Below are 53,411 nucleotides of genomic sequence, written 5' to 3'. Positions count from 1 at the left end.
ACGACCCGGTGTTGCATCGACCGGTTGAATTCACCCAGTACCGGCATCAGGCGTACCGGGGTCTGCTGGATCGGCATGGGGCGACCCAGTCGATGTCCCGGAAGGGTGCGTGTTTGGACAACGCGATGATCGAGAACTTCTTCGGTCATGTGAAGACGGAGTGGTTCTATCCGGGGTCGTTCCCAAGCATCACCGAGGTCGAGGCCGGCCTGCATGAGTACATCCGTTGGTACAACCATGACCGGATCCGGAACACGCACGACGGGTTACCCCCGGTCGTGTTCCGTGCCCGGGCCATGGCTGTTTAGAGTAAGAACCGCCGAGTCCAACTTTCGGGGACCAGTGCATTCGCTGAGGCACTCGAACCGTTCGCTGAGGCACTCGAAGCGTTACGCGAACGCGTTCTCGCCGGTGAGGTGCTGGCCGAGAATGAGTGTGTGCACCTCATCCGTGCCCTCGTAGGTGCGCACCGACTCGAGGTTGTTGGCGTGCCGGAGAGGCGCGTTCTCGAGCAGGATGCCGTTGCCGCCGAGCACCGTGCGCGCCTCGCGGCAGATCTCGATGGCGACGCGGCAATTGTTGAGCTTGCCGACCGAGATCATGTGCCGCTCGAGCTTGCCCGCATCCTTGAGTCGGCCGAGGCGCAGCGCAATGAGCTGGCCCTTGACGATTTCAAGCGCCATATCGACGAGCTTCTTCTGCGTGAGTTGGAACGCGGCAAGCGGCTTGTCGAACTGCTTGCGCTCACCGGCATAGCGGGCGGCGGCTTCAAAGGCGTCACGCGCCGCGCCCATCGCGCCCCAGGCAATGCCGTAGCGGGCCTCATTGAGGCACTCAAACGGGGCTCGCAGGCTCGTCGCTCCCGGCAGTCGCTGCGCTTCAGACACGCGCACCTCATCGAAGTGAAGTTCGGTCTGGATGGAGGCACGCATCGAGAGCTTCGGCTCGAGTACCTGTGCCGAAAAGCCTTCGGTCTCGGTGGGCACGATGAAGCCGCGCACACCCTCGTCAGTGCGTGCCCAGACGATCGCGATGTTCGCGATGGTGCCAAGGCCAATCCAGCGCTTCGAGCCGGTGATGATCCAGTCGTCGCCGTCGCGACGCGCAACCGTTGCCATGCCGGCCGGGTCTGAACCCGCCTCCGGCTCGGTGAGTCCAAAGCAACCGATGACTCGCCCGGCGGCCATCTCGGGGAGGTAGCGCTGCTTCTGCTCTTCCGAACCGTGCTTCGCGATCGCACTCATGGCGAGCGAACCCTGCACCGACACGAACGTGCGCAGGCCCGAGTCGCCGGCCTCAAGTTCCTGCATGGCAATGCCGTACTCGGTCGCCGAGCGGCCTGCGCAGCCGTAGCCCGAGATGTGCATGCCAAGCAGACCCAGCTCGGCCATCTCGGGCACGATCTCGACGGGGAAAACGGCCTGCTCGTACCACTCGGCAATATTCGGGCGGATGCGGCGGTCAACGAACTCGCGCACGCGGTCGCGCAGAGCGAGTTCTTCTGCGGAGAACTCGGCGTCGAGGTTGAGGAGGTCGGAGAGGTCAGACATGGCGTGCTTCCTTAGGACGCGGTGGCGGGAGGGGTCGGGGAGTCAGGGGTAGGGCAGGTGGTGGTGGGGGAGTCGGCTTCGAGCTGCGCGCGCAATTGCTCGCCATCAGCATCCAGGGCCGGTGGGCCGAGCGCCGGAGTGTCGAACTCGGGCGTGTAGCGCACCGGATGCCGCACCCCGTTTGAATCCACACCATCGCGGTGGAGCGCCACGACTGGGTCGATGCCCAGGTCTTGGGCGAGCGTAATGCCTTCGGCGATGGTGGCGACGTGACCGACAGCGAGGTTGAGGGCAGTGAGCCGCTTTTCCCAATCGAGCGCGCTCGCTGATTGCAGTGCCTCCTCGAGCAAGGGACGCAGCGCATCCCGGTTTGCGACTCGCGCCGGGTTCGTTGCGAACCGTTCGTCGTTGGCGAGTTCAGCGACGCCAAGTTCGCCGCAGAAACGGCTGAACTGGGCGTCGTTACCGATCGCGACCGCGAGTTCGCCCTCGCCACAGCGCAGGGTTTCGTAGGGGCAAATCGACGGATGCGTATTGCCAATGCGGGTGGGTTCGGCACCGGCACCAATAACCGCTTGAATCTGGTTGGCGAGCGCGCCCTGCAGGCTCGAGAGCAGGTTGACCTCGACGAGCGTGCCGGTACCGGTGGTCTCGCGGCGGCGCAGGGCAGCGAGGACGCCGATGGTGAGGTCCTTTGCCGAAAGGATGTCGACGAGGGCCACCCCAACCTTCATGGCTTCGCCGTCGCGGGCGCCGGTGATATGCATGAGGCCGCCGAGTGCCTGCACCACGAAGTCGTAGCCGGGGCGCTCGCGGCCACCGGCGCTGCCGAAGCCGCTGATGCGGCCGATGACCGCGCGCGGGTTGAGGGCGTGAATCTCGTCGTCGCTGAGTCCGGCGCGATCGAGGGTGCCGGGGATGAAGTTGTCGATTACCACATCGGCGCGGCGCACGAGGCGGCGCGCGAGTTCGCAATCGTCGGGGTTCTTGAGATCGAGGGCGAGGGAGCGCTTATTACGGTTGACCGATTGAAAGTAGGTCGCCGTGCCGTCGGCCGCCCAGGGCGGGCCCCAGGTGCGGGTGTCGTCGCCGGCACCCGGACGCTCGATCTTGATGACCTCGGCACCGAGATCAGCGAGCGTCTGCGTCGCCAGGGGGCCGGCGAGGATGCGGGAAAAGTCGGCTACGACGATGCCCGCGAGCGGCCCGGCTGCGTCGGGTGCGGGTGGTGCTGGTGTCACGGGTGCCTCTGTCTACATCTCGGCTGCGTCGGTGTCTACGTCTCGGCTGCGCCTCGGGCAGCTGGCAATTCCGCCTCATCGCGGGAAATCGCGCTACCTCGACCCTGCCACGTCAATCTGAGTTCAGGGCAGTGGTGGCCCGAAATCGGTCATTGCCGCCACGAGTAGACCCTATCCGAGAATTCCTTGCATAAACCTACAGAATCGGTAGTATTACGAGCGAGAAGCTGCCGGCTTGTGATCAGTGACGATCTCTAGCTGGGGCGCTGAGTTCACCGCAATCTCCACACGAGGGAGTGGCCGGTACGGGCTCAAGCGCTACATCCGAAGGGCCAGCTGGCCTGCTCGGAAAGCTCTGATGCAGCACAGCAGCCGCATCAAGGCCCCCGAAAACTGCCGAAAACGACATAAATCATTCGGAAATCATGGGATTTGACCAACCCGTTCCGGCTTCGACATTCGCCTTGTCCGCAACACCTTGGCTCGTCCGCAACATCTGCAAGGACTCGAAATGAATCAGACCACTTCGCCAGTTGGCGACGTGCAACAGCCCGAAATCCACAGCGAGTTCAAGCGCGACATGGGGTTCTGGGGGAACCTCGCGCTTGGCTTTACCTACCTCTCGCCGGTCGTTGGCGTCTACACGACCTTCGCCGCATCCCTCGCGATTGCGGGCCCGCCGGCCTTCTGGATGCTCATCATCGCCGGTGTCGGCCAGCTCCTCGTCGCACTCGTGTTCGGTGAGGTCGTCTCGCAGTACCCAATCGCCGGTGGTATCTATCCCTGGAACCGTCGCCTCTGGGGCGCCAAGTGGGGCTGGATGAGCGGTTGGATCTACACGATCGCCATCAACGCCACCATCGCCTCGGTCGCCTACGGTGCCGGACCCTTCCTCAGCGCCTTCCTCGGCATTGAGAACGACCCGATCACGAACGTGCTGCTTGCGCTCGGCATCCTCGTGCTGGCCACGCTGATCAACTTCGGTGGCACGAAGTTCCTCGCCAATGTTGCCTTCATCGGCTTTGTCGTCGAGATTCTCGCCACCGTCTTCATCGGTATCTGGCTCCTCGTCGCCGCCCGCAAGCACGACCTTTCGGTGCTGTTTACCGACTTCCGTCCCGCTGAAATGCAGGATGCGACGCCGTTCGCGATCGCGTTCATCGGTTCAGCGATCTTCGGTATTTACCTCTACTACGGCTTCGAAGCCAATGGTGACGTTGCTGAAGAGGTGCAGAACCCGAGCCGCGTGATCCCCAAGGCCATGCGCATGACCCTCTACGTAGGTGGTGTCGCCTCGATGTTCATCGCCCTCGGCCTCATCCTCGCAGTGCCGGACTTCGGCGCGATCCTCGACGGCACGGCTACCGACCCAGTGGGCACGATCTTCCTCGACACCTTCGGTGCCTTCGGCTTCAAGATCGTGATGATCATCGTGCTCGTCTCCTACCTCTCGTGCACCATCTCGCTCCAGGCTGCCGCCTCGCGCCTCATGTACTCGATGGGCCGCGACCTGCAGCTGCCGGGGTCGAACCTCCTGCGCAAGTTCAACCGCAAGCGCGCGGTGCCGCCGTTCGCACTGCTGTTCGCGGGCATCCTGCCGGCAGTGGTGGTGATCATCTCGCTCCTCAGCGCGGATGCACTCATCGCGATCGTCTCGTTCGCGGCGTTCGGTATCTACCTCGCCTTCTCGTCGGTAGTCGTGGCCTCGATCCGTGCCCGCATCAAGGGCTGGCGTCCGGCTGGCGACTTCTCGATGGGCAGCCTCGGCTGGGTGGTCTCGTTCGCGGCCATCGCCTACCAGCTCTTCGCGATGTACACGCTCGTGACTCCGGTGCCGGACGTGCCGTGGTACCAGGCGTGGCTCGTGGGCCTCGTGGGTCTCGTGGTCCTCGTCATTGGTCTCATCTACCTCTTCACGGTGAAGCCGCACCTGCGTGGCGGAGGCGTCACCGGTGACGCGGCGACCGGCGTTGTCGACCTGCGCTACGCGACGCCGATCTCGCAGTCGGAGGAGATCGTCGACCTGGCGATTCGCCTCAGCGGTGGCAAGCCGCACGTGTACCCGAACACCGGTGCGTCGATCCCGCGCACCGAAGAGAACACCGGCGACGAACCGCGCCAGTAGTTCTCACTGCAAGGCGGGGCCCGCGAGCAACAGCTCACGGGCCCCGCCTTGTGCGTGGCGTCATTGGTTGGTCGAGTAGCCAGAGCGAAGCGGAGGTGTGTCGACGGTGGGATGCATGCATCCAGGCGCGCAAAAAGGCGCGTTGCCTGCGGGAGGTTCCGCAGGCAACGCGCCTTTAAGTTGTTGCTACTCGGCAGCCTCGAGGACGCCCGGCAGCCACTCGAGCGCGACATCGCTTGGGAGGTCCCACGACGAAGCGTCGTGGCGGCCGTACTCACCAACACGGGTGGCGCCGAGCTCAGCGAAACGGCGGTCGATGATCTCGGAGCCCTGGCTGTAGGTCTCCTCGTAGAACGTGTCGCCGAGACCGAACATGGCGTACTTCACGCCGCTGAGGTCGCCGGTGAACGCGTCGAGACGCTCGCCGAAGGGGAGTGCGGTGTTCGGCAGCTCGCCCTCGCCGTGCGTCGAGCACACCACAAGGTAGAAGTTCTCGGGCGTGATCTGCTCGGGAGCGAAGTCCTGCAGGTCGATGACCTCAGCCTCGTGGCCGTCTTCCTGCAGCTTTGCCGCGAGGTCCTGGGCGATGAGCTCCGAGTTACCCGACTCGGTGCCATAGAGCACGGTAATGCGCATGATGTGAATTGTTCCTTTTCGAAGTTGTCTTGTGATTCGAAGTTATGGGTGAAGCGGATGAGAGTTGCTGGCGCGCGCGGACTAGCCGAGCGCGACGTCGAGCATGGAGTCGTGGTTGGGGAGCTTGCGCCGAATGCGGTCGGCTTCGGCGGCGGCAGTTTCAGCCTCGTCGATGCGCTGCCACTGCTCGAACGATACGGCTCGTTCGCGCACTTCGGCGGGCAGGGCCGCGTAGCCCTGCTTGCCGTCGACGATCGGGGATGCGCCCGACTCGACGTCGGCGACGATCTCTTTCGCGACCTCAACCGCATCGGCGCGGTTCGCGGGAATCGCACCGACCGGGCCACGCTTGAGCCAGCCGGCTCGGTAGAGCCCGGGCTCAATGAGACCGCTATCGGCCGGAGCGAAGTCGATGTGCTCGGCGTAGTGCCACTGACCGGGAGCGTTGACATCAAAGCCGATGGCCGAGATGACCGTGTCGGCTTCGATGACCGACGACTCAGCCGCGGGGGCGGCACCAAGGTGCACGGCCTCGACGCGTTCGTCACCCGTGACCCGGGCGGGCTCAGCGCCAAAGATGAAGTGCACGTGCACGCGCGGCTCAGCCACGTCGATCGCGGCGAGATCGGCGAAGGCCGCCTCTCGCTTGCGGCCGAGCGCATTGTCTTCGGTGGCCTGGCTCGTGTTCGCGTAGGTGAAACGGGCGCCGGCGATCTTGCCGAGCTCTTTCACCATGGCAACATCTGACTTTGCCGAGGCGATCGGCGAGCGGCTCAGCACCGTGATGTGCGTCGCGGGCGAGGCGAGGTACTGCGCGAGCGCCACCGGGTTGACATCGCTCCCGGCGTAGTCGTCACCGGTCTTCGCGAGGAAGCGCACCATATCGAGCGCCACATTACCGGCGCCCACAACGACGACGCGCTTGCCAATCTCGGGCATGGGGATCGCCGGGCGCGGCACGGTGTTGAGCGCGTTGATGATGTCTCCCGAGGGCAGCACGCCCTCGAGGCGCGAACCCGGCACGCTGAGCATCCGGTCGCGCCAGCGGCCAGAAGCAAGCACGACGACGTCGAAGTGCTCGCGCAACTCGTCAAGGCTGACGTCGCTACCGATCTCAACGTTGCCGGCGAAGCGAACATCACCATTCGCAAAGGAGCGGTCGAACTGGCGGGTAATCGCCTTCGTGTGCTGGTGGTCGGCGGCCACGCCGTAGCGAATGAGCCCATAGGGCACGGCGAACCGGTCAAAGATGGTGATTTCTGCATCCGCCCAAGTGCGTCGCAGCGATTGCGCGACGAAACAGCCGCTCGGTCCGCTACCGACGATGGCGATGTGGCGGGGAGTCGCGTCGCTCATCCAAGATTCCTTCCGTCTTGTGAGATTTGGCGCCGTGCGGGGGCATTTTCCGCTGTCTGCAACGCTGCAGCGCGGGTGCCAGTCACAAAGATGCGTTAGTTGGGGTATTCAGATCATGACCCATTCCGCCCGGTGCTTCAAGTGTCTGCGCTGAAGATTCTTGCTCGGATGCACGGAAACTGCTGACTTCTAGGCCGAATCTGGGATTTCAAGGGACTTTACGAATCTTGCTTGACCCGCCCCATCCGACTGTGTTTATATTCATGCACCAATGAAGGTTTTGTCATCCCGCTCAAAGTTGAGTTGGAACATGACGAGAAAGGTCTCCGATGAGCTCCGTCGCTACGCCCACCGATCTTCCCTACTTCGACATCTCTGACCCGTCGTTCTCGATGCAGTCCGAGGCCGTTCGCGACGCTCGCGAGCAGTCGTGGATTGCCAAGACCAACTACGGCTACGCCGTCCTCCGCTACGACGAGGTCGCCGACCTGCTCAAGGACGTCCGCATGTCGCAAGGTTCGGCCAAGTGGCCCGAGCACCACGGTGTGCACTCGGGCCTGTTCTATGACTGGTGGTCGAAGAACCTGCTCGTCCTCGAAGGTGACGAGCACCACCGCCTGCGTCGCCTGCTCAACCCGGCCTTCTCGCCGACGGCTGCGAAGAAGCTCACTCCCGAGTTCGTCGCGCTCGCGGAAGAGCTCGTCAACAACTTCGCAGACAAGGGCGAGGCCGAGTTCGTGCAGGACTTCGCGGAGCCATTCGCGACCCGTGCCCTGTGCATCATGATGGGCCTCGACCACAAGCACTGGCAGTTCATCGCCGAGCACGCGAACACCATCGGCTACGCGCTGAGCATCACCGTCAAGGAAGACATCGACCGCATCGACGCCGCGGTCAAGGAGCTTTACGACTTCGTTGAAGAACTCATCCAGGAGCGTCAGGCGAACCCCGGCACCGACGTCGTCTCGCGCCTCGTGCAGTTCAGCGAGGGTGGCGACAAGCTCACCGGCGAAGAACTCCGCAACGCGCTTGTGCTCATGCTCTTCGGCGGCATGGACACCACCCGCAACCAGCTCGGCCTCGCCATGCAGACCTTCATCCGCAACCCCGACCAGTGGGAGCTGCTCGCAGCCGACCCGAGCCTCGCGACCGCGGCCCTCGAAGAGGCCCTGCGCGTCAACCCGACCACCCGCTGGGTGACCCGCGAGGTCGTCGAAGCCTTCGAGTACGGCGGCATTGAATTCGAACCCGGCACAACTGTGCACCTGTTCACCCACTCCTCGGGCAACGACCCCGAGGCCTACCCGAACCCCGAAGTCAACATCGTCGCCGAAGACCGCAAGCCGCACTTCACCTTCGGCGGTGGCGTGCACCACTGCCTTGGCCACTACATCGCCCGTGCCGACATGAGCGCCGCGCTACCGGTGCTTGCCGCAGCCCTCACCGACATCACCGTGCCCGGTGGCGACGAGTGGCTGCCCGACTCGGGCAACACCGGTCCGGTGCGCCTGCCCATCAAGTTCCGTCGCCGCTAAGCGCCGCGATTTCAACATCCTGGCACGGCTGCGATGACGCAGCCGTTCCACCAATCACGAAAGAACCCACATGTCGAACAACCTCTCAACGCAATCTGGCGGCGAGCCGATCCTCGAGAAGCTGAGCACCCAGGCGATTAACCTCGGCCGCAACCTCACCGACGTCTACCACGACCGCGTCGACGCTGCCCTCAGTGACAACGACGCCTTCGCCCGTCACCAGCAGCAGAACCTCTCGGATGAGTCGGTCGCCGAAATCACTGAGAAGATCGAGCGCTCGGGCGTCAAGTACCTCTACTACATGCTCCCCACCCTCGGTTCGCGCACCGTCGCGAAGATGGTGCCGGCCAAGCACGTCGTGCGTAACCTCGAAAAGGGCATCAGCTTCCACCGCACCGCGCTCAGCGACCTGCAGACCGACATCTTCGGCAATCTCATCGGTGGTGGCGTCGAGGCGAAGGAATTCGTCGGCCTGCCCCAGCCCGAGTCGTTCCAGCAGCTGCCGTGGGACGGCGAAGTTGGCCGCATCTTCTGCGCGGCCTACGAGCCCGAGCACCTCGTCAACGTCGGTGGCCGCCCGCTCGCCATTGACTCGCGCGCGAACATGCAGCGCACCCACCAGCTGCTCAAGGACACCTTCGGCCTCACCATGAAGTCGGGCACCGAGCCCGAGATGGTTTGGAAGGGCGACTCGATCGAGCCGAACATCGTGCCCGGTCACAGCCCCGCCTACCAGGTTGAGAACCTCGAGGTCATGCGCCCCATCTTCAAGCGCCTCGAAGAGTACGCGACCGCGCTCGACTTCGACATGATCGAAGGCGACTACGAAGACAAGGGCCAGATCGAGCTGAACTGGATGTTCGACGACATCGAGCTCACCGCCGACCGCCTCGTCACCTACCGTCAGATCTGCTCGCAGGTTGCCCGCGAGTTCGGCGTGCAGGCGAGCTTCATGCCCAAGCCCTACCTCGGTTCGATGGGTAACGGCTGCCACCACAACATCTCGCTCTGGGATGAAGAGGGACGCAACACCTTCGAGGTCGAGGGTGTCAAGGAACTCCACATGTCGCAGCTTGGTCGCTGGGCCATCGGCGGCATCCTCAAGCACTCGCCGGGCATGATGCTGATCATGGCGTCGACCGTCAACTCGTACAAGCGTTTCTGGGACCCGGGTCAGTTCGCCCCGGCCCGCGCCAACTGGGGTCTCGACGACCGCGCCTCGCTCGTGCGCATCTCGGCCAACGGCCGCGCCGAGGTTCGCGTGCCGGATGCATCCGTCAACCCCTACCTCTCGCACGCGCTGCTCATCGCCTCGATCGCCGACGGTATCGGCAACCAGATCGAGCCGCCGCAGGCTGGCGAAGCTGGCGAAGCGCTGCCGCTCTCGCTCGGCGAGGCCATCGACGCCTTCCGTGCCGACGAGTACATCCAGCGTTCGCTGCCCGACACGCTCTCCGAGATCTACCTCGAAATGAAGTCGGATGAATGGGCTCGCTACTGCGGCGCCGTCACCGAGTGGGAGTTCGACCAGTACTGGCAGGCGATCCCGTGACCAAGACACTGCGGCTTGCCTGCATTGATTCCGCGGCGGCTCCGCTGTTCGACCTCTCGGTCGACGGCGGGGCCACCCGCACGGGCTTCGAGCCCGACGTCGCCCAGCTCGTGGCCGATGAACTCGGACGCAAGCTCGAATGGGCCATCATGCCGTGGGACGAGATGATTCCCTCGGCCCAGCGCCACGAGGTTGACGCCGTCTGGTGTGGCCAGGGCATCATCCCCTCGCGCCAGGAGCAGGTGGCGTTCACCCGCCCCTACACCGTGTTCAACGAGTCGGTGCTCGTGCGTGCCGGCGACCCGGCGCGCAGCCCCGAAGACCTCTCGGGCTACCGCGTCGCCGCCATCACCGGCAGCGCGAACATGCGTCTCGCCGAGACCTTCCCGGGCGCAATTCTCGTGCCGTTCGACTCATCCGATGATGTGTTCGCCGACATGATTCAGGCCGTGCGTGACTCGACCGTCGACGCCATGGTCGATGACGATGTCGTCACCGTGCCGCTCGGCGACGAGCCCGAGTTCGACCTCGCGTTCACCGTCGAAACCCGCAACCCCTGGGGTGCTGGCGTCGCGAAGGATCGCCCGGAGCTCCTCGCTGAAATCGATGGCGCCATTGAGCGCATCATCGCCGACGGTCGCCTTGAGCAGGTCTGGGTGAAATGGATGCCCGACCTCCCGTTCCCGGGTGAGGCACTGCGCGCCGGACGGCCGTCGTGACCCGTCGTCCCCGCATCGCCGTGCCGGCCATGTGGTCGGCAAAGATTCAGGGCCTGCGCTATGCGGGTTCGGTGGCAGCGAATGCTGTGCTCGCGAGCATCGTGCGCGCCGGTGGTGACCCCATCCTGATCTCGCCCGTTGGTGAGTTCGACTCCTGGGACATCATCGACGGCATGGTGCTGCCGGGCGGTGCCGATATCGACCCCGCCCGCTACGGTGCCGTGGCCGATGAGCACGATTGGCGCACCGATTTCGACGGTCAAGATGACGCGGATGCGGCAACCATCGCGAAGGCGGAGGAACTCGGCATTCCGACGCTCCTCATCTGCCGAGGGATGCAGCTGTGGAACGTCGAGCGTGGCGGCACGATGGTTCAGCATCTGCCGGATGAACCGCAGAACCACGTGGGCACGATCCACGATGTGACGATCGAGGCCGGCACGCGCTTGTCGGCCGCGGTTGGCGGAAAGACGCGCATCGACACCTCGAGCTACCACCACCAGGGGCTGGGCGAAATCGGGCGTGGTCTCAATGTCATCGCCCGCGCCGATGACGGTACGGTCGAGGCTGTGGAAGATCCTTCACTCAACATCATCGCGGTGCAGTGGCACCCCGAAGACCGCGCCGCCGACGGTGGCACCGATGCGGCGCTGTTCGACTGGGTAGTCGCACAGGCGCGGGAACGGGTGGCCGCCAATGGCTGAGCCCGTCTCCCGGCTCGAACTCGACGAGGTGTTGCCAGCGGCAGCACCTCGTTCGGGTGCTGATGTCGATATTGCAGTGGTTGGCCAGCTCAACACACCCGGCCAAACGAAGTCGTCGGTCGAGGGCACGCGCGCTCTCACCATCGCGGCGCTTGAGTCGCTCGCAGAGCTCGGGGCACGCATCCGATTTGTGGATGTTGCCGGCGATGCTGAGCCCGACTACGAAGCGATTGCCGCGGCCGATGCCGTAGTCATGCTTGGCGGCGGTGACGTCGAAGCGACGCGCTACGGCCACACCGGTGAGGTGCCGAACGAGTACGGCGTTGACCCGCGCTCGGATGAGCGCCAATTGCGCGTGCTCGATGAGGCGATTGCTGATGACCGGGCGTTGCTGGCGATTTGCCGCGGTTCGCAACTGCTCAATGTGGCCTGCGGTGGCTCGCTGATTCCGAATCTTGATCCGCCGCATCCGCATCGCGGGGCACCGGGGGAGCCGCTCTTCTTGGATGAGCCGGTTGACCTGGTTCCTGGCACGATCGTGCACGGCATCTACGGCGGTCGTGATCGTATCTCGGTGCGCAATGGCCACCACCAGGCGGTGAATCGTGTGGGCGAGGGTCTGCGCGCGACCGCGGTGGCGCTTGATGGTGTGGTTGAGGGTACCGAGCATGTCGACCGCCGTTGGGTGGTTGGCCTGCAGTGGCACCCCGAAGAGGCCAATGCCGACACCGTTGACCGGCGCGCTGTGTTCGCCGCGATCGTCGACGAAGCTCGCCGCCGGCGCGACGAAGCCGCGCAGTAGCCGTGCCCTGAGGCCCAACAGCGTGTGCTGAGGCCCTCGAATCCCGTGTGCTGAGGTACTCGAATCCCGTGTGCTGAGGCCCTCGAAGCACAAACCATCCACCCCAACAAGGAGCCACCATGGCCGACGGCCAGTACGTCATCCACCTCAGCGATGTCCTGCCCGAGCCGCCCGAGACGCCGGGCGATGTCGAGGTCGCGGTCGTCGGCCAGCTCAATTTGCCTGACCAGGGTGCCGAGACCTACGAACTGCTCCTGCGGTTCACGAAGGTCGCCTTGCAGGCGATTCAGGATGCAGGCGCCCGCATCCGCTTCATCGATGTCACCGACGACGCCGAACCCGACTATGCCGCGATCCAGGCGGCCGACGCGATCGTCGTGCTCGGCGGCGGCGATGTGGAGTCGTCACTCTACGGCCACCACGACGAGGTGCCGAACGAGTACGGCGTCGATCCACGCTCTGACGAACGGCAGATCCGCGTCATTCGCGAGGCCATCGACCAGGATGCGGCGCTCGTCGCGATCTGCCGCGGCTCGCAGCTGCTCAATGTCGCGAGCGGTGGCACGCTCATCCCAGATCTCGTGCCCTCAGAGTTGCACCGAGGTTCGGGCGGCGACCCGATCTTCAAAGACGAGGAGATCAACCTCGTCGCGGACAGCATCATTGGCCGCATCTTCGAGGGTCGCGAGCAACTCGTTGTGCGCAGCGGCCACCACCAGGCGGTCGGTGAAGTGGCTCCTTCGCTGCGCGTCACCGCAGTTGCCCACGATGGCATCGTCGAGGGTACGCAGCACACCGACCGCGAGTGGGTGTGGGGCGTGCAGTGGCACCCCGAAGACTCCGACGGTTCAGCCGACGACCGTCGCGTGTTCTTTGCAGCGGTTGTTGCCGAGGCGCGCCGTCGGGCGGCACGCCGCTAGCTGCATCCCGGGGCTGTGCCCCGACCCGAGACCCGAGTGCTGAGGTTCTCGAAGCACGTACCACAGCGCACTTCGAGTGCCTCAGTGCACTTCGAGAACCTCAGCGCGCCCTCGTACGCAGCCCTATTTTGGGCTCGCAACCACCCGCAGCGTCGGGAACGAGGCCTCAAGGTCAATCACCCGGTGCTCGATCGACTTGTCAACCTTCTCGCCCGGCAAGAACCGCGATGAGGTCGTGCACACGATGCGTCCGTCGAGATTCACCAACGCCACATGCTCGTCAATCCCACGCGCGAGCTCAAGAAACACCTGCTCAAACTTTGCGAAGTTGAGATCGCTCGCAGCGACCCCGGCGAAGCGGCCACCAATCTCGATCGGGATCGAGCAGGTGAGCGTGTACTCATCAACGCCGAGGAAGTCGACGTACGGTCCGTGCAGGTGGGGGAGCCCCTCATCCCTTGGCACAGAGAACCACGGCAATTGCAGGAAGTCGTAGTACTCGGGTGAGTTCTCGTTGAACACAAACCCGTACGGTTCGTAGCCGTTGGCGCCTCGCACATGCCACTGGATGCACTCCTCCTTCACCGCGATGCGCTCGGGCGTAAAGATGACGCCGGCACCGTTCGCGATCTCATGCGAATCGAGCACCATGTAGGAGAGGTCGCGCATCCGTGTGAGGTCGCCGTGGTCGAAGGGGCCGATTTCGTGCCGACCAAAGCGCGGCTCAAGCAGGGCAACATAGTTCACGCCGATGACGCGCAGACTCGCGATGAGTTCGTCGAAGCGCGCCGTGAATTCAGCGGCGAGGGTCTCGGGTGTATTGGTCATGAGTTGAGTCCCTTCTCGGGCTGTCCGAGTGCCAGGGTGAGTTTCTCGTCGATGAGATGGAACGAGTCCAAGCGGATGCGTTCTTTGACTCGGGATGAAGCTGCTTCAGCGTCGTGGGTGGCCACAGCCGAAGCGATTTCAGTGAGTGATTCGGCGACCTGCGCGTGGTCGAGCGGGTGGGTGAGCGGCGTCCACAGCAGGTCGCCGATTTCGAGCTGCAATTGCAACTCGGATGCGAGCAGTCGCTGTGATTGCGCAGCGACCGCGAGTTCGAGCCAGAACCGACTGTGGGCGCGGGTGCGGCTGCCGGGAGAGTCGGCCGCACCAACGGCCTGGGCGAGTCGAGTGAGTCGGGCCGCATCACGCTCGGAGGAACGAGCGGCAGCGAGCCGTGCCGACATGCCGCTGATCGCGCTGCGCTGATCGCCGATGTCGCGGAGTTCCGCCACCGAATAGGCGGCGAGCTTGCGCTCGACCTCAGCTCGCGCCGGCTCCGGCGTATCAACGACGAACGTGCCGCCATTGCGGCCGCGGCGAGTCTCGACGAGACCGGCGTCGCGAAGCTGCGCGAGTGCATCCCGCAGCGTCGCCGGCGACACCCCAAACGACTCTGACATTTCGGCTTCGCTCGGCAGGCGGTCGCCGGGTCGAAGCACACCGAGTGAAATTGATCCGCGCAGGCGGTTCACGATTGCTTCGGCACGGTCGACGGCGGGCAGTGCGCGGTAGACGTGCTGGCCGACGGCACCGCCAATGGCACCAATATCGATCGCCGAGGTGGCCGTGGGCTCAGGCGTTGTCGCCTCGATCTCGCTCATTGCCACCTCCTCGTGAGAAAAACCTACTTTGTTGGATGTTTTCGGTGTGAGCCAACCTTTTCATCCTCCCAGCACCGTACCCTGGCAGGCATGTCGTATCGCACCACGAACCCCGCCACCAATGAAGTCGAGCGCGAGTTCGCCCTCGTCGCCGAAGCTGAAATCGAAACCGCCATCGCTACGGCTGATGCTGAATACCGTATCTGGTCGGCTCGCCCGCTCGCCGAGCGCGTAAGCATCATCAAGCGCGTCGCCGAAATCTACCGCGAGCGTCGCGATGAGCTCGCCGAAATCATCTCCCGCGAAATGGGGAAGCCCATCGCCTTTGGCCGCGGCGAAGTCGGCATCTCGGCCGACATCTTCGACTACTACGCCAACAACGCCGAAACGTTCCTCGAAGACGAGGAACTCACTGTCGCATCAGGTGGTCGCGCGCTCGTGCGTACCGCACCGATCGGTGTGCTCCTCGGCATCATGCCCTGGAACTACCCCTACTACCAGGTCGCTCGCTTTGCCGCGCCGAACCTGCTGCTCGGCAACACGATCATCCTCAAGCACGCCTCGAACTGCCCCGAGTCGGCCGCGGCAATCGCACAGATTTTCGAGGATGCAGGCCTGCCCGCAGGTGCCTACATCAACCTCTACGTCTCGTCGCGTCAGGTGCCGGCGATCATCGCCGATGACCGCGTGCAGGGCGTATCGATCACCGGTTCGGAAGCGGCAGGTCGTGCGGTCGCTGAAGTTGCTGGTCGCCACCTCAAGAAGTGCGTCACCGAACTCGGCGGCAACGACCCCTATATCGTGCTTTCGACCGACGACCTCGACGGCGCCGTCAAGGGTGCGGTGCTCGGTCGCATGGCCAATGGTGGCCAGGCCTGCAACGCCTCGAAGCGCGCGATCGTCGTCGACGACCTCTACGACGACTTCGTCGAGAAGTACGTCGCCCGCATGGCGAAGATGATCCCGGGCGACCCGCTCGACAATGGCACCCGCTTCGGCCCCCTTGCCTCGAGCGGTGCAGTCGACGAACTCATCGAGATCATCGACGACGCCGTCGCGAAGGGTGCAACCCTGCACACTGGCGGCAAGCGCATCGACCGTCCGGGAGCTTGGATGGAAGCGACCGTGCTCACCGATGTCACGCCCGAGATGCGCGCCTACCACGAAGAGATGTTTGGCCCGGTCGGTGTGATCTACCGCGTCGACGGTGAGCAGGCCGCGATTGACCTCGCGAACGACTCGCCCTACGGTCTCGGTTCGTCGGTAACGACGACCGACCCCGAGCAGGCTGACCGCGTGGCGAACGCACTCGAGACGGGCATGGTCGTCTTCGACGGCCCGGGTGACTCCGAGCCTGACCTGCCCTTTGGTGGCGTCAAGGCTTCGGGCATCGGCCGCGAGCTGGCGCGCTTCGGTATGGAGGAGTTCGCGAACAAGAAGCTCCTGCGCTGGCGCGCGTAGCGACGAAACTCGGCGCACGAAAAAGGTGGGCGGTCCCGATTCGGGACCGCCCACCATCTTGCTGTGACTACGAGCGCTGTGACTACGAGCGCTTCGCCTTGCGCTTGTTCGCAATCGCGATGAGTTCATCCTCGGCGTTCGGGCCAGCCTTGATGCCGCCAGGGATCTGCGCGAAGAACACCGCACCCACGGCCCACCACAGACCGAAGATGATCCACGGCTCGATACCGAGCGCTGCGGGCATCCCCGGAAGGTAGAGCACGACGAGGAACGCGGTGATCGCAACCGAGAGGCCACCGATGATGACGCCGAAGTTGCCCTTGCCGCCGACGCGCAGCGGACGCTCCATGTTCGGCTCGCGGCGACGCAGGATGAGGAACGAGATCGACACGAGGAGGTACGCGAGCACGATCATGGGCGATCCGGCGTCGACGATCCAGCCGAGCGCCTTCGCGCCGAAGAACGGGGCGATCGCGGCGATGGCGCCGAGCACGATGAGGGCGTTCGCCGGCGTGCCGTACTTCGGGTGCAGCTTGCCAAGCCAGGCCGGGAGCATGCCCGAGTGGGCCAGCGAGTACATGAGGCGCGAGGCACCCATCTGCAGCGAGTTCCACGAGGTGAGGATGCCCGCGACACCACCGGCGACCATTAGGTTCGCGAAGAACTGGTTGCCGAACAGGGCGCCCATGGCGTCGGCGGCCGGTAGACCCGAGTTGATGATCTGGTCTTCGGTGAGCGCTGCCGAGACGGTGAGCACGATCATGATGTACCAGATCGCCGCGATGACGACCGAGATGAACGCGATACGGCCGACCTTGCGGGGCTCGAGGTTGACCTCTTCAGCGGTCTGCGGGATGACGTCGAAGCCGACGAACATGAACGGCACGATAACGAGCACGGCGAAGAAGCCGCTGAGGTCACCGGTGAAGAAGGGTTCCATCTTCACGATCTCGCCGCCGGTGGCGGCGCCGAAGACCTGCAGGATGCCGATCATGAACAGGAAGATCACGACGAACATCTGGAAGCTACCGGCGACCTTGACGCCGACGATGTTGATCACGGTGATCGCAACCGCGGCGATCGCACCGACGAGTGCCCAAATGAGGAACACCTGTGATTCGTTGACGGTCCAGAGGTGGAACACCTCAAGGTCGATCACGTAGCCGATGGCCCGGGGGAGTGCGACGGCTTCGAAGGCGACGACGGTGGCGTAGCCACCGGTGATCGCCCACGAGCCGATGAACGACCAGCGCGGACCCATGGCGCGCAGGATGTAGTTGTGCTCACCACCGGCCTTCGGCATGGCGGCCACGAGCTCGGAGTAGACGAGGGCAACGATGGCCATCATCAGGCCACCGGCAAGGAAGGCGAGGGCGGCGCCCATCGAGCCGGCCTTTTCGATCCAGCCACCCACGAGGGTGACCCAGCCGAAACCGACCATGGCGCCGACGCCGAGGGTAAGGGTGGTCCAAGTGCCGAGGCCGCGCTTGAATTCGCCGCTCTGCGGGGCGGGAGACTTCTCCGTTGAAGTGTGTGTCATTGGTTCCGTATTCGCGTCGTTGAGTGCCCAGTCAAGATATGAACTGGGTTCTGTGAACTCACGGGAAACTACCAGGGTTTAACTTTGAGCGCATACCGCCGAACGGTGGGGGTCGTGCGCGGGGCCTAGGCTTGTGGCATCATGCGTTCCTCTATTTACAAGACTGCTGACGAATTGCGGATGATGGTGCCGGCCGGTGTGCTCACCGCCCGAGCCCTCGATGCCGTCGAAGCTGCCGTTCGTCCTGGTGTGTCCACGCTCGATCTCGATGCGATCGCCGAGCAGACGATTCGCGCCGCTGGCGGCGTGCCGAACTTCCAACTCGTGGAGGGCTACTCACACACCGTGTGCGCCTCGGTAAACGATGCCGTCGTGCACGGCATCCCCGATGACCGTCCGCTCGAAGCTGGCGATGTTGTGTCGATCGACTGCGGCGCGCTACTTGATGGTTGGAATGGCGACTCGGCTCGCACATTCATCGTGCCGGGCGAGGTATCGAAGCCGGATGCGCAGGCTTGGCTTGCCGAGGCAAATCGCGTAAGCGATGCGACCCGTGCGGCGATGTGGGCCGGTATTGCCTCGGTCGCGAAGGCGCGCCACCTCAACGATGTTGGCGGTGCGATCGAGGATGCGATTGAAGAGCAGCCGGGCCCGCTCGGCAACCTCGAGCAGTACACCGGCCACGGTATCGGCCGCGATATGCATGAGGAACCGACTGTGTTTAGCTACCGGGTGCGTCGCCGTGGGCCGGTCGTGAAGGCGGGGCTCGCGATCTGCATTGAGCCGATGCTCACGGGTGGTTCTGGCGATGTTGTTGTCGACTCGGATGGCTGGACCGTCCGTTCGGCCGATGGCACCGTGGCTGCTCATTGGGAGCACACCGTGTTGCGCCACGCGGGTGGAATTTGGGTGTCGACCGCTGAGGATGGTGGGGCTGCCGGACTTGCCACCTTCGGAGTGGTGCCCGTTAGGCCGTAGAACTCCCCGCGGCGGAGCCCTAGCCCGTTGGCGGAGGCTCAGAGAATCTGGCGTCAGCGACACTCCTCCTTGTGCTCACGCTCCTTCCGGGCCGTTGCGGTTGATATCTCACCCCCGTGTGCCAGGATCAAAGCCGTTAGCAACGCACTGATCTAGGAGTCCGCGGTGAGCGATCCGTTTGGTCCCATCCGAGTTACTGTCACCGGCGCCGCCGGCAATATCGGCTACGCCGCGCTCTTCCGAATTGCTGCGGGCGCCATGCTCGGTCGCGAACGTAGCGTCGACCTGCGCCTCCTTGAGGTACCACAGGCCGTGGATGCTGCTGAGGGCACCGCGATGGAACTCGCCGACGGCGCCTTCCCACTTCTGCGCAATATCACCGTCACCGACTCCCTCGAAACCGCCTTCGACGGCTGCGATGTGGCACTGCTCATCGGCGCGATGCCGCGCAAGCAGGGGATGCATCGTTCCGACCTCCTCGCTGCGAACGCCGAAATCTTCACCGCCCAGGGTCGCGCGATCGGCGAACACGCGGATGAGAATGTGCGCGTTCTCGTGGTTGGCAACCCCGCCAACACCAACGCGGCGATTGCCCGCGCCGCCGCCCCCGATATTCGCGGCGACAACTTCCACGCCATGATGCGACTCGACCACAACCGCGCCATCGGCCAGCTCTCAAGCCGCACGGGTGTCTCGGCCGACAAGATTGCCCGCGTGACCGTGTGGGGCAACCACTCGAACACGCAGGTGCCCGACGTCGATCACGCATTCATTGAGGGTGTGCCCGCGCGCGAGCGCATCCAGGACGATGCGTGGCTCGACGGCGAGTTTGCGAGCACCGTCGCAAACCGCGGCGCCGAGATCATCAAGGCCCGTGGCGCATCCAGTGCTGCCAGTGCCGCCAACGCAGCTATCGACCACGTGCGCAATTGGGTGCTCGGCACCCCGGCCGACGATTGGGTGACCATTGCTCGGCCCTCGCACGGGGAGTACGGTGTGCCCGAAGGGCTCGTCTTTGGCATGCCGGCGCGTTCGCGCGATGGCGATTGGCACGTTGTCAGCGATCTTGAACGATCCGAGCGTGTGCTGCGACTTACTGAGGCCACGATCGCCGATCTCGAAGGCGAACGGGATGCGGTGCGGGCCCTCGGGATTACCATCTGAGCATCCTCGGAGCGAGTGGCCCTTGCAGAATCGCGATCATCGCGCCTATAGTTGACAGTCGGTGTGTTTCGCGTGCGTTGAATCGTACGCGTTTCCCCGATTCCGCATGACCTGCATGCGGGCGAAGATCTCAAAGCGACAGTGAGGCTATGGCCAAGAAAGACGGCGTCATCGAGATCGAGGGCACGGTAGTGGAAGCACTGCCGAACGCGATGTTTCGCGTGGAGCTCTCGAACGGGCACAAGGTGCTTGCTCATATTTCGGGCAAGATGCGACAGCACTACATCCGCATCCTCCCTGAGGACCGCGTGATCGTGGAGCTCAGCCCCTACGACCTGACCCGTGGCCGGATCGTCTACCGCTACAAGTAACCCGCTCGCGCGCGTGCTCTTGTTCTGAGAGCGCGTGGCGAGTTTTGCCCGTTTGCTGGATAAGGAACGGCCGATGCAATCCGTATCGGTACGAGGCCAGCGATCAAAAAGGAACCAATCATGAAGGTCAACCCCTCCGTGAAGAAGATCTGTGACAAGTGCAAGGTGATTCGTCGCCACGGCCGCGTCATGGTGATTTGCGACAACCCGCGCCACAAGCAGCGCCAGGGCTAGTCGCCTGCCGCACGAGCGGCAAGGTGCGGCAACCGCCGCACGAAAACTCAATACGGCAATCGCAGCGACAAGAACCGCGCATCCACTGAGGATGCGCGGGGACACCTCCGGGCACGAGGCCGGGGCCCAATTGCTGCACTACACCTCAACCAAACAGGAGCACACTCCCAATGGCACGTCTCGCAGGCGTTGACCTCCCGCGCGAAAAGCGCGTCGAGGTTGCACTCACCTACATCTACGGCATTGGCCGCACGCGCGCCCTCGCCACCCTCAAGGCCACCGAAATCGATGGCAACATCCGCGTCAAGGACCTCAGCGACGAGCAGCTCGTCCAGCTCCGTGACCACATCGAAGGCACCTATCAGGTCGAGGGTGACCTCCGCCGTGAGGTTGCCGCCGACATCCGCCGCAAGGTCGAGATCGGCAGCTACCAGGGCATCCGCCACCGCCGCGGTCTTCCGGTCCACGGTCAGCGCACCAAGACGAACGCTCGCACCCGCAAGGGCCCGAAGCGCACCGTCGCCGGCAAGAAGAAGGCGAAGTAACCCATCCGCAATCGCGGATGCGTGTGAACCGAGTTTCGTAGGAGAGAAGAATTGGCTACCCCCAAGACTGCGGCGCGCAAGCCCCGCCGCAAGGACAAGAAGAACGTCACCGTCGGACAGGCGCACATCAAGTCGACGTTCAACAACACCATCGTGTCGATCACTGACACCACTGGCGCGGTCATCAGCTGGGCCTCGTCGGGTGGCGTGGGCTACAAGGGCTCGCGCAAGTCGACCCCCTTCGCCGCGCAGCTAGCCGCTGAGTCGGCTGCCCGCCAGGCGCAGGAGCACGGCATGAAGAAGGTCGACGTGTTCGTGAAGGGCCCGGGTTCGGGTCGCGAGACCGCGATCCGCTCGCTTCAGGCCGCTGGCCTCGAGGTTGGCTCGATCAACGACGTCACCCCGCAGGCGCACAACGGTTGCCGCCCGCCGAAGCGTCGCCGCGTCTAACGCTCTGATCGCCCGCGCGAATTGCTCGCGTGGGCGATCTGCGGCGCTGAGTCGCCGCCCCCAACCCATACGCCTGCTCACGCACATCGCCACCGCTCGCCGATCACCCAGTGCGGCGAACACGCCAAGCGTCATATAGCGGACGCTTTGCCGAAAGGACCCACACAGTGCTCATTGCACAGCGCCCCACCCTCACCGAGGAAAACGTCTCGGAGTACCGCTCGCGCTTCGTCATCGAACCGCTCGAGCCTGGCTTCGGCTACACCCTCGGAAACTCGCTGCGTCGCACGCTCCTCAGCTCCATCCCCGGAGCGGCCGTGACCAGCATCCGTCTCGACAACGTCCAGCACGAATTCACCACCATCACTGGTGTGAAGGAAGACGTCACCGAGATCATCCTCAACATCAAGCAGCTCGTGGTGTCGAGCGAGCACGATGAGCCGATCACCGCTTACCTCCGTAAGACCGGTGTTGGCGAGGTCACCGCGGCTGACATTTCCGCGCCGGCTGGCGTTGAGATTCACAACCCCGACCTCGTGATCGCGACGCTCAACGACGACGCGAAGTTCGAGCTCGAGCTCACCATTGAGCGCGGCCGCGGCTACGTTTCGGCGCAGCAGAACCGCAACGAGTTCTCGGACACCGGCCAGATTCCGGTCGACTCGATCTACTCGCCCGTGCTCAAGGTGACCTACCGTGTCGAGGCAACTCGTGCCGGTGAGCGCACCGACTTCGACCGCCTCGTCGTTGACGTTGAGTCGAAGCCGTCGATCTCGCCGCGCGACGCCGTGGCATCGGCCGGTGGCACGCTCGTCGAGCTGTTCAGCCTTGCACGCGAGCTCAACGTTGAAGCCGAGGGCATCGAGATCGGCCCCGCGCCGGTCGACCAGGTGATCACCGACGAACTGTCGATGAGCATCAACGACCTCGACCTCTCGGTCCGCTCGTACAACTGCCTCATGCGCGAGGGTGTCACCACCGTGTCGCAGCTCGTGGCGCTGAGCGAGAGCCAGCTCATGAACATCCGCAACTTCGGTCAGAAGTCGGTCGACGAGGTTCGCGAGAAGCTCGCCGGGCTCGGCCTCACCCTGAAGGACAGCGTGCCCGGTTTCGAGGGCACCCACTTCTACGGTGCGCCCGAAGACAGCGGCGAGTACATCTAACCTGCGGATCCTGCGGTCCGAAATTCTGAGAAAGAGAACCACGAATGCCTAAGCCCAACAAGGGTCCGCGTCTCGGCGGCGGCCCTGCCCACGAGCGTCTCCTGCTTGGCAACCTCGCCTCGCAGCTGTTCACCCACAAGCGCATCCAGACCACCGAAACCAAGGCCAAGCGCCTGCAGCCGGTGGCCGAGCGTCTGATCACCCAGGCGAAGAAGGGCGACATCCACAACCGTCGCCGCGTGCTCCAGACGATCACCGACCGCGGTGTCGTGCACGAGCTCTTCACCGAGATCGCGCCGCTCGTTGCTGAGCGCGAAGGTGGCTACACCCGCATCATCAAGACCGGTTTCCGCAAGGGCGACAACGCTCCCATGGCCGTGATCGAGCTGGTGCTCGAGCCCGTCACCCCCAAGGTGAAGCGCGCCAAGGACGAGGTCGTTGTCGAAGAGCCCGCCGTCGAGATCGACGACGCTGAGGTCGAGCCCACCGAGGCCGAGGTTGAGGCTGCTGAAGCTGCTGAGACCGCCGCTGAGGTTGAAGGCGCCAACGAGGCCGCTGAGGAAGCAGCTGAGATCGAGGCCGAGGAAGCTGACGCTGACGCCAAGGACGACGAGAAGAAGTAACTACTTCACTCGTGTTTGACGCGAGCACCTGACCAAATGCCCCCGCAATTGCGGGGGCATTTGGCGTTTCCGGGGCGTGGCAGTACCCGGAATTGACTTCAGGTCATGGTGACTCTAAGCTCTGTTTCGAGAGTTAGGGTAGCAATGACACAAACTAGTGCTCAGGATGAGATCCGCGTTGCGGTCTCGACCGTGATCTTTGCACTCCGTCGCACACCCGAAGATGTGCGGGAGTGGGAAATCGTCATGCCCGTCGTAAAGCGCACCCGTGACCCCTACGAGGGGGACTGGGCACTACCCGGTGGCTGGCTTCGACCCGACGAGGGTCTGGCCGATGCCGCAGCCCGCACCCTGCGCGAAACCACCGGGCTTGCCCCGAGCTATCTCGAGCAGCTCTACGCCTTTGGCGCTGTCGACCGGGCCCCCGGTCGCACCGTGTCGATCGTCTACTGGGCACTCGTGCGCGCCGATGAAGCAAGCGCCGCGGTGGCGCCAGAGAATGTCGAGTGGTTCCCGGTCAAGCGCCTGCGCGGTCTCGCCTTCGACCACGACGAAATCGTTGCGTACGCCAGCTGGCGCTTGCAGAACAAGGTCGGCTACAGCCGCATTGCGCAGGGCTTCTTGCCCGAGCTGTTCACCCTCGCTGAGTTGCGCGAGGTCTACGAAGCCGTGCTTGGCAAGTCGCTCGACCCGGCGAACTTCCGCCGACAGGTAGAGGCCTCGCAGGCGATCTTGGCCACCAAGGAATTCCGTACCGGCGCGCACCGCCCGGCCCGCCTCTACGAAACAAACCAGGCGCTCGAACTCGCCGACCGCGGGCCACTGCGCAACCAGTGACGCTGCGCAACCAATAGCTCCGCGCCCCCACTTCCACCACAGCTCCACCCGCGGCACCGCCGCCGCATCACGCAAGGATCCACCATGAACGCACCCATCAGCACCGACGTCCGCGAAACTGCTTCGGTGGCCCGCAGCATCCAGCTCATCTCGACCGGCAAGCAAACCGGCTCGACCTGCGGCCCCGAGCTCGCTCGCCCCACCTGGAACTTCGACACCGCTCCCGGCTACGGCCCTGGCGCGTCCACAGCTGACGCCATCCCGGGTGACGCTCCGCAACAGGTGCCGATTCCCGCCGAATATCGCGAGGCGAGCGATGAAGTGCTCGCTGACCGCATCCGTGCCGCGAAGGCCACGCTCGGCGACAAGCTCGTCATCCTCGGCCACTTCTACCAGCGCGACGAGGTCGTGCAGCACGCCGACTACGTGGGTGACTCGTTCCAACTCGCCAACGCGGCGCTCGCGCATCCCAATGCCGAAGCGATCGTGTTCTGTGGCGTTCACTTCATGGCCGAAACCGCCGACCTCCTCTCGGGGCCCGAACAGGCCGTCATTCTGCCGAACCTCGCCGCCGGTTGTTCAATGGCCGATATGGCCAATATCGAGCAGGTCGAGGATGCCTGGGCTGAACTCACCGAGATTTACGGCCACGAGCCGGATGCTGACGGACGCGCGCCGCTCATCCCCGTCACCTACATGAACTCCTCGGCCGCGATCAAGGCGTTCTGCGGTCGCAATGGCGGCATCGTCTGCACGTCGTCGAACGCGGCGCGCGTGCTCGAGTGGGCGTTCGAGCGTGGCCAGCGCGTCATTTTCTTCCCCGACCAGCACCTCGGTCGCAATACCGCGAAGGCGATGGGCATTTCGCTCGAGCAGATGCCGCTGTGGCGCCCGAACCTGCCGCTCGGTGGCAACACCGAAGACGTGCTCAACGACGCCAAGGTGATCCTCTGGAACGGCTTCTGCTCGGTGCACAAGCGCTTCACCGTCGCCCAGATTGAGCGCGCGCGGGCCGAGCACCCGAATGTGCGCGTCATCGTGCATCCCGAATGCCCGATGCCGGTCGTTGATGCGGCTGATGAGGCCGGCTCGACTGACTACATCCGCAAGGCGGTTGAAGCGGCTCCCGACGGCACCGTGTTCGCGATCGGCACCGAGATCAACCTCGTGCAGCGCCTCGCCGCCGAATACCCGCAGCACACCATCTTCTGCCTTGACGACGTGGTCTGCCCCTGCTCGACGATGTACCGCATCCACCCGGGCTACCTCGCGTGGGTGCTCGAAGGACTCGTCGACGGCGTCGTGCGCAACCAGATCACCGTCGATGCGTCGGTTGCTGAGCCTGCTCGCGTGGCACTCGAGCGGATGCTTGCCGCGACGCCGAGCGGCGCTGGCACGAAGAGCGCGGCACGCTGATGAGCCGCGTACTCGGCCGCGTACTCGTGCTCGGCAGCGGCATCGCCGGGCTCACCGCCGCCCGGCATGCCGCAGCCGCGGGGCATGACGTGATCGTGGCGACGAAACACCGCGCTGAAACCGGATGCACCACATACGCTCAAGGCGGCATCGCCGTCGCGGTGTTCGCCGACGATAGCGTCGAGGCACACGTGCGCGACACGCTTGCCGCGGGGGCGGGGGAGTGCGACCCGGAGGCCGTGCGAGTGCTCTGCACCGAGGGGCCCGACCGCATCCGCGAGCTTGCGGCAATCGGCGTCGAGTTTGACCGTGCTGCCGATGGCTCGTGGGCGCGCGGACTCGAAGCCGCGCACTCGTCGGCGCGCGTCGTGCACGCGGGCGGCGACGCGACCGGCGCGCGCATTGAGACGGCGCTCATTGCCGCAGCTAGGCGCGCTGGCGTCACCATCACCGAAGATGCTTGCCTGCTCGACCTCATCGTGCGTGACGGCCGGGTGCGCGGGGCGCGCTTCTGCTCGTCGCTCGATGCTACGTCTGAGTTCGAAGTCAACGCGGATGCGGTCGTACTTGCGACGGGCGGCTTCGGGGCGCTCTACCCGCTCACCTCGAACCCGGGTTCGGCGACCGGCGATGGCATCGCGGTGGTCTGGCGCGCGGGCGCGGCGGTCGCCGACCTCGAGTTCGTGCAATTCCACCCGACCGTACTCGCGGTCGGCGAGCCGTTCCTCGTCTCAGAAGCGGTGCGCGGGGAGGGCGCGGTGCTGCGGGATGCCTCCGGTCACCGCTTCATGCCCGAGTTCGACGCGCGTGCCGAGCTCGCGCCGCGCGATGTTGTGGCCCGCGCCTGCGCTGCCGTCATGGCGCGGCAGGGAGGAGCCCCGGTAGTGCTCGACGCCACGATGTTTACGGATGCGGAACTCGCGCGCCGATTCCCCACGATCGATGCCGCTGTGCGGGAGCGGGGGCTCGATTGGTCGCGCGAGCCGATTCCCGTGCGCCCCGGGGCGCACTTCGCCATGGGCGGCGTGGCGACCGATCTCGCTGGTCGCACCTCGCTACCGGGCCTCTATGCCGTCGGCGAGGTGGCCTGCACCGGCGTGCATGGCGCGAACCGGCTCGCCTCGAACTCGCTGCTTGAGGGCGCTGTGTTTGGGGCTCGCGTCGCTGCGGTTATGGGCGAGGATGCGGTCAGCTCGCGCTGGCAGCCGCAGTTGCGTCGGCCGGTGCTGCAGTTCGTCGAGGGGGAGGTGGATGCGCAGTTCGAGACGGATGCGCAGTGCGAGTCGCAGCCGTTTTCGCGGCAGGCGCTGCAGCAACTCATGTGGCGTGAGGTTGGTCTGCTGCGCGACGAGACCGGACTCAAGCGAGCCGCCGGACAGCTCGCCGCGTGGCGGGAGGAGCTTGGCCACCTCGCCCTTCGAGTGCCTCAGGGCGCAGAAGCTGATCGAATGCGTCAGGGCGCGAACGCTGATCGAGAGCCTCAGGGCACGGATGGGGCCGAGCGTCAGGGCGCGAACGCTGATCGAGTGCTGAGGTTCTCGAAGCACGGCTTTGTTGCCCTTCGAGAGCCTCAGGGCACGGATGGGGCCGAGCGTCAGGGCGCGAACGCCGCCGAAGACCGACACCTGCTCGACATCGCGACACTCGTCACCGCATCCGCGCTACAACGCCAAGAAAGTGTCGGCGCGCACTTCCGCACTGACGCACTCACCAACCAACTCATCCACGACCACATCGAGGAATTCGCATGCTCCAGCTAGCCGTCATCCACCGCGCCGTGCAGGCCGCACTCGATGAAGACGCACCCTGGGGCGATCTCACGGCTGAAGTCTTCATCCCGGCCACCACCCAGGCAACCGCTGAGCTTGTTGCCCGCGAACCGGGAGTATTCAGTGGCGGAGCCGTCTTCACCGCCGCCTTCGAACTCACCGATCCGCGCATCCAAGTTAATCTCGCGGTCGACGATGGCGCGGCGTTTAAAGCTGGCGCTGTGCTTGCGACCGTGTCGGGTCCGGCCCGGGGCATCCTCACCGCAGAGCGGGTGGCGCTCAACTTCACCCAGCGCATGAGCGGCATCGCGACCCTCACCGCGACCTACGTCGCCGAAGTCGCCCACACGAACGCGCGCATCGTCGACACTCGCAAGACGACGCCGGGCCTGCGTGCCTTCGAGCGGCACGCGGTGCGCTCGGGCGGCGGCCACAACCATCGCCGTTCGCTCTCGGATTCGGCAATGGCGAAAGACAATCACCTCGCCGTCCTCGCCGCCGCCGGGCTCGACACGACCGCCGCCATCGCCCAGGCGCGCACCGCGATGCCGCACACCGCCCATCTCGAGGTCGAGGTCGATCGCCGCGACCAAATCGAGGCGGTGCTCGCGGGCGGGGTCGACTCGATCATGCTCGACAACTTCGCGCTCGACGAATTGCGCCTGGCAGTTGAGCAGATTGCCGGTCGCGCGACCATCGAGGCCTCTGGTGGCGTCAACCTCGATACCGTGCGCGCAATCGCCGAAACCGGTGTCGACATCATCTCGGTTGGCGCGCTCACGCACTCGGCGCGCGCACTCGACCTCGGCCTTGATGTGCGCATTAGGGTCGGTGCATGACCGAGCTGCGCTATCTCGACCACGCTGCCACCACGCCCGTGCGGGAGGAGGCGCTCGCGGCACTCCTCGAGGTGCAACGTGAGGTGTTCGGGAATCCCTCCAGCCATCACTCGGCAGGGGAGCGGGCCGCAGCCGTGCTCGCGAGCGCACGCGGCCGAGTTGCGCGCGTGCTTCGGTGCCGCCCCGGCGAGGTGGTCTTCACCTCGGGTGGCACCGAAGCCGACAACTTCGCGATCAAGGGCATCGTGCTCGGTGCGCCGGGCGCGCGCCACATCATCACCTCGCCGATTGAGCACGATGCGGTGCTCGCCTCGGTCGACTACCTCGTGCGCCTGCACGGGGTCGAGGCGACGTTTGTGTCGGTGGATGCGGCGGGTCGCGTCGATCCCGCCGAAGTCGCCGCGGCCGTGCGTGATGACACGGCGCTCGTCTCGATCGCATACGCAAACAACGAGGTCGGCACCGTGCAGCCCATTGCCGAGATTGCGGCGGCACTGCGGGCGCTTGATCGGCCGCGCTCGCTACCGGGCCGGGCATGGTTACACACGGATGCGGTGCAAGCGGCGGGCTGGCTTCCGCTTGATTTCGAGGCGCTCGGCGTCGACGCGATGGCGCTCGCGGGTCACAAGTTTGGTGCCCCGCGCGGTGTTGGTGCGGCAATCATCCGTTCGCGAATTCCGCTCGAGCCGCTCTTTCATGGTGGCGGACAGGAGCGCGGTCGCCGCAGCGGCACCGAGTTCGTCGCGGGTGCGGTGGCCTTCGCGACGGCGCTTGAACTTGCAGAGGCCGATCGCGAAGCGGCGTATGCCGCAGCGGCACGCAGCCGCGACGCGTTCGTCGAGGAGGTGCTCCACCGCATCCCGGGCGCCCGACTCACTGGTGCCGAACCCGGGCCGGGACGTATGCCACACCTCGCGAGTTTTGTGCTGCCGGGCACTGCCGGTGAGGGTGTGCTGCTGGAGTTTGAGCGGCGGGGGCTCCTCGCTTCGGCGGGATCAGCCTGCGCCGCCGGTGACGACGAGCCCTCGCATGTGCTCACCGCGATGGGCGTGCCGCGCGAAGAGGCACAAACCTCGGTGCGGTTCTCGCTCTCGCACCGCGTCGGTGAGGGGTTTGATGGGGTCGCTGAGCAACTTGAGCGGGCGGCCGCGGCCGTCCGTGGGCTCGCAACGTAGTCCGGGGCGAGCTCAGCCGGGGACCAGCCCAGCCGGGGGGGGGGGGGCTGACACCGGAAGGGTGGGCGCCGTGGCGAAGTACCCCACCCATGCGTTGGGTACTTGTCCACAAGGGGGCCACTTGCGAGTTGATGGTGGCTAGGCCCGGGGGTGTTCGGCTTGGGGTGGGCGGCTCGGGCGGGGCCTCGTCCCAGTGCCAACTGAACGGGGTGCCTGGGCGTGCTCGGTCGGGCTGCCCCCACCACAAGGGTGGGCCTCGTGGCGTTCTACCCCACCCATGCGTGGGGTACTTGTCCACGAGAGGGGTACTTACCGGGCGCGGGATCGTGCTTCGAGAGCCTCCGCACTCGAAAGGGCCTCAGCACGCTCAGGCGCAGCACGCAAGCAGTCGGCGCTTCGGGGCGACCGAATCAGCCAACCGGGGCAAGATGGGGGACATGCATTCCGGCACCGTGCGCATCCGCCTCGACATCGCCTATGACGGCACCGCGTTCAGCGGGTGGGCGGCGCAACCGGGTCTGCGAACCGTGCAGGGCACGCTCGAGGATGCGCTGCGCATCCTCTACCGCGATCTCGACGACTCGGGGCCACTACTCACCGTCGCCGGTCGCACCGACGCGGGCGTGCACGCACTCGGGCAGGTCGCCCACCTCGATCTGCCGCAGGATGTCTGGGCGACAACCGCCCGGCGCCTCGGCAGCGAAGAAGCCGAGGGCGCGTTCGTGCGGCGCATGGGCGGCATCCTCGGCGCCGAATCGGATGTGGTCATCGCCGCCTGCGCGGTCGCGCCCGACGGCTTCGACGCCCGATTCTCGGCGATCTCCCGTAGCTACGAGTACCGGCTCGCCGACCCGCTCACCCCGCCGAACCCGCTCGAGCGACACATCACCGCACAGGTGCGCCGCCCCCTCGACCTCGACGCCATGAACGAAGCCGCACAGGCACTCATCGGACTGCACGACTTCGCTGGCTTCTGCCGCCCGCGCGCGCACGCCACTACCATCCGCACGCTGCAGCGCTTTGACTGGACGAAGGATGCGCGCGGCGTCTTCGTCGCGCAGGTCAAAGCCGACGCGTTTTGTCACTCAATGGTGCGCTCGCTCGTCGGCATGTGCGCGGCTGTCGGGATGGGGCGCTTGTCACTTGACCGGGTGCCGGCGCTGCTCGAATTGCAGGAGCGCTCGAACGAGTTCACCGTGCTCGCGGCCAAGGGACTCACGCTCGTGACCGTCGCCTACCCCGAGGATGCACAGCTCGCCGAGCGACAGGAAGCGACGCGAGCACGCCGCCCGGCACTTCGGCTTGTCGATAACTAGACTTTGCAGAATTCCATACCCGTTTATGAATGCCGATCTGTACAGGCAAAGTAATTCCCGCCGACTTTGGCATGTGGTCTTCGGCAGATAATCCCTCACAGTCGAATCATCGCCATATTCTTGAAATACGGGCGAGAGCGGCAAAAGCCCGAATCGCTCGCTCGAATATGAGAATGGATGCGATTCCCATGACTTCAGTTAATTATTCCCCTCCGCCGCAGCAGACCGGAGGGTGGAATTCCACCATCCCACCGAATGGGCCGCCGCCGGGCCGTGGTCTCGCGCTTGCCGCGCTCATCCTCGGCATCGTGGCGCTCGTCGTCGCGGTCCTGCCCATTCCGGTGGTGCCCCTCATCGTGGCACCACTTGCAGGGCTCGCGGCCCTCATCCTCGGCATTGTCGCGCTGGTCAAGCGGCAGCCCAAACCGCAGTCCATCGCCGGACTAATTCTCGGTGTGGTGGCACCCGTAGTCGCCGTAATCATGGCGCTGGTATGGCCGCTAGTTGGTCTCGTGCAAGCTGCCAGCGAGGGCAAGCTCGACATCTCGAGTTCTGACCCAGCCATTGTGCAGGAAAACGGCACCGAGGCTGCCGACGAGCGACCCGATGTTGCGGGATTCCCGTCATTTGATATGCCAACAGATCCGCAGCCAATCGGCACCGAACTCATTAGCCCGGAAGGATTTACCATCAAGGTAAACTCTGTGCGCGAAGCAACAGAGATTGGTGCAGATGGGCAGCAGCCTTTCTATGACCGACTCGTTATCGTGAATGTGACCCTGACTAATAACTCCGGTGAAGAATATGATTTCTCAGGCTTTGATTGGGAATTGTTCGAAGACCCGGAAACTGCCTTTGATGCTTCGCTGAGCGGCACCTTTGTCGCCAATCCGCATCTCACGGCCGACGGTTTCAGTGTTCTCGTCGGTAACGGGGACACCACGGAACTTGACGTCGTGTTCGACCTGCGGACCGAGTCGGCCCCGACCGTGTTCGGCTTCGCAACCTTCATGGGCGATGGAGTACCGGTTGGGTGGGTGATCGGTTGACGATAACTGTGACCTCACCACTGTTCGCGCGGTCTGCATCTTCGGATGCGGACCGCTTACTCTTGAGCGCCATTGCGCCAAACGGCCGCACCACGTAAGCTGGGCAAGTTGTCCGTTCCAACGCGGGCATCGAAGTGAGCCCTCGACGGCGACGTTCCCCACTGCATCCGCTGTGGCAACTATCGCGACCGAGCGGGATTCACGGACCTCTCACTCCGATCGAAAGTTGCCTCATCATGCGCACCTTCACCCCTAAGGCTGGTGAAATCACCCGCGATTGGGTCGTCATCGACGCCACCGACATCGTCCTGGGTCGACTCGCCACCCACGCCGCCGCGATCCTTCGTGGCAAGCACAAGGCCATCTTCGCTCCGCACGTTGACACCGGTGACTTCGTCATCGTCGTCAACGCCGACAAGGTCGCGCTCACCGGCGCGAAGCTCGAGCAGAAGAAGGCGTACCGTCACTCGGGTTACCCGGGCGGCCTCCGCGCGACCACCTACGCAGAGCTGCTTGAGAAGCACCCGACCCGCGCCGTCGAGAAGGCCATCCGTGGCATGCTCCCGAAGAACTCGCTCGGTCGCGACCAGCTCAAGAAGCTCAAGGTGTACGCGGGTCCCGAGCACCCGCACGCGGCTCAGCAGCCGAAGCCGTACACCTTTGACCAGGTTGCCCAGTAGCGGCCAAGAAGACGAAGGACGAACAAGTGGCGACCATCGCAGACTCCATCGAAGAGCAGCCCACCAACTACACCACCGAGACCCCGGCCGCTGAGGTTACCGAAGCGACCCCGCGTCCGGCCCTCACCGTTTCGGGTGCGGCCGTCGGCCGCCGCAAGCAGGCCATCGCCCGCGTGCGCGTGATCCCCGGCACCGGCAAGATCGTGGTCAACGGCCGCGACCTCGCTGAGTACTTCCCGAACAAGCTGCACCAGCAGCTCATCAACGACCCGTTCACGGTCCTCGAGCTCGGTGGCGCGTACGACGTCATCGCGAAGATCGTCGGCGGCGGCCCCTCGGGCCAGGCCGGTGCGCTCCGCCTCGGCATCGCTCGTGCGCTCAACGAGATTGACCGCGAGCACAACCGCCCCGAGCTCAAGAAGGCCGGCTTCCTCACGCGCGACCCGCGCATCAAGGAACGCAAGAAGGCTGGTCTCAAGAAGGCCCGCAAGGCTCCGCAGTACTCGAAGCGCTAAGGCGACTTCGAGACTATGGCTCGCCTATTTGGCACCGACGGGGTTCGAGGCCTCGCGAACGACCTGCTTACGGTCGAACTCGCGACGGCCTTGGCCCAAGCGGCCGCCGCTGTCCTCGCGCGCGATGCGCGTGAGGACGGCCGGCGGCCCGTCGCCGTTCTAGCCCGTGATCCGCGCATCTCCGGTGAATTCATCGGTTCGGCTGTGGCCGCTGGGCTCGCATCTTCCGGTGTGGATGTGCTTGACGCCGGCGTCATTCCGACGCCCGCGGCAGCATTCTTGACCGCCGAGATCGAAGCCGACTTTGGCGTGATGATCTCGGCTTCGCACAACCCCGCGCCCGATAACGGCATTAAGTTTTTCGCTCGCGGCGGGCTCAAGCTTGCCGACGAGCTCGAGGATGAAATCGAGCAGCAGCTCGAGCGCGAACCGTTCCGGCCCACCGCTGGCGACGTTGGCCACATCGATCGCTTCGCCGACGCTGAGGACCGCTACGCGCTCCACCTGCTGCGCAGCATCCCGCAGGTCTACACCGATGGCCGACCGCCGCTCGACGGGTTGCACGTCGTCATCGACGCCGCACACGGCGCCGCCGCCGGTGTTTCGCCACAGGTGTTCAAGGATGCTGGCGCGGAAGTTACCGTCATCGGTAATGAACCCGACGGCACGAACATCAACGACGGCGTCGGCTCGACGCACCTTGACCGCCTCAAGGACGTCGTGACCCACCTGCAGGCCGACTTCGGTATCGCCCACGATGGCGACGCCGACCGCTGCCTCGCAGTCGACGCGAACGGCGAGACCGTTGACGGCGACCAGATTATGGCGATTCTCGCCACCGATCTGCACCGCCGCGGCAAGCTCGCCGAAGGCACGCTGGTGGCAACGGTCATGTCGAACCTCGGCCTCAAGATCGCCATGCGCGAGCATGGCATCTCGATGCTCGAAACGAAGGTCGGTGACCGCTATGTGCTCGCCGAACTCAACGAGCGCAGCCTTTCGCTCGGCGGCGAGCAGTCGGGTCACGTCATCCTCACCGAGTTCGCCACGACCGGCGACGGCATCCTCACGGGCCTCTTCCTCGGCACCGTGATGGCGGCAACCGGCAAGTCGCTCGCCGAACTCAAGCAGGTCATGAAGGTGTACCCGCAGGTGCTCGTCAATGTGCGCGATGTGCGCAAAGACGAGTGCGACACCAACGAAGCACTGCAAGCTGAGGTGGCCGCTGTGGCCGCCGAGCTTGGCGATTCGGGTCGTGTGCTCCTGCGTCCCTCGGGCACCGAACCGGTCGTCCGCGTGATGATCGAGGCAGAGACTCACGAAGCGGCACACCGCTACGCGCACGGTCTCGCTGACGTCGTGCGCCAGCACCTCGCGATCTAACGCACCTCAGTGAATCAAGCCCCGCGAACTTCGGTTCGCGGGGCTTTTTCGTGCGCAAGAGCGCTATGCAACAAATGTTGTGCAGACGCGGTGGTTGTTGTAGACATCCACGGCACACGGGCGACGTTCATTGAGTTTTCACCTCATCTTCAGAATAGGATGGGGCCGCTCAGACGCCCCACTCTGGCGGCGTCGCCTCGTCGAAGGAAAGCACGCTATGACTGCAGCAACACCAACGGCATCCGAGCAGAAGGGCGGCGCCCGCGTCGCAATCCAAAAGTTCGGTACGTTCCTCAGTGGCATGATCATGCCCAACATCCCGGCACTCATTGCCTGGGGCATCATCACTGCGTTTTTCATCCCCGTCGGCTGGACCCCAAATGAGGGACTCGCCGAACTCGTCGGCCCGACCATCCACTACCTGTTGCCGCTGCTCATCGCGAATACCGGTGGCCGCATGGTCTATGACGCCCGCGGTGGTGTGGTGGCGACCGTCGCCACGATGGGTGTCATCGTGGGTAGCGACCACCTCATCAACCAGTTCAACGCGACGCTGCCGGAAGGCGCCGCCGAACTCGGCACGGTGCACATGTTCATCGGCGCGATGATCATGGGTCCGCTCGCGGCCTGGGTGATGAAGCAACTCGACAAGCTCTGGGACGGCAAGGTCAAGGCCGGCTTCGAGATGCTCGTGAATATGTTCTCGGCGGGTATTGCCGCGTTCGGCCTCGCGATCGCTGGGTTCTACCTGCTCGCTCCGGTCATCAACTGGATCATGGATGTGCTCGGCAACGCGGTCGAGTGGCTGATCAACAACCACCTGCTCCCGCTCGTGAGCCTCATCATTGAGCCGGCCAAGGTGTTCTTCCTCAACAACGCCATCAACCACGGTGTGCTCACCCCGCTCGGCACGCAGATGTCGTCGGTCGACGGCAAGTCGATCCTCTACCTGCTCGAAGCGAACCCGGGCCCCGGCCTCGGCGTGCTCCTCGCCTTCACCATCTTCGGTGTCGGCGTCGCCCGCGCGACCGCTCCGGGTGCCGCGATCATCCACTTCTTCGGTGGCATTCACGAGATCTACTTCCCGTACGTGCTCATGAAGCCGGCACTCCTGCTCGCCGTGATCCTCGGTGGTGCCACCGGCGTCACGACGAACATGCTCTTCGACTCTGGCCTTCGTGCGCCTGCAGCACCGGGCTCGATCATCGCGATCATCGCGCAGACCGCGCAAGACTCCTACCTTGGCGTGATCCTCTCGGTCGTGCTTTCGGCCACGGTGTCGTTCCTCGTCGCTGCCGTGATCATCCGTGCTTCGCGCAAGGCTGACCTCGCCGCCGCAGAGGCGGGCGATGACGCACTTGCCGCTGCGGTCGCGAAGACCGAAGAGAACAAGGGCAAGAAGTCGGATGCACTCGCTGGCCTCGCCGGTGCAGGTGCCGGTGCCGGGGTGGCCGCCGCCACCCTCACCAAGCCCGTGCAGAAGGTCATCTTCGCCTGCGATGCCGGGATGGGCTCAAGCGCCATGGGCGCGAGCGTCATGCGCAACAAGATGAAAGCTGCTGGACTCGGCGACATCACGGTGAACAACCTCGCGATCGCGAACCTTGACGACTCGGCCGACATCATCATCACGCAGAACGAACTCACCCCGCGCGCGAAGGGTCGCGTGCCCGGTGCGATGCACGTGTCGGTCGACAACTTCATGAACTCGCCACGCTATGACGAGGTCGTTGAGCTCGTGCGCGCACAGCGTGCCGGTGAATTGGATGAGGTTGCTCCCGAAGCCGAGGCAGCTCCCAACGCTGCTCCTGTAGCTGCTCCCGTCGCCACTGCCGGTGCGGCCGCTGGTGCGGGTGCGGTCGCGGCAACCGCTGCGGAACCTGCCGCTGAACCTGTGGCGGCAGCCGAAGCTCCGGCTACTGAAGCAGCAGTTACTGAAGCACAGACTGGCGAAGGCCAGGTGCTCACCCCTGACCGAGTCATCGCAAACGGCAAGGCTACGAACAAGGAGGACGCGATCCGCGAGGCGGGCGAAATGCTCGTCGCCGCAGGAGCCGTCACTCCCGACTACATCGACGCCATGTTCGACCGCGAGGCAACCGTGTCGACCTACATGGGCAACTACATCGCCATTCCGCACGGCACGAACGAAGCCAAGGCCTCGGTGCTCGACTCGGCCCTCGCGTTCATCCGCTACGAAAACCCGATCGACTGGGACGGCAACGAGGTGCGCTTCGTCGTCGGTATCGCCGGTAAGGATGGCGGCCACCTCGAGATTCTCTCGGCCATCGCGACTATCTTCGCGAACCAAGAGAACGTCGATCGCCTCATCGCCGCACCCGACGCGGCGGCGCTCTACGCCGAACTCGAAGGAGTGAACAAGTAATGACGAAAGTTGCGGTCCACTTTGGCGCCGGCAACATCGGTCGCGGCTTCGTTGGGCTCGTGCTCAACGAAGCCGGCTACGACCTCGTGTTCAGCGATGTCAACGCCGAACTCGTCGACGCGCTCAACGCCGTCGACACCTACGAGGTGCGCGAGGTGGGCGCACAGGCGCGCACCCACACCGTGCGCAACTTCCGTGCCGTGAACTCGGCAACCAATGAGGCGGATGCAGTAGCGGCAGTTGCCGGTGCTGATGTCGTCACCTGCGCTGTTGGCGCGGGGGTGCTCAAGTTCATTGCCCCGGTCATCCGCAAGGGGCTCGAGGCGCGGGCCGCTGACGCGCCGAAACTCATCGTGATGGCCTGCGAGAACGCGATTAACGGCACCGATACGCTGCGTGACTTCATCCTCGACGGGGCTCCCGAGCTTGCCGAGAAGGCGATCTTCGCGAATACCGCGGTCGACCGCATCATCCCGGCCGTGCACGCTGACGGCGTGGATGTGGTCGTCGAGGACTTCTACGAGTGGACCATCGAGCGCGGTCCGTTCGGCGATGAGGTGCCGGATATCCCCGGTGCCCACTTCGTCGATGACCTCGGGCCCTACATTGAGCGCAAGCTCTTCACCGTAAACACCGGCCATGCCACGGCCGCCTATTGGGGCTATGCGCTCGGTGAGCCGTCGATTGCGGCGGCGCTCGGCAACCCGAAGGTGCGTGAAGAGGTCACGGCTGCCCTCGGTGAGACGAGCGAGCTGCTCATTGCCGAGTACGGCTTCAACCGCGACGAGCACCAGGCGTATGTGAACCGCGCGATTGAGCGCTTCGAAAACCCGGAGCTGCCCGATACCCCCGAGCGCATCGGCCGCCAGCCGCAGCGCAAGCTCGGGCGGCACGAGCGCTTCATTCAGCCGGCGCACGATCTTGCGGCGCGCGGGCTCGAGCACGATGCGCTCTTGCGCGCGGTAGGTGCGGCGTTGCGCTACGACAATGTCGATGACCCGCAGGCGGTTGAGCTGCAGGAGTGGCTCGGCGAGCTCTCGGCGGCGGAACTGACGACCCGGGTGACCGGGCTCGTCGACGGCGATACGCTCCACGACGAGGTTGTTGCCGTGGTGGAGCAGGTGCAGCAGGGCTGACTCAGGGTGTGGTGGGGTGGTCTCGATCCGTCGCTTCGCTCCTACTCGACCAGCCAAATTTCTTGGTTGGTCGAGTAGCGGCGTAGCCGCGTATCGAGACCCCACCCCACCTAGATCTTCCGCAACAGCACCCGGTCCACCGTGTGGTCCGGCGCCTTGCGCAAGATCAACCGAGCGCGTGACTTCGTGCGCGCAATATTGTCTTCGAGGTTCGGCAGGTTGATCGACTGCCAAATCTCTCGCGCCGTGCGCAGCGCATCCGCTTCAGAAAGATCGGCATAGCGGCGGAAGTACGACGACGGATTCGAGAATGCGCCCTTCTGCAAGCGAAGGAAACGCTCCTCGTACCAGCGCGCAATATCGCCGGTGCGCGCATCTACATAGACCGAAAAGTCGAACATGTCGCTCACGGCGAGCGGATGCGCCGAGGTCGGCGGCTGCAACACGTTGAGCCCCTCAACAATGAGCACATCCGGCGCATTCACGACGATCTCAGCATCCGGCACGATGTCGTAGACCATGTGCGAGTAGAACGGCGCGCGCACTTCGGGCGCCCCCGATTTCACCTGTGTGACGAAGCGCAGGAGCGAGCGACGGTCGTACGACTCGGGGAAACCCTTGCGGTGCATGATGCCGCGACGCTCAAGCTCGGCATTCGGGTAGAGAAACCCATCGGTGGTGATGAGTTCGACCCGGGGCGTGTCTTCCCAGCGGCGCAAGAGTTCCCGCAGGAGGCGCGCCACGGTCGACTTACCAACGGCCACTGAGCCCGCGACACCAATCACGAACGGGGTTGGTGTCGAGCGCTCGCCCAAGAAAGAACTCGTCGCTCGGTGTAACTCGCGCGCGTTCGCGATCTGCAGATTCAGCAATCGCGAGAGCGGCACATACACCTCGCGCACCTCATCAATATCGATCGGATCGCCCAAACCACGCAGGCGCACGACATCGGTTTCATCGAGGGTGAGCGGCGTCGTTGGCGCCAGTGCGGCCCAATCGCGACGCTCAATTTCAACGAACGGAGTCGACCACTGGGGTGCAGTGTCGCGACGGCCGTTGTGATTCATGAACTCGAGCCTAATCGCCAGATGAGGGCTATTTCACGCGCGTCTCATCTTTGCGAGGTGATGCCGGGTGCAGAATGTTTCCCATGTGTGGAATCGTTGGATACGTCGGAGATCGCCCCAGTCAGCAGATCCTCCTCAATGGCCTGCGGCGACTTGAATACCGCGGCTACGACTCGGCGGGTATCGCCGTGATCGACGCTGAAGGTGCCTTGCACGAGCGCAAGCGCGCTGGCAAGCTGCAAACTCTCGTCGACGACCTCGCCGCTCACCCCATGGCCGATGGCACGACCGGTATCGGTCACACCCGCTGGGCCACCCACGGCGCCCCGACCGATGCGAATGCCCACCCGCATCTCGCCGATAACGGCCGCCTCGCGCTCATTCACAACGGCATCATTGAAAACTTCACCGAGCTCAAGGATGAACTCCTCGCCGAGGGCGTCGAGTTTCGCTCCGAGACCGACTCGGAAGTGGCCGCGCACCTCATCGCGCGTGAGTACCGTCGCGTCGGCGACCTCGAGGCGGCATTCCGCGCCGTCGTTGGCCGCCTTGACGGTGCCTTCACGCTGCTGGCAATTCACGCCGACCAGCCCGGTGTCATCGTCGGTGCCCGCCTCAACTCACCGCTTGTGATCGGCCTTGGCGAAGGCGAGAACTTCCTCGGTTCTGACGTCGCTGCATTCGTCGAGCACACCCACAGCGCGATTGCGGTCGGCCAGGCGCAGATGGTGGTCGTGCGCGCCGATTCCATTGAAATCACCACCTTCGACGGCGAGCCGGCCGAGGGCGAGCCCTTCGAAGTGACCTGGGATGCTGCTGCCGCCGAGAAGGGTGGCTGGCCATCGTTCATGGCGAAGGAAATCTCTGAAGACCCCGAAGCCATCGAGAACACCATCCGTGGTCGCTTCCACGAGGGCCGCGTCACCCTGCCCGACCTCGATGCGCTCGGCGAGGGCTACTTCCGCGAGATTGACCGCATCATCATCGTCGCCTGTGGCACCGCCTACTACTCGGGCCAGACCGCGGCGTACATGCTCGAAAAGTGGAGCCGCATCCCGGTGCAGGTCGAACTCGCGCACGAGTTCCGCTACCGCGACCCGGTCGTCGACGAGCGCTGCCTCATCGTCTCGCTTTCGCAATCGGGCGAAACGATGGACACCCTCATGGCTGTGCGCTTCGCGCGCGAGCGCGGCGCGAAGACGCTGTCGATCTGCAACACGCAGGGGGCGACCATCCCGCGCGAATCCGATGCGGTGGTTTACACCCACGCCGGCCCTGAGGTTGCCGTTGCCTCGACAAAGGCATTCGTCGCCCAGATCGCCGCGATCTACCTGCTCGCACTCCACGCCGCGCAGGCCCGCCAGACGCTCACCGACGCCGAGGTGGCCCACATCCTCGCCGAGTTCGAAACCATTCCCGACAAGGTGCGCGAGGTGCTGCAGCACCACGACCGCATCCGCGAACTCGCGAACTGGATGGCCGACACTCGCTCAGTGCTCTACCTCGGCCGCAACACGGGCTTCCCGATCGCGCTCGAAGGCGCGCTCAAGCTCAAGGAGATCGCGTACATCCACGCCGAGGGCTTTGCTGCCGGCGAGCTCAAACACGGCCCGATCGCGCTCATCGAACCCGGCCAGCCGGTGTTCGTGCTCGTGCCGAGCCCGCGCTACGACGACACCCTGCACCCGAAGATCGTCTCGAACATCCAGGAGATTCGCGCCCGCGGTGCCCGCGTACTCGCGGTTGCCGAGGTGAGCGACGCTGCGGTGCTGCCGATTGCCGACGAGGTGTTCACGGTGCCGCCGACCGACCCGGCCTTCGAGCCGCTCCTTCACGTCGTGCCGCTGCAGATCTTCGCGCTCGAGCTGTCGACCGCGAAGGGTCTCGACGTTGACCAGCCGCGTAACCTCGCGAAGTCGGTCACGGTCGAGTAGCCACTCGGCACGATAGCCTTTGTCGATGATCTTCGGCATCGGAGTCGACACCGTCGAAATTGAGCGGGTCGAGCGGGCAATCCGCTCGGCCCGCTTTGCCGAGCGCGTGTTTTCGGCCGCCGAACTTGAGTTGCCGCTCTCGTCAATTGCGGCGCGCTTCGCGGCGCGCGAGGCCGCGATCAAAGCGCTGCGCGGTCTGCACGGCCTCGAACTCATCGACTTCGAAGTGACGCGCGAACCGCTCGGACCCCCGCACTTCGTCGAGTCGCCGCGGCTGCGGGCGATGCTCGATAGCATCGGGGTGGATGCGCTCCACCTCACGCTCTCGCACGACCGCACCCGCGCCACCGCGTTTGTCGTCGCCGAGCGGCGCTGACGCATCCTGCCCTGCCATCACCGTCTCGAGGAGCCCGCATGATCCCGACCATCGACGTTGATCTCGAGGCCATTGAGCACAATTACCGCGCCTTTTCCGACGCGGTCGGCGTCGCGGTGATGCCCATCGTCAAGGCCTCGGGTTATGGCCACGGTGCGTTGCCGGTCGCGCGCACGGTCGCCGCGGCCGGGGCCAAGTGGATCGGTGTGGCGGATGCGTCGGAGGGCATTGCGCTGCGGGCGGCCGGTCTCGATACCCGCATCCTCACCTGGTTGCACTCGGCGGGGGAGACCTGGGAGTCGGTGATTGCCGGGCAACTCGACATCGCGGTGTCGTCGATGGAGCAACTCGCGGTCGTGGCGGCGGCCGCCGAAGACCGTCGACGCGGTAGCCACGCGGCCACGGTCGATGTGCACATCAAGCTCGATACCGGCCTCGGCCGCAATGGCGCCCCGATCGAGGAATGGCGCACGCTCTTTGCCCACGCCCGCGATCTTGAGCGCGGTGGCCGCATCCATATCGCCGGCATGATGAGCCATATTTCTGGCACCTCCGCTGACGACGACCTCGCTCAGGTGGCGCAATTTGATCGGGCGCGGGAGATTGCGGCCGAGGTGGGCTTGCATCCGCAGCTGCTCCACCTAGCTGCGACCGGCGCGGCGTTGAAGTATCCGCAGGCACGCTATGACCTGGTGCGGCTCGGCATTTCGCTCTATGGGCTCGCGCCTGACACTGACGGCACCGCGGATGCGCTTGGCTTGCGGCCGGCGCTGCGCCTGCGCGCACCGATTCGCCGGCTCGCGGGCCGCTGGGCTGTGGGTGTCGGGCAGGGCGATGGTCTGCCTCCGCTACGCGGCGAGCTGCCGCCGCTCATCGATGATTCCGGGGAACAGTGGCGCATCGATGAGGTGACACCGGTGCACCTCTTTGTGTCGCCACTCGGGGAAGCGCCTGATGTCGAAGATGCGGCGTTCGCGCCGGATGCCTCGGTGCCGTCGCCGCGCCAGCTCACCGTGATTGCCCGACCGGGTGAGGGCGGTGCGACCGCTGACGATTGGGCCGCGGCCACGCAGACGATCAACTACGAGGTGACGACGCGGCTCACCGGCCGGATCGCCCGCGAGTACACACCCGCGTTGCCCTCCGACGACGCGCGCCGAGTTGCCTGGCCGCCGATCGAGGATCCAGGACGGGCAGTCACCGCTCCCCAGCGGCAGGCGGTGATCGACCTTGAACTCCTCGCGCGACGCCTGCAACGGCTCGCGCGCCGGGCCGCGACCGTGGGTGCGAACCGCCGTGATCTCGCCTATGCCGTCGATGTGTCTTCGGATGCGTACGGCCACGGCCTCGCCGAAGTGTTGCCGTTCATCCGCGATACCGGCTTGCCGATTGTGGTGCGTACGCGGAACGACCTTGAGGCGCTGCGATTGCGCGGCGTTGACGGGGTGCTCGCACCTGACGCCCCAACCTCGACGCGAGCGGTGTACGGGCTCGACCCGGCTGACCCGCTACCGTCGACGCTCTCGCTGCGCTCTGAGCTCATTGGCATCAAGCGAGTGCAGGCCGGGCAGCACGTGAGCTACGGCTACCAGTGGGAAGCGAAGGAGCCGACGACGCTCGGCTTGCTGCCGATTGGCTACGCGGATGCATTGCCACGCGCGGCATTCGGCCACGCGCGGGTGACGATCGGCGGCTGGCAGGTGCCGGTGGTCGGTCGCATCGCGATGGATCAGGTCGTGCTCGACCTTGGCGACTTTGAGTGCTGGCCGGGGATGCGCGTGCAGGTCTGGGGCAATGAGGGTAATGATGTGAAGCTGTCGGAGTGGGCCTCGTGGACCGGCTGGGCACCGGAGTCGCTCTGCGCGAACCTCGGGGAGCGCGTCGAGCGCATCTACACGGGACGCAAGACCTCGGGGTTCCGGCTATGAGCGGGGACGGGGCCGGCGCGGAGGTTGCGCGCGCGGTGGTGCCGAGCGCCGACGAGATGTCTGCGCTTGGAGCGCGACTCGCGGCGGTGCTCGGCGCGGGAGATGTGCTCGTGCTCACGGGGCCGCTCGGTGCCGGCAAGACGACGCTCGTGCGCGGACTCGGTGAGGCGCTCGGCGTGCGCGGCACGGTCGCAAGCCCGACGTTCGTGATTGCGCGCACGCATCCATCGCTTGGTAATGGGCCAGCGCTCATTCACGTGGATGCGTACCGGCTCGCCTCGGCGCTCGAACTCGACGACCTTGATCTTGACCTGGATGCGTCGGTGTCGGTGATCGAGTGGGGGAGCGAGGTCGTCGACGCGATCACCGATTCTTGGCTGGAGCTCGTGATTGAGCGGCCGACTGGTGAGGGTCTCGATACGCTTCGCTACTCGACCACCCAGGATGGGGACAACTTGGTTGGTCGAGTAGCGCCGCAGGCGCGTATCGAGACCCCCGCCACCGACCTCGACGAACCCCGCACCGTCACCCTCCGAGCCTTCGGCCCACGCTGGGCCGACTTTGACGCATCCACGGTACTCGTGCCGCGCGCCTGACCCACGCCGCCAACGCTTCTGGCGGACGCGCGCTGACCGCATCCGGCGACCGGAATAGGATGGGGGCATGTTGCTCGCCATCGACACTTCCGCCGGTACTGATGTTGCGGTGGTCACCGAGGCGGGTCGCCTGCGCGGCCACTACCGTCTCGACGACGCCCGCCGTCACGCCGAAGCCGTCGGCATCGGCATCTCTCGCGTGCTCGACGAAGCCGGCATCCGGCCGCAGCACGTGACCGGCGTCATCTGCGGCATGGGCCCCGGCCCATTCACTGGCCTGCGCGTCGGCGTCGCCGCCGCACGCACGTTCGCGTTCGTGCACGGCGTACCGCTGCATCCGGTGCCGAGTCACGACGCCATCGCGCACGAGTGGCGCCATGATCACCCCGACCACCGCGGCCCCATCCTGGTCACGACCGATGCCCGCCGACGCGAGTTCGCTGCTTCCCGCTACGAGCAGGGCGAGGTGACTTCGAGCGAGGGATTCACCCTCCTCACCCCGGCCGAAGCCGAAGCGGTCACGATCACCCGAGCCGACGCCTCGCAGGTGTCAGCCTGGCACCTCGCCCTCGCGTGGCTCGATCGACGCCAAGGCGGACTCCCCGAAGCGGCCGACGAGATTCTCTATCTGCGCGCCCCCGATGCGAAGCCGGGCGCCGTACCGAAGCGAGTGACCGGCTAATGCCCACGATGTATTCCACCGCAATCCGCCCGGCGACTCTCGCCGACCTCGACGAGATTGTGGCGATTGACCACGCTTCGTTCCCGCATGATTCGTGGAGCGAACAGGCGGTGCGCGCCGAACTTGAAAGCGAACACACCGGATATTGGGTCGTCGAGCGTGCCGGGCGCGTCATCGGGGCCCTCGGCATCCTGGCAGCGCAAGGCGCGGGCGAAGCCGATGTGCAGACGGTCGCGGTCTACCCCGAGTTTCGCCGGGGTGGCTGGGCGACGAGGATGCTCCGCGAGGGCGCAGCGTGGGCGCGCAGCCGCGGCGCCAAACACCTCTTTCTTGAAGTGCGCGAGAACGGCGAGGCCGCCCGCGCGCTCTACCTCGACCTCGGCTTCGACGAGATCGGCCGTCGCGAGAACTACTACCGGGGTGAGGGCGTCGCGGCGATCGTGATGCGCGCCGATATCGCGCAGACGCTCGAAATCATCGATGAGCGACTCGCGGCGCGCGCGCCCGACGAACCGCTCGTGCTCGGCATCGAGACGAGCTGCGACGAAACCGGCGTCGGTATCGTGCGCGGGCGAACCCTGCTGGCGAATGCGGTCGCATCCTCGATGGATGAGCAGGCCAAGTACGGCGGCGTCGTCCCCGAGGTCGCCGCTCGCGCCCACGCGGATGCGATAGTGCCGGTGCTGCGGGAGGCCCTTGATACTGCTGGGGTCACGCTTGACGACCTCGATGCCATCGCGGTCACGGCGGGCCCGGGGCTCGCGGGGGCACTCATGGTGGGCGTTGGCGCGGCGAAGTCGCTCTCGGTGGCGACTGGGCTGCCGCTCTATGGCGTCAATCACCTCGTCGGTCACGTTGCCGCTGACCTCTTGCGCGAAGACGGCGAACCGATTGAGTTTCCGGCTGTGGCGCTGCTTGTGTCGGGCGGGCACACCTCGCTCATCCGGGTCGATTCACTCACCGGCGATTCCGAAATGCTTGGCGAAACCATCGACGATGCGGCCGGCGAGGCCTTCGACAAGATCGCCCGCGTGCTCGGCCTGCCCTACCCGGGCGGTCCGCAGATCGACAAGGCGGCGGTCGGTGGCGATGCGGGCGCGTTCCGCTTTCCGCGCGGGCTTACGCATCCGAAGGATCTTGGCAAGCATCGCTACGATTTCTCATTCTCTGGATTGAAAACTTCGGTCGCTCGCACCGTCGAAAAGTTCGAGGATGCGGGGGAGCAGGTGCCCGTTTCGGACATCGCGGCAAGCTTCCGCGAGGCAGTTGCCGATGTGCTGCTCACGAAGGCACTCGCGGCTTGTGCCGACCTCGGAATCCCGCGGCTGTTGCTCGCCGGTGGTGTGGCCGCGAACACGCGGGTGCGGGAGCTTGCGGCGCAACGCTGTGCCGAAGTTGGCGTCTCACTGCACGTGCCACCGCTGGCCCTGTGCACCGACAACGGTGCGATGATCGCGGCGCTCGGGGTCGAGCTCGTGGCAGCTGGAAAATCACCCTCGCCGCTCGCGTTCCCGGCCGATTCGACGCTACCGATGACGACGGCATTCACTACGGCAGCCTCAGACGTCGGCTGAGATCGGGCTGAGCGAGCGCAGAGGGCTGGGCCAATAGGATGTGGCACAACACCCAGGAGGGAGCGCCGTCACGATGAGCGAGCAGAACCGCGGACCGCAGTCGCCGGGCGACGACACGAATGCCGATTCGGTCGAAGACCTGAAGCCAGCCGAGTCGGCCGCGATCGAGCGCCGCGATGGCGAGGCGCCTGCGTCGTCGGCGTCCGATGTGGTTGAGGCTGACGGTCTCGAAGCAGGCGTGCTTGACGGCACTGACGAGACCATCGACGCGAGCATCGACGCGAGCACCGACGAAACCATCGACACGAGCTACGCGGACGAAGCGGCCGTGCCGGCTGCCGGTGGCACCTTTGGGATTGAGCACGATGCATCCGGCTTTGGTGCGCACCAGACGCCGGCACCGGCCAATTGGGGTGCGCAGTCGGCCGAGGCGCAGGGTCTGGATGCGCAGGGTGTGGATGCGCAGGGTAGCGATGCGCACTCACCCGCCGCTGAACCCGCGATTCCGGCCGCCTGGCCGCAACCGCAACCGGTGTCGACGCCCGAGTCGACGACAGTTCGCGAGCTGGTGCGCGAGGGAAACCGACAGGTGCCCGCTGGCGGCGGCACGTTCGGGGTCACCGTGGATGAATCTGGCTATGAGGCCGCGGCAGGTCGCCCGGTGGCGGGTCCAGCTGCTGATGCCGGGTTCGGTGTGCCCGCGGCGCCGCGCGCGAACAGCTTTGACGGGCTCGGTCAGGGCGCTGCCGGGCGAGAGTTCTCGGCGCCACAGTTTGGTACCGGCGCCGCCGAGCAGGCTTCACCGATGCCGCTCGTGGCGCTTGTGCTTGCGGTGCTCGCGTTGCTCATTCTTTGTTTGCCCGGATGGGCGTGGATCGTTGGCGGGGTCGTTGGCGCTATTGCGATTGCACTTGGCCTCGCCGGGATGCGCGGGGCGCGGAAGTCGCTCGCGCGGCTCGCGGTTGCTGGTGGCGTGATTGCGGTGCTCATCGCGATCGCGACCGCGGTGGTGGTGTTCTTCATCTAACGGACTTTTTTCTTGCACCCGCTCTCGCGGGAGCGCCGAAATCAACATTCGGGCGCTCTGCTTGAGCGGGTGCAATTTTGTTGTTGACCAGGGAGATTAGGCACTCGTCCAAGAGTGGACGAGTCAACGTGAACGACGATCAAACGCAGCGTCTGCCGTTCACCTATGGTCCATCAATCGGACTTATGGCAGCCCCAAAGTAACCCCTGGGGTATCCCTGCGGTCCACTTCAACCCCCTACGTTCAACTCTCGTGCCTGCGGCCTCTTCGAGATCCGCAACCGCCGGCACTGAGAGGGAACACGTGATCACCGTCGACGGGCTGACCAAGCGATATCGAACCGTGAAGGCGGTGGATGCACTGTCGTTCGAGGTCGCAGATGGCGAGCTCTTCGCCCTGCTCGGCACGAATGGTGCCGGGAAAACCACCACCATCTCATGCATGACGACGTTGCTTGGCTTCGATGCTGGGGAGATCGTGATCGACGGCCTCACGGTCGGACGTGACGATCACCGCATCCGAGAACGCATTGGCGTCGTTTTCCAGCAATCGCTCCTCGACCCGATGCTGTCGGTTGACGAGAACCTGCGACTGCGTGCGCGCCTTCACGGCGTGGCCGATTCGCGTATTGACGAACTCACCGAACTTGTCGACCTCAAAGGTTTCCGCGATCGGCGGTACGGCGTGCTCTCGGGTGGCCAGAAGCGCCGAGTCGACATCGCCCGCGCGCTGATCAACCGGCCGCAAACCCTCTTCCTTGACGAGCCAACCGCAGGCCTCGACCCACAAAGCCGCGATCAGGTGTGGCGAGCGGTGAGCGGCCTACAACAGGATCTCGGACTGACCGTCGTGCTCACCACGCACTACATGCAAGAAACGGAATCGGCGGACAGCGTCATCGTCATCGACGAGGGACGCATCCTCGCCGAGGGCACACCCATTGAGTTGCGCGCCGAGCACTCGCAGCCCGAGCTCCTGCTTGTGGCCTCAGACGGTCGGCGAGATGACGTGGTCGATGGCGTCGAACGACACCTTCCCGATGCCGATTGGTTCGACGAAGGCGGCGCTGTGCACGTACCGGTACCAAATTCGGCGACCGCGCTCGCCGTACTCAACGATCTCGGCGATGCGGTGAGCACTTTCCAACTCGTGCAGGGATCGATGGACGACGTCTTCCTGCGCCTGACGAACGGACGTGAATCCGAATGACCACCGTGATGACCCTGATCGGCCGAAACCTGCGGATCTATTTCCGGGATCGTGCCGCCGTATTTCTCTCGCTGCTCTCGGCAGTGATTCTGTTGCTCCTTTACCTGCTCTTCCTTGGTTCGCTCCAGGTCGACAACCTCAAGGCGCAGCTTCCGAATAGCGACACCGGCGATATTGGGTGGTTCGTCGGCAGCTGGGTCTTTGCGGGAATCATTACGATCTCGACATTCACCACGGGACTGGCCGCACTCGGCTCCTACGTCGATGACCGTTCCTCGGGCCGCTTCAAAGAATTTCGCGTCTCGCCCATTCGTCGCTGGCAACTCATCCTCGGCTACTTGCTGTCGGCAGTGGTCGTCGCGACGCTCATGAGCACCGTCTTGCTCCTCGGCGGCGCGCTCCTCATGCAAGTGCTCTACGGCCACTTCCCGAGCGCGCTTGGGTTGTTGCAGGCATTCGGTCTGATCGTGCTGCTCTCAACCGCGTTCGCCGCGTTCTCTTCGTTCCTGCTCACGTTCATCGGCACGGCAAGTGCGTACACGGCCATGAGCACCATCGTCGGCACCCTGCTCGGCTTTCTCGCGGGCGCTTACCTGCCACTTGGCCTCCTGTCGACCGAGATCGGCAACGTCATCAACGCGCTGCCATTCTCACCCGCCGCGATGCTCCTGCGGGAGCCATTGGCTGGCCCCGCGCTCGACCAGCTCGCTGGCGGTGTCGCCCAAGCACACACCGAAATCGGGAACTACTACGGCTTCACGCTCTCGATCGGCGATCTCGTCATCGAACCCATCTGGGCGATCGTCGGACTCGTCGTCATGGCAGTCGTATTCACGGCGCTCGGCGCCTGGCGCATCGGACGGAGCCTGCGATGAACCGCAACGGCACCGCAGTGCTCTTCCCCGGGCAGGGGAGCCAGGTACCCGGCATGGGTCGACGCGCAACTGAACAGTCACCTGCCGCCGCCACATTCTTTGATGAAGCGAGCGTCGCAATCGACCGCGATCTGCGGGAACTCTGTTGGCACTCGAGTCTCGAGATGCTCACTCGCACCGAGAATCTGCAACCGGCGCTCACCACGGCGGCGCTCGCGACCTGGATCGCTGATGACCATCGCCCAAACCCGGCAGCGGCAACAGCTGGTCACAGTGTGGGTGCGCTTGCCGCGGCAGCGGTTGCTGGCGCCATATCGCCGGTGACCGCCGTGCAATTGGCAGCCGAGCGCGGAAGGCTCATGGCTGGTGCACCCACAGGTGGGACGATGCTCGCCGTCGCCACGACCAAGACGTTCGACGAGTCGGCCCAGCTCGCCGCCGCGACCGATCTCGCTGCCCAGTTCGATGTCGATGTGGCGGCGGTCAATGGCCCCACCCAGGTGGTCCTTGCGGGCGCCGAAGCGAACATCGCGGCGGCAGCCGCCGCAATTGGTGGTCGCTCGAAGCGCCTCGAAGTGAGCAATGCCTTTCATTCGCGCTTCATGCAACCGGTGGCAGCGGCCTGGTCGCAGACGCTTGGTGAGGTCGAATTCGCCGACGCGCTCGGTTACGTCGGTTGCGTGAGTGGGTCGCATGTGGATGCGGGCGACCGCATCCGCGCCGATCTGCGCGACGGACTCACCTCGCCCGTGCGTTGGCAGGCAGTGATGACCACGCTCGCGAGTTGCGCTGATTTTGACGTGTACGGGCCCGGCCGCGCCATCGCGCGCCTCGCCCGCCCCTATCTCGACGGTCGCCCAGTGCGAATCCACGAAGGAGCAGATGCCCGATGACTGAAGTGAATGCTCGCCCCGTGGCGCTGGTGACCGGTGCATCGCGCGGAATTGGCCGCGCGGCAGCCATCGAACTGGCACGCGTCGGCTACGACATTGCCGGTTGGTACCGCAGCAATGACGACGAAAGCGCGGCGACCGCGCGTGCAGTTGAGGCGTTCGGCGCTCGCTACTTCGGCACCCGTGTCGACGTCGCCGATGAGGATGCGGTGCGCGCGGGCATGCGCGCGATTCGCACCGATTTCGACGGCGCGCTGAGCGCGGTGGTGGTCGCCGCTGGCATCACCAGTGACGGATTCGCCGGCTCCATGAGCGCGGACAAGTTTCGCCGAGTGATCGAGACGAATCTCGTCGGCTCCTTCTTCATTTGCCGGGATGCACTGCGCGCGATGCGGAAGACCGGTGGCGCGATCGTGTTGCTCTCGTCAACCTCAGGTCTGCGCGGACAAGCCGGCCAAGCGAACTACTCGGCGTCTAAAGGCGGCGTCAACGCCCTCACCCAGGCCCTCGCGAAAGAAGGGGCGGCCGCGGGCATCCGCGTCAATGCCGTCGCACCCGGCTTCACCGACACCGACATGGTGCGCGGTATGGACGCCGCCTCGAGGCAGGCGCTTGTCGAGCGCATCCCGCTTGGCCGCATGGGCGAGGCCGAAGAGATCGCGCGAGCGATCCGCTTCCTCGCCACCTCCGAGTCGAGCTATGTGACCGGGCAGATTCTCGCCGTCGACGGCGGCATCACTGCCTGACCTCGACCCCGCCACCTCCCCACCGACGCAGTTTCACCCCTCGCTGAACCCAGAACAAAGGAACCCCCATGTCGCAGTTTGAGAAGGCCACTGAGCGCTTCGAACTTAACTCTCGCCTCCGCGCGCTCCTGCTCGAGGGCCTCGATCTGCCGGATGCACCGGAACAGGTCGACTTTGACCAGCCGCTATTCGGCCGCGGCCTGGAACTTGACTCGCTCGACACCCTCGAAATCGTGAGCCTGCTCGAAGAGGAGTTCGGCGTGTTCGTGTCGGATGAGCAGCGCGCGATCTTCGGTTCGATGAACAAGCTCGCCGACGAAATCGAGGCGAACCAGTGACCAAGTCGCGCCGCTTTGACGCGGATGCGCTGCAACGGATGCTGCCGCATCGCCAGCCGTTCGCGCTCCTTGACCGCGTCGAGGTCAGTGAACCCGGCGCGAATGGCGTGGGCCTCAAGAACATCTCGATCTCTGATCCAGTGTTTGCCGGTCACTTCCCGGGGCACGCGGTGTACCCGGGGGTGCTCCTGATCGAAGCCGCCGGACACACCTGCGGCATCGTGGAGAACGCGGCCGCTGAAGCCGATGCCCCGCCGAAGCTCGGCTATCTCGCAGGCATCCGCAAGTTCTCGTTCAAGCAGACCGTGCATCCCGGTGACCAGGTTGAGTTTCACGTGCGCCGTCGGGCAGTGCTGGGGGATCTTTTCGAGTACGAGTGCCGTCTGATCGTCGACACGAAGACCGTTGCCGAAGGCAATATCGCTGTGGCCACCCGCCCAATCGAGGGGTAAGCATTGGCCATCGAGGTCCGCACTTACACCGATGCCGACGCCGGGGCATTGGCCGACCTGCTCAACCGCAATGCGTATGGCCCGGCCGAGTTTGGCACGACGCTGACCGCCGAACAGGTGCGACAAGTGTTCGCAGAACGCCGCATCACCGAGTGCATTGTGGGCGATGATGGTACGGAGCTGCGTGGCTGCATCGCGCTTGCAATCGGCTCGGGCCGACGAGCGGCCGCACCGCATGAGCGGTTCGCGGGGCTCTTTGTCATCGACGATCGATATCGCAACTCGATGCTCGCCGGGAAGCTCTTTCGCGAAGTCTTTGCCGACCGCATCCGTGCTGGCGGTGTGCGGACCCTGCGTATTGAGGCGAATCCAGCGAATGTGCGGGCATTCCCGCTCTACCTGCGGGTCGGCTTTCGAGCACGGCCGGGCGCCCGCCCTGACGAAGACGGGTATGTGGAGCTCGTCTCCCATCTGCCGGGTGTCATTGACGATCTGATTCGGGCCAACCCCGGCGCCGATGTCGACGAGGTGGCGGTCAAGCTGAATTGGCGGATGATGCGCGCGGGTCGCGATGTCGACCCGGCTGCCGGGGTCGTAGTACGCGACGGCCGCCTGGTCGTCGATTATCCAATCGACACTGGCGACCTCGAACTCACTGCCGTTGTTGACCACGAACTTGGCACCGTCTTGGCGCTGGAACAGACGAGCGGCACCCCAATTGCGTCTCCGGCCGAGGCTACGGTGTCGGCTCCCGAACCGTGCAGCGAGAGAGAACGTATTGCGCTTGCTGACGGCCATGCGCTCGTCATCTTCGACGATGGCACGATCGAATTGCACCGGAACGAACCGGGCCGCGCACCTACCGTGCTTCTGCGCGAGCGCTGGCCGGTTGCCCTCGGCGAGGATGCACCTGCCGTGCGTCGGCAGGGCCACCGGCGTCGCATTCGCGTGCACGAAGTAACGGATGCACAAGCCCAGCGTTGGCAATTGGTCGCTGATGATGATGCCGTCACGCGGGAAGTTCGCATCGGTCATGAGGGCCACGCGATTGACCTAGTGACCTCGCCCAATCGCGACGTTGTCGCACTTACTGCCCCCTGGGTCACCATGCGCGTGGCCGAACACGCACTGCGTGATGACGGCGGTGAATGGCGGGGCGGCCCGGTGCTCCCGGGCCTCTGGCCGAATGACTGGGGTGATTTCGAGGCGGCCCGCGAACCGCTTGCCGCCACCGCGGCCTGGTGGTCCGACGGCATCACGAGCATGCGCCTCGGCTGGACTGGGATTGCTCGCGCCGATAGCCGCAGTGCACCGGCGCTGCACTCGGCGCATCCTGGTGCCGAGGTGCACTTGCGGATTGAGCTGGGTGCCGAAACTCCGCCGCTGACAACGAACCCCGAGGGGCTCCACCGAGTGACGGCAGCGCTACGGCGGCGCCGGGTCGGGGCGTCGAGCACGGCTGAGCCAGCGCTGGTCGTGGATACCGCGCCAACGCGGCTTGACACTGTGGCGGAGCGTGGCACCGTGCGGGAGCTTCACTACGGCGAGCAGCAACTGCGCGTGGCAACGGATGCGGGGCTCATTGATTGGCGGGTCGGCGACACCACGGTGTTGCGCGGCCCCTACCCTTCAGCAACTCCGTTTGGGTCACTCGCCACGCGTCGCACGGGCTTGTGGTGCACACCGCTCGCGGCCCGCGATGACGCTGATCAGGGGGTGGAGTGGGCCGAAGACCGAGAGGCACTCCGGTGGACTGAAGCGACCATTGGTACCGGCCCGCAGCCCGGAAGCTGGCAGCTCGAGGCGCTCGGCGCATCCGGGCTGCGGGTGCGAGCTGACGCCGCAGCCGCCGAGACGGCCATTCACCTCGTGCCCGATACCGGGGGCGCAGGCGAATT

Annotated in this window: 51 protein-coding genes (1 of these 51 only partly in view); 43 read left to right on the top strand and 8 right to left on the bottom strand. The window is 65.1% G+C overall.

Annotation, left to right across the window (positions count from 1 at the left end; all coding sequences use genetic code 11):
- The coding region (locus tag EG850_RS13405) for an IS3 family transposase (protein WP_148097110.1) at positions 1–308 on the top strand (308 nt) is incomplete at its 5' end.
- Between the two features lie 81 nt (positions 309–389).
- On the opposite strand, the gene EG850_RS04830 is transcribed toward EG850_RS13405, so the two are convergent.
- A complete protein-coding gene (locus tag EG850_RS04830; protein WP_124970768.1) occupies positions 390–1,550 on the bottom strand; it encodes an acyl-CoA dehydrogenase family protein in 1,161 nt (386 codons plus the stop codon).
- 11 nt (positions 1,551–1,561) lie between these two features.
- Positions 1,562–2,791, bottom strand: a complete 1,230-nt coding sequence (locus tag EG850_RS04825) for a CaiB/BaiF CoA transferase family protein (protein WP_235829210.1) — start codon at positions 2,789–2,791, stop codon at positions 1,562–1,564.
- A 511-nt stretch (positions 2,792–3,302) separates the two neighbouring features.
- Between EG850_RS04825 and EG850_RS04820 the strand changes: the two genes are divergently transcribed.
- The gene (locus EG850_RS04820; RefSeq protein ID WP_124970765.1) at positions 3,303–4,916 is read left to right on the top strand and encodes an APC family permease; all 1,614 of its coding nucleotides are present in this window, start codon (positions 3,303–3,305) and stop codon (positions 4,914–4,916) included.
- A gap of 186 nt (positions 4,917–5,102) precedes the next feature.
- On the opposite strand, the gene EG850_RS04815 is transcribed toward EG850_RS04820, so the two are convergent.
- Complete coding sequence (locus EG850_RS04815) at positions 5,103–5,552, bottom strand: flavodoxin domain-containing protein (RefSeq protein ID WP_124970763.1); 450 nt, start codon at positions 5,550–5,552, stop codon at positions 5,103–5,105.
- 81 nt (positions 5,553–5,633) lie between these two features.
- A complete protein-coding gene (locus tag EG850_RS04810; RefSeq protein ID WP_124970760.1) occupies positions 5,634–6,908 on the bottom strand; it encodes an FAD-dependent oxidoreductase in 1,275 nt (424 codons plus the stop codon).
- 329 nt (positions 6,909–7,237) lie between these two features.
- Between EG850_RS04810 and EG850_RS04805 the strand changes: the two genes are divergently transcribed.
- The 6 genes from EG850_RS04805 (at position 7,238) to EG850_RS04780 (ending at position 13,140) form a co-directional block, all read left to right on the top strand.
- Positions 7,238–8,443 (top strand): cytochrome P450, encoded by a 1,206-nt coding sequence (locus tag EG850_RS04805; protein ID WP_124970757.1) that lies wholly within the window; start codon positions 7,238–7,240, stop codon positions 8,441–8,443.
- A gap of 70 nt (positions 8,444–8,513) precedes the next feature.
- Positions 8,514–9,995 (top strand): glutamine synthetase family protein, encoded by a 1,482-nt coding sequence (locus EG850_RS04800; protein WP_124970754.1) that lies wholly within the window; start codon positions 8,514–8,516, stop codon positions 9,993–9,995.
- Positions 9,992–10,714: an ABC transporter substrate-binding protein gene (locus tag EG850_RS04795; protein WP_124970751.1), complete on the top strand. Its 723-nt coding sequence runs from the start codon at positions 9,992–9,994 to the stop codon at positions 10,712–10,714. Before EG850_RS04800 ends, EG850_RS04795 begins: the two co-directional genes overlap by 4 nt.
- A complete protein-coding gene (locus EG850_RS04790; RefSeq protein WP_235829209.1) occupies positions 10,711–11,418 on the top strand; it encodes a gamma-glutamyl-gamma-aminobutyrate hydrolase family protein in 708 nt (235 codons plus the stop codon). The genes EG850_RS04795 and EG850_RS04790 overlap by 4 nt, the downstream gene beginning before the upstream one ends.
- Positions 11,411–12,220 carry a gamma-glutamyl-gamma-aminobutyrate hydrolase family protein gene (locus EG850_RS04785; protein ID WP_124970748.1) on the top strand — a complete coding sequence of 270 codons (810 nt, stop codon included), beginning with the start codon at positions 11,411–11,413 and terminating at the stop codon, positions 12,218–12,220. The genes EG850_RS04790 and EG850_RS04785 overlap by 8 nt, the downstream gene beginning before the upstream one ends.
- A gap of 119 nt (positions 12,221–12,339) precedes the next feature.
- On the top strand, positions 12,340–13,140 hold the full coding sequence (locus tag EG850_RS04780; RefSeq protein ID WP_124970745.1) for a gamma-glutamyl-gamma-aminobutyrate hydrolase family protein: 801 nt from the start codon (positions 12,340–12,342) through the stop codon (positions 13,138–13,140).
- Between the two features lie 123 nt (positions 13,141–13,263).
- On the opposite strand, the gene EG850_RS04775 is transcribed toward EG850_RS04780, so the two are convergent.
- Positions 13,264–13,968 (bottom strand): cache domain-containing protein, encoded by a 705-nt coding sequence (locus EG850_RS04775; protein WP_124970742.1) that lies wholly within the window; start codon positions 13,966–13,968, stop codon positions 13,264–13,266.
- Positions 13,965–14,786 carry a FadR/GntR family transcriptional regulator gene (locus EG850_RS04770; RefSeq protein WP_124970739.1) on the bottom strand — a complete coding sequence of 274 codons (822 nt, stop codon included), beginning with the start codon at positions 14,784–14,786 and terminating at the stop codon, positions 13,965–13,967. The genes EG850_RS04775 and EG850_RS04770 overlap by 4 nt, the downstream gene beginning before the upstream one ends.
- A 90-nt stretch (positions 14,787–14,876) precedes the next feature.
- Here EG850_RS04770 and EG850_RS04765 point away from each other — a divergent pair, with 90 nt between their 5' ends.
- Positions 14,877–16,247, top strand: coding sequence for an NAD-dependent succinate-semialdehyde dehydrogenase (locus EG850_RS04765; protein WP_124970736.1), 1,371 nt, complete (start codon positions 14,877–14,879; stop codon positions 16,245–16,247).
- A gap of 82 nt (positions 16,248–16,329) precedes the next feature.
- Here the strand turns inward: EG850_RS04765 and EG850_RS04760 are convergent, their stop codons facing one another.
- Complete coding sequence (locus EG850_RS04760) at positions 16,330–17,787, bottom strand: APC family permease (RefSeq protein ID WP_124970733.1); 1,458 nt, start codon at positions 17,785–17,787, stop codon at positions 16,330–16,332.
- A gap of 141 nt (positions 17,788–17,928) precedes the next feature.
- Here EG850_RS04760 and map point away from each other — a divergent pair, with 141 nt between their 5' ends.
- From map to EG850_RS04660, 20 genes are all read left to right on the top strand, one after another.
- Positions 17,929–18,765, top strand: coding sequence for a type I methionyl aminopeptidase (gene map, locus EG850_RS04755; RefSeq protein WP_124970730.1), 837 nt, complete (start codon positions 17,929–17,931; stop codon positions 18,763–18,765).
- 165 nt (positions 18,766–18,930) lie between these two features.
- On the top strand, positions 18,931–19,929 hold the full coding sequence (locus EG850_RS04750) for a malate dehydrogenase (RefSeq protein WP_124970728.1): 999 nt from the start codon (positions 18,931–18,933) through the stop codon (positions 19,927–19,929).
- Positions 19,930–20,078: 149 nt separating this feature from the next.
- On the top strand, positions 20,079–20,300 hold the full coding sequence (gene infA, locus EG850_RS04745; RefSeq protein ID WP_124970725.1) for a translation initiation factor IF-1: 222 nt from the start codon (positions 20,079–20,081) through the stop codon (positions 20,298–20,300).
- 120 nt (positions 20,301–20,420) lie between these two features.
- Positions 20,421–20,534, top strand: coding sequence for a 50S ribosomal protein L36 (rpmJ, locus tag EG850_RS04740; protein ID WP_038503151.1), 114 nt, complete (start codon positions 20,421–20,423; stop codon positions 20,532–20,534).
- Between the two features lie 170 nt (positions 20,535–20,704).
- Positions 20,705–21,079: a 30S ribosomal protein S13 gene (gene rpsM, locus EG850_RS04735; protein ID WP_124970722.1), complete on the top strand. Its 375-nt coding sequence runs from the start codon at positions 20,705–20,707 to the stop codon at positions 21,077–21,079.
- 51 nt (positions 21,080–21,130) lie between these two features.
- A complete protein-coding gene (rpsK, locus tag EG850_RS04730) occupies positions 21,131–21,529 on the top strand; it encodes a 30S ribosomal protein S11 (protein WP_124970719.1) in 399 nt (132 codons plus the stop codon).
- Positions 21,530–21,696: 167 nt separating this feature from the next.
- Positions 21,697–22,692: a DNA-directed RNA polymerase subunit alpha gene (locus tag EG850_RS04725; protein ID WP_124970716.1), complete on the top strand. Its 996-nt coding sequence runs from the start codon at positions 21,697–21,699 to the stop codon at positions 22,690–22,692.
- 44 nt (positions 22,693–22,736) lie between these two features.
- A complete protein-coding gene (gene rplQ, locus EG850_RS04720) occupies positions 22,737–23,315 on the top strand; it encodes a 50S ribosomal protein L17 (RefSeq protein WP_124970713.1) in 579 nt (192 codons plus the stop codon).
- 144 nt (positions 23,316–23,459) lie between these two features.
- A complete protein-coding gene (locus EG850_RS04715) occupies positions 23,460–24,152 on the top strand; it encodes an NUDIX hydrolase (RefSeq protein WP_124970710.1) in 693 nt (230 codons plus the stop codon).
- Positions 24,153–24,236: 84 nt separating this feature from the next.
- Positions 24,237–25,568 carry a quinolinate synthase NadA gene (gene nadA, locus EG850_RS04710; protein WP_124970707.1) on the top strand — a complete coding sequence of 444 codons (1,332 nt, stop codon included), beginning with the start codon at positions 24,237–24,239 and terminating at the stop codon, positions 25,566–25,568.
- A complete protein-coding gene (nadB, locus tag EG850_RS04705; RefSeq protein ID WP_124970704.1) occupies positions 25,568–27,328 on the top strand; it encodes an L-aspartate oxidase in 1,761 nt (586 codons plus the stop codon). The genes nadA and nadB overlap by 1 nt, the downstream gene beginning before the upstream one ends.
- Complete coding sequence (gene nadC, locus EG850_RS04700) at positions 27,316–28,176, top strand: carboxylating nicotinate-nucleotide diphosphorylase (RefSeq protein ID WP_124970701.1); 861 nt, start codon at positions 27,316–27,318, stop codon at positions 28,174–28,176. Before nadB ends, nadC begins: the two co-directional genes overlap by 13 nt.
- Before the next feature lie 5 nt (positions 28,177–28,181).
- On the top strand, positions 28,182–29,351 hold the full coding sequence (locus EG850_RS04695) for a cysteine desulfurase family protein (RefSeq protein ID WP_124970797.1): 1,170 nt from the start codon (positions 28,182–28,184) through the stop codon (positions 29,349–29,351).
- Positions 29,352–29,788: 437 nt separating this feature from the next.
- Positions 29,789–30,667: a tRNA pseudouridine(38-40) synthase TruA gene (gene truA / locus EG850_RS04690; RefSeq protein WP_124970698.1), complete on the top strand. Its 879-nt coding sequence runs from the start codon at positions 29,789–29,791 to the stop codon at positions 30,665–30,667.
- Positions 30,668–30,840: 173 nt separating this feature from the next.
- On the top strand, positions 30,841–31,716 hold the full coding sequence (locus tag EG850_RS04685) for a DUF4190 domain-containing protein (RefSeq protein WP_185714945.1): 876 nt from the start codon (positions 30,841–30,843) through the stop codon (positions 31,714–31,716).
- Positions 31,717–31,952: 236 nt separating this feature from the next.
- Positions 31,953–32,396 carry a 50S ribosomal protein L13 gene (gene rplM, locus EG850_RS04680; RefSeq protein ID WP_185714944.1) on the top strand — a complete coding sequence of 148 codons (444 nt, stop codon included), beginning with the start codon at positions 31,953–31,955 and terminating at the stop codon, positions 32,394–32,396.
- Between the two features lie 26 nt (positions 32,397–32,422).
- Complete coding sequence (rpsI, locus tag EG850_RS04675; RefSeq protein WP_124970692.1) at positions 32,423–32,911, top strand: 30S ribosomal protein S9; 489 nt, start codon at positions 32,423–32,425, stop codon at positions 32,909–32,911.
- Positions 32,912–32,926: 15 nt separating this feature from the next.
- The gene (gene glmM, locus EG850_RS04670) at positions 32,927–34,294 is read left to right on the top strand and encodes a phosphoglucosamine mutase (RefSeq protein ID WP_124970689.1); all 1,368 of its coding nucleotides are present in this window, start codon (positions 32,927–32,929) and stop codon (positions 34,292–34,294) included.
- Between the two features lie 217 nt (positions 34,295–34,511).
- On the top strand, positions 34,512–36,680 hold the full coding sequence (locus tag EG850_RS04665) for a PTS sugar transporter subunit IIA (protein WP_185714943.1): 2,169 nt from the start codon (positions 34,512–34,514) through the stop codon (positions 36,678–36,680).
- Positions 36,680–37,816 (top strand): mannitol-1-phosphate 5-dehydrogenase, encoded by a 1,137-nt coding sequence (locus EG850_RS04660; protein ID WP_124970687.1) that lies wholly within the window; start codon positions 36,680–36,682, stop codon positions 37,814–37,816. Before EG850_RS04665 ends, EG850_RS04660 begins: the two co-directional genes overlap by 1 nt.
- A 110-nt stretch (positions 37,817–37,926) precedes the next feature.
- Here the strand turns inward: EG850_RS04660 and coaA are convergent, their stop codons facing one another.
- On the bottom strand, positions 37,927–38,883 hold the full coding sequence (coaA, locus tag EG850_RS04655; RefSeq protein ID WP_124970684.1) for a type I pantothenate kinase: 957 nt from the start codon (positions 38,881–38,883) through the stop codon (positions 37,927–37,929).
- Positions 38,884–38,966: 83 nt separating this feature from the next.
- Between coaA and glmS the strand changes: the two genes are divergently transcribed.
- The 14 genes from glmS to EG850_RS04585 all read left to right on the top strand — a co-directional run.
- Positions 38,967–40,817 (top strand): glutamine--fructose-6-phosphate transaminase (isomerizing), encoded by a 1,851-nt coding sequence (glmS, locus tag EG850_RS04650; protein WP_124970681.1) that lies wholly within the window; start codon positions 38,967–38,969, stop codon positions 40,815–40,817.
- 25 nt (positions 40,818–40,842) lie between these two features.
- Positions 40,843–41,193 (top strand): holo-ACP synthase, encoded by a 351-nt coding sequence (gene acpS / locus EG850_RS04645; RefSeq protein WP_124970678.1) that lies wholly within the window; start codon positions 40,843–40,845, stop codon positions 41,191–41,193.
- A 38-nt stretch (positions 41,194–41,231) separates the two neighbouring features.
- A complete protein-coding gene (locus EG850_RS04640; protein WP_124970675.1) occupies positions 41,232–43,121 on the top strand; it encodes an alanine racemase in 1,890 nt (629 codons plus the stop codon).
- Complete coding sequence (tsaE, locus tag EG850_RS04635; RefSeq protein WP_124970672.1) at positions 43,118–43,717, top strand: tRNA (adenosine(37)-N6)-threonylcarbamoyltransferase complex ATPase subunit type 1 TsaE; 600 nt, start codon at positions 43,118–43,120, stop codon at positions 43,715–43,717. Before EG850_RS04640 ends, tsaE begins: the two co-directional genes overlap by 4 nt.
- Positions 43,718–43,784: 67 nt before the next feature.
- On the top strand, positions 43,785–44,399 hold the full coding sequence (gene tsaB, locus EG850_RS04630; RefSeq protein ID WP_124970669.1) for a tRNA (adenosine(37)-N6)-threonylcarbamoyltransferase complex dimerization subunit type 1 TsaB: 615 nt from the start codon (positions 43,785–43,787) through the stop codon (positions 44,397–44,399).
- Positions 44,399–45,973, top strand: coding sequence for a tRNA (adenosine(37)-N6)-threonylcarbamoyltransferase complex transferase subunit TsaD (tsaD, locus tag EG850_RS04625; protein WP_235829208.1), 1,575 nt, complete (start codon positions 44,399–44,401; stop codon positions 45,971–45,973). The genes tsaB and tsaD overlap by 1 nt, the downstream gene beginning before the upstream one ends.
- Before the next feature lie 73 nt (positions 45,974–46,046).
- Positions 46,047–47,000 carry a hypothetical protein gene (locus EG850_RS04620; RefSeq protein ID WP_124970666.1) on the top strand — a complete coding sequence of 318 codons (954 nt, stop codon included), beginning with the start codon at positions 46,047–46,049 and terminating at the stop codon, positions 46,998–47,000.
- A gap of 303 nt (positions 47,001–47,303) precedes the next feature.
- Entirely contained in the window at positions 47,304–48,209 is a 906-nt protein-coding gene (locus EG850_RS04615) for an ABC transporter ATP-binding protein (protein WP_235829207.1), read from the top strand.
- Positions 48,206–49,084 carry an ABC transporter permease gene (locus EG850_RS04610; RefSeq protein ID WP_124970660.1) on the top strand — a complete coding sequence of 293 codons (879 nt, stop codon included), beginning with the start codon at positions 48,206–48,208 and terminating at the stop codon, positions 49,082–49,084. The genes EG850_RS04615 and EG850_RS04610 overlap by 4 nt, the downstream gene beginning before the upstream one ends.
- The gene (locus EG850_RS04605) at positions 49,081–49,977 is read left to right on the top strand and encodes an ACP S-malonyltransferase (RefSeq protein WP_124970657.1); all 897 of its coding nucleotides are present in this window, start codon (positions 49,081–49,083) and stop codon (positions 49,975–49,977) included. Before EG850_RS04610 ends, EG850_RS04605 begins: the two co-directional genes overlap by 4 nt.
- Positions 49,974–50,723 (top strand): SDR family oxidoreductase, encoded by a 750-nt coding sequence (locus EG850_RS04600; RefSeq protein ID WP_124970655.1) that lies wholly within the window; start codon positions 49,974–49,976, stop codon positions 50,721–50,723. The genes EG850_RS04605 and EG850_RS04600 overlap by 4 nt, the downstream gene beginning before the upstream one ends.
- 68 nt (positions 50,724–50,791) lie before the next feature.
- Complete coding sequence (locus tag EG850_RS04595; protein ID WP_124970652.1) at positions 50,792–51,061, top strand: phosphopantetheine-binding protein; 270 nt, start codon at positions 50,792–50,794, stop codon at positions 51,059–51,061.
- Complete coding sequence (gene fabZ / locus EG850_RS04590) at positions 51,058–51,513, top strand: 3-hydroxyacyl-ACP dehydratase FabZ (RefSeq protein ID WP_124970649.1); 456 nt, start codon at positions 51,058–51,060, stop codon at positions 51,511–51,513. Before EG850_RS04595 ends, fabZ begins: the two co-directional genes overlap by 4 nt.
- Positions 51,514–51,516: 3 nt before the next feature.
- On the top strand, positions 51,517–53,411 hold the 5' portion of the coding sequence (locus tag EG850_RS04585; RefSeq protein ID WP_124970646.1) for a GNAT family N-acetyltransferase. 274 nt of this gene lie beyond the right edge of the window; 1,895 of the gene's 2,169 nt are visible here — the first part of the coding sequence; its start codon is at positions 51,517–51,519; the stop codon falls past the right edge of the window.

This window comes from Gulosibacter macacae, assembly GCF_003865375.1.
GTDB classification, from domain to species: Bacteria; Actinomycetota; Actinomycetes; order Actinomycetales; family Microbacteriaceae; genus Gulosibacter; species Gulosibacter macacae.
This window is presented reverse-complemented; position numbering and strand designations above follow the sequence as displayed.

What these genes read in the sequence shown, in the direction of transcription:
- EG850_RS04830 (WP_124970768.1), bottom strand. Translation starts at nt 1,550, where the DNA reads ATGTCTGACCTCTCCGACCTCCTCAACCTCGACGCCGAGTTCTCCGCA.
- EG850_RS04820 (WP_124970765.1), top strand. Translation starts at nt 3,303, where the DNA reads ATGAATCAGACCACTTCGCCAGTTGGCGACGTGCAACAGCCCGAAATC.
- EG850_RS04815 (WP_124970763.1), bottom strand. Translation starts at nt 5,552, where the DNA reads ATGCGCATTACCGTGCTCTATGGCACCGAGTCGGGTAACTCGGAGCTC.
- EG850_RS04810 (WP_124970760.1), bottom strand. Translation starts at nt 6,908, where the DNA reads ATGAGCGACGCGACTCCCCGCCACATCGCCATCGTCGGTAGCGGACCG.
- EG850_RS04805 (WP_124970757.1), top strand. Translation starts at nt 7,238, where the DNA reads ATGAGCTCCGTCGCTACGCCCACCGATCTTCCCTACTTCGACATCTCT.
- EG850_RS04800 (WP_124970754.1), top strand. Translation starts at nt 8,514, where the DNA reads ATGTCGAACAACCTCTCAACGCAATCTGGCGGCGAGCCGATCCTCGAG.
- EG850_RS04785 (WP_124970748.1), top strand. Translation starts at nt 11,411, where the DNA reads ATGGCTGAGCCCGTCTCCCGGCTCGAACTCGACGAGGTGTTGCCAGCG.
- EG850_RS04780 (WP_124970745.1), top strand. Translation starts at nt 12,340, where the DNA reads ATGGCCGACGGCCAGTACGTCATCCACCTCAGCGATGTCCTGCCCGAG.
- EG850_RS04775 (WP_124970742.1), bottom strand. Translation starts at nt 13,968, where the DNA reads ATGACCAATACACCCGAGACCCTCGCCGCTGAATTCACGGCGCGCTTC.
- EG850_RS04770 (WP_124970739.1), bottom strand. Translation starts at nt 14,786, where the DNA reads ATGAGCGAGATCGAGGCGACAACGCCTGAGCCCACGGCCACCTCGGCG.
- EG850_RS04765 (WP_124970736.1), top strand. Translation starts at nt 14,877, where the DNA reads ATGTCGTATCGCACCACGAACCCCGCCACCAATGAAGTCGAGCGCGAG.
- EG850_RS04760 (WP_124970733.1), bottom strand. Translation starts at nt 17,787, where the DNA reads ATGACACACACTTCAACGGAGAAGTCTCCCGCCCCGCAGAGCGGCGAA.
- map (WP_124970730.1), top strand. Translation starts at nt 17,929, where the DNA reads ATGCGTTCCTCTATTTACAAGACTGCTGACGAATTGCGGATGATGGTG.
- infA (WP_124970725.1), top strand. Translation starts at nt 20,079, where the DNA reads ATGGCCAAGAAAGACGGCGTCATCGAGATCGAGGGCACGGTAGTGGAA.
- rpmJ (WP_038503151.1), top strand. Translation starts at nt 20,421, where the DNA reads ATGAAGGTCAACCCCTCCGTGAAGAAGATCTGTGACAAGTGCAAGGTG.
- rpsM (WP_124970722.1), top strand. Translation starts at nt 20,705, where the DNA reads ATGGCACGTCTCGCAGGCGTTGACCTCCCGCGCGAAAAGCGCGTCGAG.
- rplQ (WP_124970713.1), top strand. Translation starts at nt 22,737, where the DNA reads ATGCCTAAGCCCAACAAGGGTCCGCGTCTCGGCGGCGGCCCTGCCCAC.
- EG850_RS04715 (WP_124970710.1), top strand. Translation starts at nt 23,460, where the DNA reads ATGACACAAACTAGTGCTCAGGATGAGATCCGCGTTGCGGTCTCGACC.
- nadA (WP_124970707.1), top strand. Translation starts at nt 24,237, where the DNA reads ATGAACGCACCCATCAGCACCGACGTCCGCGAAACTGCTTCGGTGGCC.
- nadB (WP_124970704.1), top strand. Translation starts at nt 25,568, where the DNA reads ATGAGCCGCGTACTCGGCCGCGTACTCGTGCTCGGCAGCGGCATCGCC.
- nadC (WP_124970701.1), top strand. Translation starts at nt 27,316, where the DNA reads ATGCTCCAGCTAGCCGTCATCCACCGCGCCGTGCAGGCCGCACTCGAT.
- truA (WP_124970698.1), top strand. Translation starts at nt 29,789, where the DNA reads ATGCATTCCGGCACCGTGCGCATCCGCCTCGACATCGCCTATGACGGC.
- EG850_RS04685 (WP_185714945.1), top strand. Translation starts at nt 30,841, where the DNA reads ATGGATGCGATTCCCATGACTTCAGTTAATTATTCCCCTCCGCCGCAG.
- rplM (WP_185714944.1), top strand. Translation starts at nt 31,953, where the DNA reads ATGCGCACCTTCACCCCTAAGGCTGGTGAAATCACCCGCGATTGGGTC.
- glmM (WP_124970689.1), top strand. Translation starts at nt 32,927, where the DNA reads ATGGCTCGCCTATTTGGCACCGACGGGGTTCGAGGCCTCGCGAACGAC.
- EG850_RS04665 (WP_185714943.1), top strand. Translation starts at nt 34,512, where the DNA reads ATGACTGCAGCAACACCAACGGCATCCGAGCAGAAGGGCGGCGCCCGC.
- EG850_RS04660 (WP_124970687.1), top strand. Translation starts at nt 36,680, where the DNA reads ATGACGAAAGTTGCGGTCCACTTTGGCGCCGGCAACATCGGTCGCGGC.
- coaA (WP_124970684.1), bottom strand. Translation starts at nt 38,883, where the DNA reads ATGAATCACAACGGCCGTCGCGACACTGCACCCCAGTGGTCGACTCCG.
- glmS (WP_124970681.1), top strand. Translation starts at nt 38,967, where the DNA reads ATGTGTGGAATCGTTGGATACGTCGGAGATCGCCCCAGTCAGCAGATC.
- acpS (WP_124970678.1), top strand. Translation starts at nt 40,843, where the DNA reads ATGATCTTCGGCATCGGAGTCGACACCGTCGAAATTGAGCGGGTCGAG.
- EG850_RS04640 (WP_124970675.1), top strand. Translation starts at nt 41,232, where the DNA reads ATGATCCCGACCATCGACGTTGATCTCGAGGCCATTGAGCACAATTAC.
- tsaE (WP_124970672.1), top strand. Translation starts at nt 43,118, where the DNA reads ATGAGCGGGGACGGGGCCGGCGCGGAGGTTGCGCGCGCGGTGGTGCCG.
- tsaB (WP_124970669.1), top strand. Translation starts at nt 43,785, where the DNA reads ATGTTGCTCGCCATCGACACTTCCGCCGGTACTGATGTTGCGGTGGTC.
- tsaD (WP_235829208.1), top strand. Translation starts at nt 44,399, where the DNA reads ATGCCCACGATGTATTCCACCGCAATCCGCCCGGCGACTCTCGCCGAC.
- EG850_RS04620 (WP_124970666.1), top strand. Translation starts at nt 46,047, where the DNA reads ATGAGCGAGCAGAACCGCGGACCGCAGTCGCCGGGCGACGACACGAAT.
- EG850_RS04610 (WP_124970660.1), top strand. Translation starts at nt 48,206, where the DNA reads ATGACCACCGTGATGACCCTGATCGGCCGAAACCTGCGGATCTATTTC.
- EG850_RS04605 (WP_124970657.1), top strand. Translation starts at nt 49,081, where the DNA reads ATGAACCGCAACGGCACCGCAGTGCTCTTCCCCGGGCAGGGGAGCCAG.
- EG850_RS04600 (WP_124970655.1), top strand. Translation starts at nt 49,974, where the DNA reads ATGACTGAAGTGAATGCTCGCCCCGTGGCGCTGGTGACCGGTGCATCG.
- EG850_RS04595 (WP_124970652.1), top strand. Translation starts at nt 50,792, where the DNA reads ATGTCGCAGTTTGAGAAGGCCACTGAGCGCTTCGAACTTAACTCTCGC.